The organism is Bacillus velezensis (genome assembly GCF_001461825.1).
GTDB lineage: Bacteria > Bacillota > Bacilli > Bacillales > Bacillaceae > Bacillus > Bacillus velezensis.
Map to the genome: position 1 here is coordinate 115,344 of NZ_LLZC01000019.1, position 57,671 is coordinate 173,014.

The 57,671-nt window shown below is 45.9% G+C and carries 64 protein-coding genes (1 of these 64 only partly in view); all 64 read right to left on the reverse strand.

The features are described from left to right. Positions 1-481, reverse strand: the beginning of a protein-coding gene (gene dxr / locus AR442_RS11240; RefSeq protein WP_003154208.1) for a 1-deoxy-D-xylulose-5-phosphate reductoisomerase. The gene continues 671 nt to the left of window position 1, outside the view; only the first 481 of its 1,152 coding nucleotides appear in the window; its start codon is at positions 479-481; its stop codon lies off the left edge, out of view. Positions 482-536: 55 nt separating this feature from the next. Beyond that, positions 537-1,334 (reverse strand): phosphatidate cytidylyltransferase, encoded by a 798-nt coding sequence (locus AR442_RS11245; RefSeq protein WP_007409796.1) that lies wholly within the window; start codon positions 1,332-1,334, stop codon positions 537-539. Between the two features lie 3 nt (positions 1,335-1,337). Then, positions 1,338-2,120 carry an undecaprenyl pyrophosphate synthase gene (locus AR442_RS11250; protein WP_014417783.1) on the reverse strand — a complete coding sequence of 261 codons (783 nt, stop codon included), beginning with the start codon at positions 2,118-2,120 and terminating at the stop codon, positions 1,338-1,340. Between the two features lie 125 nt (positions 2,121-2,245). Next, the gene (gene frr / locus AR442_RS11255) at positions 2,246-2,803 is read right to left on the reverse strand and encodes a ribosome recycling factor (RefSeq protein WP_003154212.1); all 558 of its coding nucleotides are present in this window, start codon (positions 2,801-2,803) and stop codon (positions 2,246-2,248) included. Between the two features lie 2 nt (positions 2,804-2,805). Further along, positions 2,806-3,528 carry a UMP kinase gene (pyrH, locus tag AR442_RS11260; RefSeq protein WP_003154213.1) on the reverse strand — a complete coding sequence of 241 codons (723 nt, stop codon included), beginning with the start codon at positions 3,526-3,528 and terminating at the stop codon, positions 2,806-2,808. A 145-nt stretch (positions 3,529-3,673) separates the two neighbouring features. Continuing rightward, positions 3,674-4,555, reverse strand: coding sequence for a translation elongation factor Ts (gene tsf / locus AR442_RS11265; RefSeq protein ID WP_007611455.1), 882 nt, complete (start codon positions 4,553-4,555; stop codon positions 3,674-3,676). 99 nt (positions 4,556-4,654) lie between these two features. After that, positions 4,655-5,395 carry a 30S ribosomal protein S2 gene (rpsB, locus tag AR442_RS11270; protein WP_003154215.1) on the reverse strand — a complete coding sequence of 247 codons (741 nt, stop codon included), beginning with the start codon at positions 5,393-5,395 and terminating at the stop codon, positions 4,655-4,657. A 143-nt stretch (positions 5,396-5,538) separates the two neighbouring features. Next, positions 5,539-6,006 (reverse strand): DUF6115 domain-containing protein, encoded by a 468-nt coding sequence (locus AR442_RS11275; protein ID WP_014417782.1) that lies wholly within the window; start codon positions 6,004-6,006, stop codon positions 5,539-5,541. Positions 6,007-6,033: 27 nt separating this feature from the next. Then, positions 6,034-6,798 carry an RNA polymerase sigma-28 factor SigD gene (gene sigD / locus AR442_RS11280; RefSeq protein WP_003154217.1) on the reverse strand — a complete coding sequence of 255 codons (765 nt, stop codon included), beginning with the start codon at positions 6,796-6,798 and terminating at the stop codon, positions 6,034-6,036. Positions 6,799-6,824: 26 nt separating this feature from the next. Next, a complete protein-coding gene (cheD, locus tag AR442_RS11285; RefSeq protein ID WP_003154219.1) occupies positions 6,825-7,325 on the reverse strand; it encodes a chemoreceptor glutamine deamidase CheD in 501 nt (166 codons plus the stop codon). Next, on the reverse strand, positions 7,322-7,951 hold the full coding sequence (gene cheC, locus AR442_RS11290) for a CheY-P phosphatase CheC (protein WP_014417781.1): 630 nt from the start codon (positions 7,949-7,951) through the stop codon (positions 7,322-7,324). Before cheC ends, cheD begins: the two co-directional genes overlap by 4 nt. Before the next feature lie 15 nt (positions 7,952-7,966). Continuing rightward, positions 7,967-8,440 carry a chemotaxis protein CheW gene (gene cheW / locus AR442_RS11295; protein ID WP_003154225.1) on the reverse strand — a complete coding sequence of 158 codons (474 nt, stop codon included), beginning with the start codon at positions 8,438-8,440 and terminating at the stop codon, positions 7,967-7,969. A 22-nt stretch (positions 8,441-8,462) separates the two neighbouring features. Then, positions 8,463-10,481 carry a chemotaxis protein CheA gene (cheA, locus tag AR442_RS11300; RefSeq protein ID WP_021493681.1) on the reverse strand — a complete coding sequence of 673 codons (2,019 nt, stop codon included), beginning with the start codon at positions 10,479-10,481 and terminating at the stop codon, positions 8,463-8,465. 5 nt (positions 10,482-10,486) lie between these two features. Next, complete coding sequence (locus AR442_RS11305; protein ID WP_007409791.1) at positions 10,487-11,554, reverse strand: protein-glutamate methylesterase/protein-glutamine glutaminase; 1,068 nt, start codon at positions 11,552-11,554, stop codon at positions 10,487-10,489. Next, entirely contained in the window at positions 11,551-12,444 is an 894-nt protein-coding gene (locus AR442_RS11310) for a MinD/ParA family protein (RefSeq protein ID WP_014417779.1), read from the reverse strand. The genes AR442_RS11305 and AR442_RS11310 overlap by 4 nt, the downstream gene beginning before the upstream one ends. Next, entirely contained in the window at positions 12,441-13,532 is a 1,092-nt protein-coding gene (gene flhF / locus AR442_RS11315) for a flagellar biosynthesis GTPase FlhF (RefSeq protein ID WP_014417778.1), read from the reverse strand. Before flhF ends, AR442_RS11310 begins: the two co-directional genes overlap by 4 nt. Next, positions 13,532-15,565, reverse strand: coding sequence for a flagellar biosynthesis protein FlhA (gene flhA / locus AR442_RS11320; RefSeq protein WP_014417777.1), 2,034 nt, complete (start codon positions 15,563-15,565; stop codon positions 13,532-13,534). Before flhA ends, flhF begins: the two co-directional genes overlap by 1 nt. 33 nt (positions 15,566-15,598) lie before the next feature. Beyond that, positions 15,599-16,678 (reverse strand): flagellar biosynthesis protein FlhB, encoded by a 1,080-nt coding sequence (gene flhB / locus AR442_RS11325; protein WP_014417776.1) that lies wholly within the window; start codon positions 16,676-16,678, stop codon positions 15,599-15,601. Continuing rightward, positions 16,678-17,457, reverse strand: coding sequence for a flagellar biosynthetic protein FliR (gene fliR, locus AR442_RS11330; protein WP_053284992.1), 780 nt, complete (start codon positions 17,455-17,457; stop codon positions 16,678-16,680). The genes flhB and fliR overlap by 1 nt, the downstream gene beginning before the upstream one ends. Positions 17,458-17,463: 6 nt before the next feature. Beyond that, positions 17,464-17,733: a flagellar biosynthesis protein FliQ gene (gene fliQ / locus AR442_RS11335; RefSeq protein ID WP_003154234.1), complete on the reverse strand. Its 270-nt coding sequence runs from the start codon at positions 17,731-17,733 to the stop codon at positions 17,464-17,466. A gap of 14 nt (positions 17,734-17,747) precedes the next feature. Further along, a complete protein-coding gene (gene fliP, locus AR442_RS11340) occupies positions 17,748-18,413 on the reverse strand; it encodes a flagellar type III secretion system pore protein FliP (RefSeq protein ID WP_007409786.1) in 666 nt (221 codons plus the stop codon). After that, positions 18,406-19,059, reverse strand: a complete 654-nt coding sequence (gene fliZ, locus AR442_RS11345; RefSeq protein WP_003154237.1) for a flagella biosynthesis regulatory protein FliZ — start codon at positions 19,057-19,059, stop codon at positions 18,406-18,408. Before fliZ ends, fliP begins: the two co-directional genes overlap by 8 nt. Positions 19,060-19,073: 14 nt before the next feature. Next, positions 19,074-19,436 carry a chemotaxis protein CheY gene (cheY, locus tag AR442_RS11350; protein ID WP_003154238.1) on the reverse strand — a complete coding sequence of 121 codons (363 nt, stop codon included), beginning with the start codon at positions 19,434-19,436 and terminating at the stop codon, positions 19,074-19,076. 26 nt (positions 19,437-19,462) lie between these two features. After that, complete coding sequence (gene fliY, locus AR442_RS11355) at positions 19,463-20,599, reverse strand: flagellar motor switch phosphatase FliY (RefSeq protein ID WP_014417774.1); 1,137 nt, start codon at positions 20,597-20,599, stop codon at positions 19,463-19,465. Next, the gene (fliM, locus tag AR442_RS11360; protein WP_003154240.1) at positions 20,589-21,587 is read right to left on the reverse strand and encodes a flagellar motor switch protein FliM; all 999 of its coding nucleotides are present in this window, start codon (positions 21,585-21,587) and stop codon (positions 20,589-20,591) included. Before fliM ends, fliY begins: the two co-directional genes overlap by 11 nt. A gap of 33 nt (positions 21,588-21,620) precedes the next feature. Continuing rightward, positions 21,621-22,040, reverse strand: coding sequence for a flagellar basal body-associated protein FliL (gene fliL / locus AR442_RS11365; protein ID WP_014417773.1), 420 nt, complete (start codon positions 22,038-22,040; stop codon positions 21,621-21,623). Beyond that, the gene (gene swrD / locus AR442_RS11370) at positions 22,037-22,252 is read right to left on the reverse strand and encodes a swarming motility protein SwrD (RefSeq protein ID WP_003154243.1); all 216 of its coding nucleotides are present in this window, start codon (positions 22,250-22,252) and stop codon (positions 22,037-22,039) included. The genes fliL and swrD overlap by 4 nt, the downstream gene beginning before the upstream one ends. A gap of 39 nt (positions 22,253-22,291) precedes the next feature. Beyond that, the gene (gene flgG, locus AR442_RS11375; protein ID WP_007409783.1) at positions 22,292-23,068 is read right to left on the reverse strand and encodes a flagellar basal body rod protein FlgG; all 777 of its coding nucleotides are present in this window, start codon (positions 23,066-23,068) and stop codon (positions 22,292-22,294) included. 24 nt (positions 23,069-23,092) lie between these two features. Further along, the gene (gene flgD, locus AR442_RS11380) at positions 23,093-23,533 is read right to left on the reverse strand and encodes a flagellar hook assembly protein FlgD (protein WP_007409782.1); all 441 of its coding nucleotides are present in this window, start codon (positions 23,531-23,533) and stop codon (positions 23,093-23,095) included. Next, complete coding sequence (locus tag AR442_RS11385; RefSeq protein WP_053284993.1) at positions 23,534-24,874, reverse strand: flagellar hook-length control protein FliK; 1,341 nt, start codon at positions 24,872-24,874, stop codon at positions 23,534-23,536. Between the two features lie 6 nt (positions 24,875-24,880). Next, a complete protein-coding gene (locus tag AR442_RS11390; RefSeq protein ID WP_015388236.1) occupies positions 24,881-25,495 on the reverse strand; it encodes a MotE family protein in 615 nt (204 codons plus the stop codon). 11 nt (positions 25,496-25,506) lie between these two features. Then, positions 25,507-25,950: a flagellar export protein FliJ gene (gene fliJ, locus AR442_RS11395; RefSeq protein ID WP_003154253.1), complete on the reverse strand. Its 444-nt coding sequence runs from the start codon at positions 25,948-25,950 to the stop codon at positions 25,507-25,509. 5 nt (positions 25,951-25,955) lie between these two features. Beyond that, on the reverse strand, positions 25,956-27,272 hold the full coding sequence (gene fliI, locus AR442_RS11400; protein ID WP_014417770.1) for a flagellar protein export ATPase FliI: 1,317 nt from the start codon (positions 27,270-27,272) through the stop codon (positions 25,956-25,958). After that, positions 27,269-28,024: a flagellar assembly protein FliH gene (gene fliH / locus AR442_RS11405; protein ID WP_014417769.1), complete on the reverse strand. Its 756-nt coding sequence runs from the start codon at positions 28,022-28,024 to the stop codon at positions 27,269-27,271. Before fliH ends, fliI begins: the two co-directional genes overlap by 4 nt. Beyond that, positions 28,017-29,033 (reverse strand): flagellar motor switch protein FliG, encoded by a 1,017-nt coding sequence (fliG, locus tag AR442_RS11410; protein WP_003154256.1) that lies wholly within the window; start codon positions 29,031-29,033, stop codon positions 28,017-28,019. The genes fliH and fliG overlap by 8 nt, the downstream gene beginning before the upstream one ends. Positions 29,034-29,045: 12 nt before the next feature. Then, positions 29,046-30,656, reverse strand: a complete 1,611-nt coding sequence (gene fliF, locus AR442_RS11415; protein ID WP_014417768.1) for a flagellar basal-body MS-ring/collar protein FliF — start codon at positions 30,654-30,656, stop codon at positions 29,046-29,048. A 42-nt stretch (positions 30,657-30,698) separates the two neighbouring features. Beyond that, the gene (fliE, locus tag AR442_RS11420) at positions 30,699-31,019 is read right to left on the reverse strand and encodes a flagellar hook-basal body complex protein FliE (protein ID WP_007409777.1); all 321 of its coding nucleotides are present in this window, start codon (positions 31,017-31,019) and stop codon (positions 30,699-30,701) included. Between the two features lie 10 nt (positions 31,020-31,029). After that, positions 31,030-31,482 carry a flagellar basal body rod protein FlgC gene (gene flgC, locus AR442_RS11425; protein WP_003154259.1) on the reverse strand — a complete coding sequence of 151 codons (453 nt, stop codon included), beginning with the start codon at positions 31,480-31,482 and terminating at the stop codon, positions 31,030-31,032. Next, entirely contained in the window at positions 31,482-31,871 is a 390-nt protein-coding gene (flgB, locus tag AR442_RS11430; protein ID WP_003154260.1) for a flagellar basal body rod protein FlgB, read from the reverse strand. The genes flgC and flgB overlap by 1 nt, the downstream gene beginning before the upstream one ends. A gap of 353 nt (positions 31,872-32,224) precedes the next feature. After that, entirely contained in the window at positions 32,225-33,004 is a 780-nt protein-coding gene (codY, locus tag AR442_RS11435; RefSeq protein WP_003154263.1) for a GTP-sensing pleiotropic transcriptional regulator CodY, read from the reverse strand. A gap of 37 nt (positions 33,005-33,041) precedes the next feature. Next, positions 33,042-34,445, reverse strand: a complete 1,404-nt coding sequence (gene hslU, locus AR442_RS11440; RefSeq protein WP_007611413.1) for an ATP-dependent protease ATPase subunit HslU — start codon at positions 34,443-34,445, stop codon at positions 33,042-33,044. 16 nt (positions 34,446-34,461) lie between these two features. After that, on the reverse strand, positions 34,462-35,007 hold the full coding sequence (gene hslV, locus AR442_RS11445; RefSeq protein WP_022553348.1) for an ATP-dependent protease subunit HslV: 546 nt from the start codon (positions 35,005-35,007) through the stop codon (positions 34,462-34,464). A gap of 15 nt (positions 35,008-35,022) precedes the next feature. Further along, positions 35,023-35,940, reverse strand: a complete 918-nt coding sequence (gene xerC / locus AR442_RS11450; protein ID WP_007409774.1) for a tyrosine recombinase XerC — start codon at positions 35,938-35,940, stop codon at positions 35,023-35,025. 69 nt (positions 35,941-36,009) lie between these two features. Continuing rightward, the gene (gene trmFO / locus AR442_RS11455; protein WP_012117550.1) at positions 36,010-37,317 is read right to left on the reverse strand and encodes an FADH(2)-oxidizing methylenetetrahydrofolate--tRNA-(uracil(54)-C(5))-methyltransferase TrmFO; all 1,308 of its coding nucleotides are present in this window, start codon (positions 37,315-37,317) and stop codon (positions 36,010-36,012) included. A 64-nt stretch (positions 37,318-37,381) separates the two neighbouring features. Further along, a complete protein-coding gene (gene topA / locus AR442_RS11460) occupies positions 37,382-39,457 on the reverse strand; it encodes a type I DNA topoisomerase (RefSeq protein ID WP_014417765.1) in 2,076 nt (691 codons plus the stop codon). 181 nt (positions 39,458-39,638) lie between these two features. Further along, positions 39,639-40,538 carry a DNA-processing protein DprA gene (dprA, locus tag AR442_RS11465; protein WP_014417764.1) on the reverse strand — a complete coding sequence of 300 codons (900 nt, stop codon included), beginning with the start codon at positions 40,536-40,538 and terminating at the stop codon, positions 39,639-39,641. Between the two features lie 64 nt (positions 40,539-40,602). Then, complete coding sequence (sucD, locus tag AR442_RS11470) at positions 40,603-41,505, reverse strand: succinate--CoA ligase subunit alpha (RefSeq protein WP_014417763.1); 903 nt, start codon at positions 41,503-41,505, stop codon at positions 40,603-40,605. Between the two features lie 28 nt (positions 41,506-41,533). Further along, positions 41,534-42,691 (reverse strand): ADP-forming succinate--CoA ligase subunit beta, encoded by a 1,158-nt coding sequence (gene sucC / locus AR442_RS11475; RefSeq protein ID WP_003154283.1) that lies wholly within the window; start codon positions 42,689-42,691, stop codon positions 41,534-41,536. Positions 42,692-42,865: 174 nt separating this feature from the next. Beyond that, positions 42,866-43,147, reverse strand: a complete 282-nt coding sequence (locus AR442_RS11480; protein ID WP_014417762.1) for a FlhB-like flagellar biosynthesis protein — start codon at positions 43,145-43,147, stop codon at positions 42,866-42,868. Then, the gene (locus tag AR442_RS11485) at positions 43,144-44,847 is read right to left on the reverse strand and encodes a hypothetical protein (RefSeq protein ID WP_022553351.1); all 1,704 of its coding nucleotides are present in this window, start codon (positions 44,845-44,847) and stop codon (positions 43,144-43,146) included. Before AR442_RS11485 ends, AR442_RS11480 begins: the two co-directional genes overlap by 4 nt. A gap of 16 nt (positions 44,848-44,863) precedes the next feature. Then, positions 44,864-45,631 (reverse strand): ribonuclease HII, encoded by a 768-nt coding sequence (locus AR442_RS11490; protein ID WP_007611398.1) that lies wholly within the window; start codon positions 45,629-45,631, stop codon positions 44,864-44,866. A 72-nt stretch (positions 45,632-45,703) separates the two neighbouring features. Next, complete coding sequence (ylqF, locus tag AR442_RS11495) at positions 45,704-46,552, reverse strand: ribosome biogenesis GTPase YlqF (RefSeq protein ID WP_007611396.1); 849 nt, start codon at positions 46,550-46,552, stop codon at positions 45,704-45,706. A 142-nt stretch (positions 46,553-46,694) separates the two neighbouring features. Continuing rightward, the gene (rplS, locus tag AR442_RS11500; protein WP_003154288.1) at positions 46,695-47,042 is read right to left on the reverse strand and encodes a 50S ribosomal protein L19; all 348 of its coding nucleotides are present in this window, start codon (positions 47,040-47,042) and stop codon (positions 46,695-46,697) included. Between the two features lie 140 nt (positions 47,043-47,182). Further along, complete coding sequence (gene trmD / locus AR442_RS11505) at positions 47,183-47,914, reverse strand: tRNA (guanosine(37)-N1)-methyltransferase TrmD (RefSeq protein WP_022553353.1); 732 nt, start codon at positions 47,912-47,914, stop codon at positions 47,183-47,185. Continuing rightward, positions 47,911-48,435, reverse strand: coding sequence for a ribosome maturation factor RimM (gene rimM, locus AR442_RS11510; protein ID WP_003154290.1), 525 nt, complete (start codon positions 48,433-48,435; stop codon positions 47,911-47,913). The genes trmD and rimM overlap by 4 nt, the downstream gene beginning before the upstream one ends. A gap of 4 nt (positions 48,436-48,439) precedes the next feature. Continuing rightward, positions 48,440-48,826: a YlqD family protein gene (locus AR442_RS11515; protein WP_003154291.1), complete on the reverse strand. Its 387-nt coding sequence runs from the start codon at positions 48,824-48,826 to the stop codon at positions 48,440-48,442. 90 nt (positions 48,827-48,916) lie between these two features. Continuing rightward, a complete protein-coding gene (locus AR442_RS11520) occupies positions 48,917-49,162 on the reverse strand; it encodes a KH domain-containing protein (protein WP_007611392.1) in 246 nt (81 codons plus the stop codon). Continuing rightward, positions 49,162-49,434 carry a 30S ribosomal protein S16 gene (gene rpsP, locus AR442_RS11525; protein WP_003154296.1) on the reverse strand — a complete coding sequence of 91 codons (273 nt, stop codon included), beginning with the start codon at positions 49,432-49,434 and terminating at the stop codon, positions 49,162-49,164. The genes AR442_RS11520 and rpsP overlap by 1 nt, the downstream gene beginning before the upstream one ends. A gap of 105 nt (positions 49,435-49,539) precedes the next feature. Further along, complete coding sequence (gene ffh, locus AR442_RS11530) at positions 49,540-50,880, reverse strand: signal recognition particle protein (protein WP_007409763.1); 1,341 nt, start codon at positions 50,878-50,880, stop codon at positions 49,540-49,542. 13 nt (positions 50,881-50,893) lie between these two features. Next, entirely contained in the window at positions 50,894-51,226 is a 333-nt protein-coding gene (locus AR442_RS11535) for a putative DNA-binding protein (RefSeq protein ID WP_003154299.1), read from the reverse strand. A 121-nt stretch (positions 51,227-51,347) separates the two neighbouring features. Next, positions 51,348-52,118: a phosphotransferase family protein gene (locus AR442_RS11540; RefSeq protein ID WP_053284994.1), complete on the reverse strand. Its 771-nt coding sequence runs from the start codon at positions 52,116-52,118 to the stop codon at positions 51,348-51,350. 83 nt (positions 52,119-52,201) lie between these two features. After that, positions 52,202-53,191: a signal recognition particle-docking protein FtsY gene (gene ftsY / locus AR442_RS11545; RefSeq protein WP_003154301.1), complete on the reverse strand. Its 990-nt coding sequence runs from the start codon at positions 53,189-53,191 to the stop codon at positions 52,202-52,204. Positions 53,192-53,210: 19 nt separating this feature from the next. Beyond that, positions 53,211-56,771, reverse strand: coding sequence for a chromosome segregation protein SMC (smc, locus tag AR442_RS11550; protein ID WP_053284995.1), 3,561 nt, complete (start codon positions 56,769-56,771; stop codon positions 53,211-53,213). Between the two features lie 101 nt (positions 56,772-56,872). Next, positions 56,873-57,622: a ribonuclease III gene (rncS, locus tag AR442_RS11555; RefSeq protein ID WP_014417754.1), complete on the reverse strand. Its 750-nt coding sequence runs from the start codon at positions 57,620-57,622 to the stop codon at positions 56,873-56,875. Positions 57,623-57,671 lie beyond the last annotated feature (49 nt).

Genomic DNA, 57,671 nt, shown 5'->3' on the forward strand with positions numbered 1-57,671 from the left:
CGCCTTGCAGCGCCTGAAAAATAGCGGAATGTTCGCTGTCGACCGGAAGAAGAGGAACACCGTATCGTTTTGCGTGTCCTTTCACTATATGCCCGGCAGTGACGAGAGTTTCCTTATTTGCAAGCGCAATTGTTTTTTTCTGTTCAATCGCTTTCAAAGTCGGGATTAAACCGACGCTTCCAAGCAGCGCATTGACCACGATATCCACTTCGTCCATGACTGCCGCTTCAATCAGGCCTTCTTCTCCGATGCCGATTTGACATTCATGAGAAAAAGACGCTTCTTTCACTTTTTGGTATGTATCCATGTCGCCGACTGCTACATATTTCGGCTGAAACGTTCTGATCAACGGGATCGCTTTCTCGGCGTTTTTACCGAAAGTCATCGAGACGAGACGGAACTGATCTTGATGCATGCGCAATACGTCTAACGTCTGCTCCCCTATTGATCCTGTTGCTCCTAAAAGACAAATATTCTTCAAAATGCCACTCCCATTCTATGCGTCCAGATCGGTCTTATTTTCATATTAGCCTTTCTCATGAAAAAAGCGCAAGCAGAAAGTATAAGAACGGCATGACAAACAAAAAGCTGTCAAATCGATCTAAAATGCCGCCGTGCCCGGGAAGGATTTTTCCCGAATCCTTCACATCATAGTGCCGCTTAAGCGCTGATTCAACCAAATCCCCGATCTGTCCGAACACAGACAGAACAAGCGTGATGACCAAAAGAACCGGGTATGAAATCGGAAGGTGCGCAAACAGCTGAAAAACAGCCGTAAAAATAAGGGCGATGACAATACCGCCGAGAAACCCTTCCACTGTTTTGTTGGGACTGATTTCGGGCCACAGCTTCCGCTTCCCGAGCGACTTTCCGACGAAATATGCGCCTGAGTCCGTTGACCATATGACAACGCAGGCATAAAAGATATACAAAAGCCCGTTTGTTTCAATGTTTCTGATTTCAATAAAATAATGAAAACACAGTCCGATATATACCGTCGCGAGAACGATAAACCCGACTTCGTCAAACGTAAAGGTGTTTTTCACGAGCACCGTATAGCTGAGCAGAATCAATACGGCGAAAATCGTTACTTCCATTTTCGCATCGAAAAAATGATACTTGTCCGGCATCATATACAGCCATAACAACAAGAGGCTGATCAGACCCGGAAAAGAAAAAAATCTGAGCTTTTTCATCCGCAAAAGCTCAAAAAGCGCTATACTTCCCATCACGTAAACAAATACGGTGAACGGCAATCCTCCGAAAATAACCAAAAATAAAAATAGTGCCGCTGCCAGAACACCTGTTAACAATCTTTGTTTCATTTCCACCATCCTCTAAATTCCGCCAAACCTCCGGCCCCGCTGCTGAAATTCTCCCACTGCCTGCAGAAAGTGATCTTCTTTAAAATCGGGCCACAGGACATCTGTAAAAACAAATTCACTGTAAGCCACCTGCCAAAGCATAAAGTTGCTCAATCTGATTTCTCCGCTCGTTCTGATGAGCAGCTCCGGGTCCTGGATTGATTCCGTCATTAAATGCCCGGAAAAGAGCGCTTCATCAATGTCTTCGATATTCAGCGTGCCGCTTTTCACCTGTTCGGCCAGTGCTTTTGCCGCATTGACGATTTCCGTGCGTCCGCCGTAGTTCAAAGCGAAATTGAGAATCATACCGTCATTTTGTTCTGTATCTTTTACGGCTTTCTCAATCGCCCTGTACGTATGAGAAGGGAGCGCGGATTCATCTCCGATAATTTTCACCTGTACATTTTCCTCTATCAATTCAGGAAGATACGTATTCAGGAACTCTTCCGGAAGCTTCATCAAAAAGTCGACTTCCATCTTCGGGCGCTTCCAGTTCTCCGTTGAAAACGCATAAAGAGTCAGAACTTTAACGCCGAGCTGACTTGCGAGCTTTGTCACCCTTTTTACCACTTTCATTCCTTCATGATGTCCGGCAATCCGAGGGAGTGAGCGCTTCTTCGCCCAGCGTCCGTTTCCGTCCATAATAATGGCAATGTGTGCGGGAATTTCACCCTTCAGTATGTCTTCTTTTGTATACCGTTCTAAGTTGGAAGCCGCATTCTGCTGATTCTTCCAATTTTTGAGTATGTTGAGCATGAGATTCCTCCGTCACCCAAAAAGGTTGCGTTGCTGATGATCAATGTAATCAACAGTATTAACAAAAAAACCCCCTGTAAACATGAGAGGGTCTTTTCACATTATCTATTGTACATAGTTTTTCATTAAACTTCCATGATTTCTTTTTCTTTGTCCTTTGTGACACTGTCAATTTTTGACACATATTCATCTGTCAGCTTTTGAACGTCTTCACTGGAAGCACGAAGCTCGTCTTCTGTAATGTCTCCGTTTTTCTCAAGTTTTTTGAGGTCATCGTTGCTGTCACGGCGGACATTACGGACTGCTACTTTCGCTTCTTCCGCGTATTTTTTCACGACTTTGACAAGTTCTTTACGTCTTTCTTCCGTCAAAGCCGGGATCGCGATACGGATAATTGTGCCGTCACTTGTCGGCGTTACGCCAAGATCAGCTTTCAGGATCGCTTTTTCAATATCGCCGATTGCCGTTTTGTCATACGGTGTGACAACAAGCATACGCGCTTCAGGCACATTGATGGAAGACAGCTGGTTTAAAGGTGTTTGGGCACCGTAGTATTCTACTGTCACTTTATCCAATAGAGATGGGTTGGCACGTCCTGCGCGGACTGACGCCAATTCGCGTGAATAAGCGGCAACCGCTTTTTCCATGCGTTCTTTTGTTTGTGTTAATACTTCGTTTGACAACGTTATTTCCCCCTTACGATCGTTCCGATTGATTCGCCGATTACGGCACGCTTAATATTTCCTTCTTCCATAATAGAAAAGACGATCAGCGGAATATCATTATCCATACATAGTGAAGAAGCCGTAGAATCCATGACTTCCAGCCCGTCTTTTAACACATCGAGATAAGATAATTTTTCGTATTTAACGGCTGACTCATCTTTTCTCGGATCAGCATTATACACACCGTCGACATTATTTTTCGCCATTAAAATCACATCCGCTTCGATTTCAGCGGCACGCAGCGCTGCGGTTGTGTCCGTAGAGAAATAAGGGTTTCCTGTTCCCGCGGCAAAAATAACAACGCGTTTTTTCTCCAGGTGGCGGATGGCTTTTCTTCTGATGTAAGGCTCAGCGACCTGACGCATTTCAATTGATGTCTGCACTCTGGACTGAATTCCGAGCGTTTCCAGGCTGTCCTGCAGGGCAAGTGAGTTCATGACAGTAGCAAGCATGCCCATATAATCGGCCGTCGCACGGTCCATTCCTAAGTCACTGCCTGTTTTTCCGCGCCATAAGTTGCCGCCGCCTACGACTACGGCCACTTCGACGTCAAGCTCAGCGATTTCTTTTACCTGTTTAGCGATGGATTGGATGACAGTCGGATTAATGCCATTTCCCTGCTCTCCTGCCAATGCTTCTCCGCTAAGCTTTAAAACGATACGATTGTATTTTGGTTTTTCCATAATAACCTCCAAGTGTAAACATTGCCGTTTCCTATTATGCAAGAGAAAAAAAGGTTTGTAAATATAGTTTTAAAAATAGGGAACACAAGTAGTGTCCCCTATACTGCCTGAAAAGCCGCGAAAGATTCGCCAAGGCTTTCCGCCATTATTTTTTCACTTGGTTCATAACTTCTTCAGCAAAGTTTTCTTGGCGTTTTTCAATACCTTCTCCAACTTCGTAGCGGACGTAAGTTTTAACAGATGCGTTTTTCGCAGCCACAACTTGTTTCACTTTTTCGTCTGGGTTTTTAACGAAAGCTTGGTCTAATAAGCAAATTTCTTCGAAGAATTTGTTCAGACGGCCTTCAACCATTTTAGCTACGATGTTTTCCGGTTTGCCTTCTTGAAGAGCTTGCTGAGTCAGGATCTGACGCTCATGGTTTGCTTCTTCTTCAGACACTTGGTCGCGGGAAATGTAACGAGGATTTACCGCTGCAACATGCATCGCGATGTCTTTTGCAAGATCTTCGTCAGTTGTTCCGCTAAGAACGGATAATACGCCGATGCGGCCTCCCATGTGAAGGTAAGCACCGAACGCTTCGCTGTCTTCTTTTGAAATAACAGCAAAACGGCGAAGAGTGATTTTCTCTCCGATTTTAGCAACGTTGCTTGTGATGTATTCTTCAACAGTAGAACCGTTTTCCATCTTTTGACCCATTGCTTCTTCAAGATCAGCAGGAGCGTTTGCAAGAAGGTGGTCAGCAAGCGTGTTCAGAAGCTCTTTGAAGCCTTCGTTTTTCGCAACGAAATCAGTTTCAGAGTTTACTTCTAAGATAACGCCTTTGTTGCCGTCAGTTTTAATAAGAGTAGAACCTTCAGCAGCGATACGGTCAGCTTTTTTAGCCGCTTTCGCAATTCCTTTTTCTCTCAGAAGGTCGATTGCTTTGTCCATATCTCCGTCAGTTTCAGTCAATGCTTTTTTACAGTCCATCATACCAGCGCCTGTTTTTTGACGCAGTTCTTTTACCTGCTGTGCAGTAATAGCCATTTGAATTCCTCCTTATATGTGTAAACAAGATATGTATAGATACATTTTTCTTGAAAAAAGGTGATAAAAGGCAGTCCCTTCTATCACCTTTTGATTAGGTTACGCAGTTGTCGTTTCTGTTTCAGGTGCAGTCTCTTCAGCAGCTTCCGCTTCTTCTTCGCCTTGCTTCGCTTCAAGAATAGCATCTGCCATTTTAGAAGTAAGAAGTTTAACAGCGCGGATTGCGTCATCGTTTGCAGGGATTACGACATCAATTTCATCAGGATCACAGTTTGTATCTACGATTCCGATGATAGGAATGTTCAATTTGCGAGCTTCCGCAACAGCGATGCGCTCTTTGCGAGGATCGATGATGAATAATGCATCAGGAAGATCCTTCATGTCTTTAATTCCGCCGAGGAATTTTTCAAGACGCTCTAATTCTTTTTTCAATTGAACAACTTCTTTTTTCGGAAGTACTTCAAATGTACCGTTTTCTTGCATTTTCTCGATGTCTTTCAGACGCTTAATGCGTTTTTGGATTGTTTCGAAGTTTGTCAGTGTACCGCCCAACCAGCGTTGGTTGACATAGTACATGCCAGAGCGTACAGCTTCTTCTTTAACAGAATCCTGAGCTTGTTTTTTTGTGCCGACGAAAAGGATTTTTCCGCCTTCAGCAGCAAGGTTTTTCGTGAAGTTGTAAGCTTCCTCTACTTTTTTCACTGTTTTTTGAAGGTCAATGATGTAGATTCCGTTACGCTCCGTGAAAATGTAACGCTTCATTTTTGGGTTCCAGCGGCGTGTTTGGTGGCCGAAGTGAACACCAGCTTCAAGCAATTGTTTCATAGAAATAACTGACATGTGATTTCCTCCTAATAAAATGGTTTTTTTCCTCCGCTTAGGTCATTTTTGTGCAGAACTGCCGTTTGCAGCACCCTCTGCATAAATCGTTAAGCGTGTGTATTTAACACCAAGAAATAATATAACACAGCTTTATGCGACAATCAAGAATCCTTTACAGCTTTGCCGCGAAATTTTAAAAACAGCTCGATTTCTGTCTTTCCGCTCTGCATCCGTTTGGCAATTTCCGCGGGGGTGAGCCCTTGTTCATATAATTCTGAAACACGTTCTTCAAACGAATGCGCGCCGCTGTTTTCGTCACTTTCAGCCCGTTCCGTTGCACTGATGAGCTTTTCCATGTGGTCCGGAATATCAGGCTCTTCTTTCGGTTCCGGCCGGGGTTCGGCGTCTTCTGCGTCCGGCGCTTGACGGCTTTTTGCGTCTTCGAGTCTTTCATTTTCTTCTTTCAGCTCAAGCAGAAACGCTGCAAGGGTGTTTTCCGTCTCTTCAAGAATCTTCTTCTGCTGGCGCTCCGTCTCCTTGAGGGCTGAAAACCTCGTGTACAGAATAATGACGGCATAAAGCAGTACGCCGTGAAGCACAAAGCTTAAAAGCCATAATAGTGTTGACATGTTTTTCACTCGCTAACCATGAGTTCATTATTGAATTACTTTTTCAAGCAGGTGCTTTAATTTGAACAGCGCCTTTGAATGAATCTGTGAAATCCGCGACGTCGAAAGGTTCAGGACTTGTCCGATTTCGGTCAAAGTCAGTTCTTCTTTATAGAATAAACTGACGACAAGCTGCTCTTTTTCAGAGAGCTCATGAATTTTGCCCGCAAGCTGAGCGATCAGCTCGTCCTTCATGATTTTTTCTTCCGGCGGCACATTTTTGTCATCTCTGATCATCACTTGAATATTCTCACCGTCATCCTGGTCGTGAAGCTTTTCATCAATTGATAAGAGATTGGCAAAAAACCCTTCATTCATCGTTGATACTACGTCCTGCTCCGTCATCCCCAGCTCTTCTGCGATCTCTGAAGGCGTCACATTCCGAAGGTAGCGCTGTTCAAGTTTTTCGATCGCCGCTTCGACTTTTTTTGTCTTCTCCCGTGAAGTTCTGGGCAGCCAATCTTCTTTACGCAGCCCGTCGATGATTGCACCGCGAATTCTAAACGAGGCATAGGTATCAAATTTTAAATCCCGGCCGGGGTCAAATTTTTCTAGGGCATCATATAAACCAAGCATACCAAGGCTCATTAGATCGTCTTTATGCACCGATTTCGGCAGTCCGACGGAAATTCTGCCGACATGATATGTGACCAGCGGCATGTAACGGCGCATTAAATCATCACCGGCTTTAGGATCTTTCCACTCTTTCCAGCGCGACCAAAGCACCTGATCTTCATAATTCAAGGATTGCATTGTTATCCCCCTACCTCATACCTTTATTAAATCGTTGTTTCACCTTGTTTAACAGTTCGAATGTGCAGCATGCAGGACTTTGGCTCAAATTCAATCGTCCGGCCGCTTGAGCCGCCCGTATCTTCACTGATGACCGGAATGTTATACAATGAAAGCTGCTCTTTGATGGCCGCTACATTCCTCGGACCGATTTTCATCAGGTCGTTTGTCATTTTAAACTTAAACATCTCCGCTCCCCCGGCGAGTTTTGCCTTCAGGGCAAACTTGCGGCAGCCGGCTTTCAAAAGCATATCAATCGTCATCTTAACGGCGGTGTCCGCGTATTTTGCACGGTTGAGCTCCGCCGTTTTTGATAAACCGGAGTCCGGCAGCATGACGTGAACGAGTCCTGCCGTTTGTTTGTCTTTATCGTATAAAACCAGCCCCACGCATGAACCGAGTCCCGAGGTCCGGATTTTATCCGGGTAACGCGCGACTTGAACATCCGCAATCCCCACTTTAACGACTGCGGCTTCAGCACGGCTCATAAAGCCGCACCCAATGAGACGAAGAGCTTTTCAAAAGAATCATAGTCCGGGAGCATAAACATGTGGGCTTTGAGCTCCTGCCGGCTGCCCTGGTCAAAAATAGAAGTATCCACGACAATGGCATGCTCTCCGACTTGGCTGAGCTCCATCAGCCCTTCACTGATAACCGCGCCGAACATATCAAGTGAGATTTCCGGCACGCTCGGGTAAATCTCAAGCTTTGTCAAATCAGCCAATGCCGTTAAATAGGAACCTGCTAAAATATTGCCGAACTCATGTAAAGCAGAAGAACTCAAATGATCTTCGCCCAGCTGGTCAATATCAAAATCCGGATTTCCGATCAGCTCTCTGATAAACTGTTCCGCCTGATCAAAAGGCATGATGAGAAAGATAGAGCCGGTCATGTCGCCTTCCATTCTTAAAAAGATACTGGCGACCGGCGTTTCAGCCCCGCCGAAAAAATCAGCGAGCTCATCAAATGTCAATAAAGTCGCAAACGGCACTTCCATGTCTATCTTTCTGTTCAGCAGCTGAGCCATTGCAGAAGCCGAGTGACCCGCCCCGATATTTCCGACTTCCCGCAAAATATCCATCTGCTCTTCTTTGATCGCTTCAAACTTACTCATGTTGTCTTTTCCCCTTTAAGCATTAGGCTCTCCGGACGCAGATGCCGAAGCACCTTTATCCAGCACCGCATGCGCATCGATAATATTGAGGAGCCTGTTATCTTGCTTAACGATCTGTTTAATCCACACATCCGTTTCCTTTGTCTGGCTTTCAGGCGCGGATTCGATTTCATTTTCATGCACGGTGATGACGTCATTGGCCTCATCCACGACCCATCCGACATCAGCGTCACGGTAAGAAATGATGATAATCCGAGTCTCTTCTGTGATGTCCTGTTCAGGCTGGTTCAGACGTTTTCTTAAATCAAGAACCGGGGTAATCACTCCGCGCAGATTGATAACGCCGCGGATATAAGATTCCACACCCGGGACCCTCGTCGGTTTTTGCCACTTTTCAATTGATTTCACCTGGGAAACTGAGATAGCGTATTCTTTCCCGTTTATCATAAACACAATCATTTTTTCACCTGTTTTGATTTCAGCAGTCATTCGGGCACCTCCTCGTGTCGTTTTAGTAGATCAGCGCATTACAATCAATAATCAGCGCCACTTCTCCGTTTCCGAGAATCGTAGCGCCGGAAATCGCAAAGACGTTCGTCAAATAGTCGCCGAGTGATTTCAGTACGACTTCCTGCTGTCCGATAAAAGAGTCCACGACAAAAGCAGTGGATTTATCGCCCTTTTTCACGACGATTACATGGAACTGATCGGCATCCTGTTTTGAATCCGTAATGCCGAATTCTTTTTTCAGATAGACGATCGGAACGATTTGGCCTCTGAAATCAATCACTTCTCTGTCATGCGTCTGCAGGATATCTTTCTTATCAATAACAGCCGTCTCTATAATAGAAGAAATCGGTATCGCAAACGTCTCTTCTTCCAGTTTAATGAGAAGAACAGATATAATTGAAAGTGTCAGCGGAAGCTGGATACTGAAAAGAGAACCTTGGCCTTCCGCGGATTTGACACTGACAGAGCCCCCGAGTGATTCGAGTTTATTTTTCACAACATCCAGACCGACGCCCCGCCCTGAAATGTCAGAAATTTGATCGGCAGTCGAGAAGCCCGGAGCAAAAATAAGCTCGTAAATCTCATTATCTTCAAGCGTTTCAGCATCACGTTCGGTGATTACACTCCGTTCGAGCGCTTTTTCAAGAATTTTCTTTCTGTTCAAGCCGGCCCCGTCATCTTCAACCTCAATAAAGACGTGATTGCCGCTGTGATATGCCTTAAGCACGACATGACCTGATTCCGATTTTCCTTTATTCACCCGCACTTCAGGCGATTCAATGCCGTGATCGATGCTGTTTCTGATTAAATGGACAAGCGGATCGCCGATTTCATCAATCACCGTACGGTCCAGCTCCGTTTCAGCTCCGATGATGGACAATTCGATTTTCTTGTTTAATTCCTTTTGAAGCTGGCGGATCATTCTCGGGAAACGGTTAAAGACGGTTTCTACCGGCACCATCCGCATATTAAGAATAATAGACTGAAGGTCGCCCGAGATTCTGGTCAGGCGTTCAACGGTTTCAGTCAGCTCATTGTGGTCAAGCTCCTTGGCGATCTGCTCAAGACGTCCGCGGTCAATGACAAGTTCTTCAAAAAGGTTCATTGAAGAATCCAGTCTTTCAATGTTGACGCGAATCGTTTTCGAGCCGCTGTGATGTTTCGGCTGTTCTTCCGTTTTCGCTTGCGGCTTTGGCTGTTTCTCAGCCTTTTTAACCGGAGCTTCCTTCACCGGTTCAGCCGCTTGCGGTTTTTCGGCCGTTTTTAACGGCGCACCGGCAGAAATTTTGACATTCTCCACTTCTGAAATGCCGCTGATGAGTTCTTTAATTTCTTCAGCAGGCTGCTTTGTCAAGAAACACACCTGAAAATCCGTTCCGAAATCTTCCGTCTCAAGCACTTCCGCGGCAGGTATCGTTTTTGCGACTTCTCCGGCTTCATTCAGCTTTTCAAAAATCATGTACACCCGCACGGCTTTGAGCATGCAGCTTTCATTCAGGGAAACCGTTATTTCATAGCGGCTGAATCCTTGCTCTTCCGCCTCTTCAATAACAGTCCGTTCGAACTCATCATAATTCCATTCAGTTGAAGCCTGTTGTTTTGAAGCCGGCGGTTCTGCTGTTTCGGCTGAAGCCGCAGTCTCATGCACCGCATTTACGTCGAGCTTCGCACTCACTTCAGAAATATCACGTTTGCCGTCTCCTCCGTCAATAATGGACTGCACCATCTCTTCAAGATGATCAAGCGCTTCAAACAGCACATCCAGCCAATCTGATGTAACGGGCATTTCTCCGTTGCGGATGGCGTCCAGCACATTTTCCATCAGGTGGGTTAAATGCGCCAGATCTGTATATCCCATCGTTGCGCTCATGCCTTTCAGCGTATGGGCAGCTCTGAAGATGTCATGCACAAGCTGAAGGTCTGCCGGATCTTTTTCCAACAGCAGCAGCTTTTCGTTACATGTCTGTAAGTGCTCTTTACTTTCATCAATAAAGACATCTAAATATTGATTCATATCCAATTGATTCACACCCTCTCTTTTTTCACACATCCGGTGATGGATGCCGCGATATCTTCCACATGTTTAATCTCATGAATGAGGCCCGCCTTTATCGCTGACTTCGGCATTCCGAACACAACACAGGATTCGTCCGATTCCGCAATCGTTTTAACGCCGCCTGTTCTGAGCATTTCTTTTACGCCTTCGGTTCCGTCGCTGCCCATGCCGGTCATAATGACGGCTACCTTTTCGTAATCGGATAAGCGGCTTGCCGACCGAAACAAATAATCGGCTGACGGTTTATGCCGGCTTTCCGTATCATGAACGTCAAGAATGATGCGGAGCCTTCCGCCTTCCTCTGCAACCGTCATATTTTTTCCGCCGGGCGCGATGTACACCCATCCGTCTTTCGCTTCTTCACCGTTTTCCGCTTCTTTGACCTGAATATCTGACAAATGGTTGAGTCTGTCTGCAAGTGAAGCGGTGAAGCCTTCAGGCATGTGCTGAACGACAAATACAGGCGCCTTTAAATCCTTCGGCAGTTTCGGAATCACCTTTTGCAGAGCCCGCGGTCCGCCTGTAGAGGTCGCGATGAATACGGCCTGCTTGGCGGATTTTGCTTTCGGTCTTTCAAATCCCGCTAAAGCCGGACGTTCCGGGATAGAAGACTCTTTCACTGCCGCCTCAGGTTTTTGTGCGCGGGACAGCCCGGCTGCAATCACCCTCTCAATCAGCTGCTCTTTAATTTTATAAAGATCAAGGGAAATCGCTCCGGAAGGCTTGGTGATAAAATCAAAAGCGCCCATTTCCAGGCAGTTGATCGTTCGGTCCTTCCCTTGTTGTGTCTGGCTCGATACCATGATTACGGGAAGTTTATATATGCTGATGATCTTCCGCAATGTATCCGTTCCGTTCATGACCGGCATTTCAATATCAAGCGTGACAACATCCGGTTTGAGAAGCTCTATTTTCTTCAGCGCCTCTTCCCCGTTTCTGGCTGTCCCGATGACTTCTATCTGCACTTCCGCAGCCAGAAAATCGGTAATCATCTTTCTCATAAAAGCTGAGTCATCAACGACAAGCACACGAATCACTGTAAAGTCCTCCTCAATAAAAAAGAAGATAATCTCTCAATAAATGCCGGTTTCTCTTCTCTTGGTTTGTTTTCTTCCGTTTGAAACAAGACATCCGTCAGAAGACGGACGGACCTGCTGGCTTTTGCTTGAGGACTTTTTATTAAAAAAGGCACCTGGTCAATGACGGCTTGACTTACTAGCGGGTCATCGGGTATGGAGCCGGCGAAACGCACTTCCGCGCCTAAAAACGTGTGAATCGCATGAGAAAGGCGGTTGTACGTGTCCAGCGCCTGTTTTTGGGAGCGGGCGCGATTGACGGCAATGTTTACGGTCAGCCGTTCATCCGCGAGCAAAAGATGTTTGATCGCGCTGTAGGCATCCATAATGGCCGTCGGCTCAGGCGTTGTCACGGCGAGAATGTCTTCCGCCGATAAAATAAACGGCAGCTGTTCGTTTGAAAGTCCCGCTCCCATATCAAACAGAACGTAATCAAAATCGCTTAATACAGCGGAAAGACCATTCATAAAAGCCGCCCACTTCTCTCCGTCAGCTTGATAGATCGCCTCAAGCCCCGTTCCTCCGGATATGTACCGAAGGCCTTTCGGACCGGAGGACAGTGATTGCGCCAATGCGTGCCGATTCTCCATCACATCAATAATGGTGCGGGAAGAAGCAGCGCCGATCAGCACATCAATGTTGCCCATTCCGATGTCAAGATCAATGATGAGTGCTTTTTTTCCTTTTTCCTGCAGGGCAACTGCCATGTTTAATGTTAAATTAGATTTTCCGACGCCGCCTTTACCGCTGATGACGGCTAATGTCTTCGCTTTTTTCTCATAAAGCTCCGGCTTGATCATTTGCCGCTCTCTCATTTTCCTTCTTAATGACTCTGCCTGATCGGGTTTCATGTCAAAAGCATCCTTACAAACTCTTTTGGTGAAGCCGATAGGATGTCCTCAGGCACATCCTGTCCATTTGTCAAATAGGCGGCGCCGATTCTTGATTCCGACAGCACTTGAAACACGGAGCCGAGTGAGGCGGTTTCATCCGTTTTCGTGAAAATGAATTGATTGACCGGCACACCGGAAAAACGTTTCAGCACCTGTTTCATATCTTCATATTTTGCAGATGCTGATAATACGAGAAAGGATTGTAAGCCTGATTCAAACGGAATCATCTCTTGTAATTCCGTAATATACTGCTCTTCTTTAAAGTTTCTACCGGCTGTATCAATGAAAACATGGTCATATTCAGCGAATTTTTCCAGTGCCTTCAGACATTCTTCCTTTGAATAGCATACTTCAAGAGGAGCCTGAAGCAGCTCCGCATATGTCTTCAGCTGCTCGACCGCGGCAATCCGGTAAGTATCCGTCGTCATAAATGCAATTTTTTTATGCTCTGTCAGCATTGATGAGGCCGCGAGTTTCGCAAGTGTAGTCGTTTTGCCGGCCCCGGTTGAACCGAAAAGCACGACGTATTTTGATTGAATCCCTTCCTGCCACCTGTCTGCCGAAGGGAGTTTTTTCACTAACAAATCCTGCAGTTTTGAGCTGACATTATCTTCAGTTAAATCTCCGGAAACAATTGAAGAACGGAGCAATTCACTGAGAACGGCGTTTTGCGTATGATCAGGAAGCCCGGCTTGCTTCAATAGTCTCTCGGCTTTTTTTAATGGTTCAGGGAGCACTTCTTTATAATGCGCCAGTTCGCCGGAAATGCTTTGATCCGGAAGACGCGGCGGCTGAACAGGCTCAGCTTTCTCCGCCGTTTCCGTCTTTTTCATTTCTTCAGCGGCAGCCGGCGGCGTTTTTCTCGCTTCCCTGACGTCACGATCTAAAACCGCTATCACTTCAACGGCCTGCTGCGGCCGCAGCCCCAGCCATTTTCGTTTCTTTACTTGTTTGGAATGTAAAATAACGGCATCATTGCCGAGTTCCTTTTTGATTTGCTTCGCGGCATCCTGCATTGAAGCGGCTGTAATTTTTTTTATTTTCATTAAATATCCACCACTCCAATGCTCTGTACTTCAACATTTGCTTCCAGCTCATTATAAGAAAGAACCGGAAGATCAGGGAAATACCGTTCTAACAGCTGTTTAACATACATTCTGACAGCAGGCGAGCAAAGAAGAATCGCTGACTCCTGACGGATGGAAAGCTGCTCGGCCTCTTTAGCGACAGAACGGATGATGCTGTCTGAAACCTCAGGGTCGAGTGACAGGTAATTGCCCTGTTCAGTCTGCTGTACCCCGTCTGCAATCGCTTTTTCCACCCGGCCTGAGCATGTGATGACCTTCAGCGTTTCATGCTCTCTCGCATATTGTGCCGTGATTTGTTTGGCAAGCGACTGTCTCGCGTATTCTGTCAAAAGGTCTGAATCTGTCGTTAATCTTCCGTAATCGGCAAGAGTTTCAAAAATGGTCACCAAGTTTCTGATTGACACTTTTTCTCTCAGCAATTTGGCAAGCACCTTTTGAATATCGCCGACAGAAAGAGGGTTTGGCGTGACTTCCTCAACAAGCACAGGATAATTTTCCTTCAGATGATCGATCAGCTGCTTTGTTTCCTGTCTGCCGACCAGTTCATGGGCATGCTGCTTAATTTTTTCTGTAATATGCGTAGATACGACTGACGCCGGATCAACAACTGTATACCCCAGCATGTCCGCTTCATCTTTCGCAGCTTCGCTGATCCATTTTGCGGGAAGTCCGAACGACGGTTCAATCGTTTCAATTCCTTCAATGACGTCATCTTCAGGCGTCGGTGACATCGCTAAGTAATGATCCAGCAGGAGCTCTCCTTTAGCGACTTCATTGCCTTTAATTTTCAATCTGTATTCATTCGGCTGGAGCGCGATGTTATCCCTGATGCGCACAACCGGAATGACAAGTCCCAATTCAAGCGCAAGCTGACGTCTGATCATGACGATGCGGTCAAGAAGATCACCGCCCTGCCCCGCGTCTGCAAGCGGCACGAGTCCGTATCCGAACTCAAATTCAATCGGATCAATATGTAAAAGCTGCACGACGCTTTCCGGGCTTTTCAGTTCATCCGCCTGAGCCTCTTCTTCAAGAATTTCTTCCTCTTCTTCGCTCGGCTTATCCGTTTTGGACAGCATGTAAGCGCCGAATGCAAGCAGACCGGCGATCGGTCCCGTCAGCAGAATGCCGATCGGTGTAAGAAGACCGAGCAAAAGTACAGTTCCCGCGGCTACATACAAGAGCTTCGGATAAGCAAACAGCTGGCCTGTAATATCATGACCGAGGTTTCCTTCAGATGCCGCTCTCGTCACGACAATCCCCGTAGCCGTTGAAATGAGCAAGGCCGGCATTTGAGAAACGATACCGTCACCGACCGTCAGCATTGTAAAGTGAGACGCAGCTTCTTGTATGCTCATCCCCTGCTGCAGCATGCCGATTACGATTCCGAAAATAATATTGATCATCACGATGATGATACCCGCGATGGCATCCCCTTTGACGAATTTGCTCGCACCGTCCATGGCGCCGTAAAAATCGGCTTCCCGGGCGACTTTTTCACGTCTGTGCTTTGCATCCTGCTCCGTAATCATGCCGGCATTTAAATCCGCGTCAATACTCATTTGCTTTCCGGGCATCGCATCGAGCGTAAATCTCGCCGCCACTTCCGATACCCGCTCGGCGCCTTTTGTAATGACGATAAACTGAATAATAATCAAGATAATGAAGACAACAAGCCCTACCAGCACATTTCCGCCGACAACGAAATTCCCGAATGTCTCAACAACCTTTCCCCCTTCTCCGTGAGAAAGAATCGAACGTGTCGTCGACACATTGAGCGAAAGCCGAAACAGCGTCAATAACAGCAGCAATGACGGGAATATCGAGAATTGCAGCGGTTCTTGCATATTCATTGTGGTGAGAAGCACGATCAACGCAAGAGAGATATTAATGATGATCAAAATACTTAACAACCATGGAGGGAATGGAATCACCAGCATTGCCACAATGAGGACAACACTTATTAAAACCGATAAATCTCTTGTTGACATGCTGTTTTTCTCTCCTTTTGAATCTGAAATTCACTATACTTTTTGTTTCGTTTTATATACATAAGCCAAAATTTCCGCAATGACTTTGAAAAACTCTTCCGGCACAGCCTGGTCAATGTCAACCTGATCATATAACGCACGCGCGAGCGGCCTGTTTTCAATCGTCATGACATCGTGTTCTTTGGCGATCTGCCTGATTTTTAATGCGAGATGGTCGACCCCTTTGGCAACAATGTAAGGGGCGTCCATTTTCTTTTCATCATATTTTAAAGCTATCGCATAATGGGTCGGGTTGGTAATGATGACATCCGCTTTCGGCACTTCCTGCATCATCCGCCTCATCGCCATTTCCCGCTGCTTCTGCTTAATTTTGGACTTGATTATCGGATCACCCTCCGATTTTTTGTATTCATCTTTTATATCCTGCTTTGACATTCTGATATTTTTCTCATAGTCAAAACGCTGATATAAATAATCAAGCCCGGCCAGCAGCATTAAAGCCCCTGATCCCGCAAGCCCCATCCAAAGCGTGAGCTTAGAAACGAAAGTGAGCACTTCCGCAGGCGTTAAAAGCGGAAGGCGAAGAATATCGCCATAATGAAGCCAGAGCACCATAAAGGCGGCAAAACCGACCACAGTAATCTTCAAAATGGATTTGACCAGTTCAACAATCGCCCTCATGCTGTAAATCCGCTTAAATCCTTTCAGCGGGCTGAGCTTATTCAAGTCAGGCTTGAGGACTTCCGCAGAAAACAGAAAACCCACCTGCATGTAATTGCTCACGACACCTGCCACAAGCGCGACCAGCATAATCGGCGCGAGGATGAGGCTGATATCTTTCACCGTATCCACGAACAGTTCATGCACGGCAGATGCTGACAGGTGTAATGTTATCGATTTCGTATAAAACGTTTTAATAAAGGACAGCAGCCTGTCCCGCATATAAGGACCGAGCGCGATCAGCGAAAGAAAGATAATCAGTAAAGAAACGGCTGTATTCACATCCGTACTTTTCGCGACCTGTCCTTTCTTTCTTGTATCCTTCCGTTTTTTCGGAGTGGCTTTCTCCGTTTTTTCACCGGCAAAGAATTGCAGATTCAGTCTGAGTCTCATCATGTCACACCGACCAATGCCAATAGATTCCGCATGGTTTCAACGGTAAGGCTGAAGATGTTGCGGACGACGACAAACATCACCGACATACAAACGATCAGCATAATAAAGCTCACGGCTATTTTCAGAGGAAGCCCGACAACGAAAACATTCAGCTGCGGCACCGTTCTCGCTACAATACCGAGCGCCAAATCAACTAAAAACAGACTGGCCACAACCGGCGCAGACATTTGAAAAGCGATAATAAACATGGCATTGAAGCTTTTTGCGATAAAAAGTCCAAACTGATCATTTCCAAACGACGGAAATGCCTGGTCAAGCGGGATATACTGAAAGCTGTAATAAATCCCGTCCAATAAAAGATAATGGGCGTTTACGCTGAGCATAAATAACAGCGCAAGCGTATAAACGAATTGTCCGATCAGCGGGCTTTGCGTTCCTGATTGCGGATCAATGACATTGGCGATGGAAAAGCCCATCTGAAAATCAATAAAGGAACCTGCTATCTGAATGGCTGTCATCATCATGAAAGCGATCAGCCCGAGGCTCAAGCCCACAACGGCCTCTTTTATGACAAGCAGCATATACTGTTCCCCTATTTCTATTTCCGGCGCATGTTTCAGCGTGCTGAAGCAGATCACCGAAAGAAAAAAAGCAAAGCCGATTCGGTGAACCGTCGGCAGATTCCGATGTCCGAACACCGGCACCGTTACAAAAAAAGCAGAGATTCTGATAAAGACCAATAAAAAAGCGGGAAATAAATCAATGATGGAATTCATTTGATTCTACCCTGCAAATCGGTTCAGATGAGAAAACAGATCAGTTGTGAACGAAAGAATCGTCGACAGCATCCAAGGACCGAAAAAGATCAGTCCAAGCATCACCGCCACGATTTTCGGAATGAACGCAAGCGTCTGTTCCTGGATTTGAGTTGTCGCTTGAAAGATACTGACGAGCAAACCGACGATCAGCGCGATCGCAAGCAGCGGCCCGCTGATCATTAGTGTTACATATACGGCTTTTTCCGCCATGGAAATTACAAATTCTGAACTCACAATTAGCACCTACCCTAAAAGCTGTCAAGCAAAGATTTCACGATTAAATACCATCCATCGACCAAAACGAAAAGCAATATTTTAAAGGGCAGAGAGATCATAACCGGCGGAAGCATCATCATTCCCATTGACATTAAGACGCTCGCCACGACCATATCGATAATTAAAAACGGAATAAAAATCATAAAGCCCATTTGAAAAGCGGTTTTGAGTTCTGATATCGCATAAGCGGGCACCATCGTCGTCAAAGGAATATCCTGAATCGATTCAGGTTTTTTCATCTTGGCATAGTTCATAAACAGCGCCAGATCCTTCTGCCTTGTATGCTTGCTCATATACTCTTTAATCGGCTTCTCGGCTTTTGTATATGCTTCATCGAGACTGATTTTGTTGTCCATCAGCGGCGTTAAGGCTTCCTTATTAATCTCTGAAAAAGTCGGCGCCATAATAAAAAACGTCAAGAACAGCGCAAGGCCGATTAAAACCTGGTTGGGAGGCATGTTCTGCGTCGCCAGTGAGGTTCTCACAAAAGACAGGACGATGACGATTCTCGTAAAGCAGGTCATCAAAATCAGAATCCCCGGCGCCACTGAAAAGACAGTCAAAAGCAGCAGTAATTTAACAGTGGAGCTGACTTCGGTCGGACTGCTTGAATTAAAAAGGTTAATAAATTCATTCATGATGATAAGGGCCTTTCTTCTTTCCTTCAGAACGGCTTTGTTTCAGCTCGTTCAGCTGTTCTTTCAGCGCTTTTGAAAACGACGGAAGCATCGTTTGCGGCTTTTTTTCTCCATCCTTACGCGGATTTACGAGCTTGGTCCATTCCACTTTTGAAGACATCGACTCTTCGTATTGGCTCAAAATCGCCTCGCGCTCTTTTTCATCTTCAATTTCTTTTAAAAGCTGTATCGTTTCGCCCACACCGACTACGAGAACGCTGTTTCCCACTTTAATCAGCTGCACGGAACGGTTTTGGCCGACTGACGTTCCGCCGATATTTTCTACATATTGAAACGGCTTCAGCAGACGGTTTCTTCTATTCATCAGTTTGACAAATCCATAGATCAGCAGAATGACGAATAATAACGCCCCAATCATCTTTACAAAATCAAAAGCGGAGACAGAAGATGCAGAAGCATCCCCTATCTCTTGATCAGCCGTTTGTTTCGATGTATCGCTTTTTTTCTCTGTTTTGTTTGTTGATTGTTTGTCAAACCATTCGTTGACGGTGGAATTGTCAGACTCCGCCGCAAAAGCAGGGAACGGATGTACATTGAGTAAAACGAAACAACAAATCAAAGCTAGTAAACCATGACTCTTTTTCAACAGTCGTACACCCTTTAGCTTAATGTTTTATTAATGGCTTCAAGCACGCGGTCCGCTTGGAACGGTTTCACGATAAAGTCTTTTGCGCCGGCTTGAATCGCGTCAATAACCATTGACTGCTGGCCCATAGCCGAACACATGATGATTTTCGCCTGCGGATCGATTTGTTTAATTTCCTTTAAAGCTGTAATCCCGTCCATTTCAGGCATTGTAATATCCATTGTCACAAGGTCGGGGGAATGCTCTTTGAATTTTTCGACTGCCTGCGCTCCGTCTGAAGCTTCAGCTACAACGTCAAAACCGTTCTTCACTAAAATATCTTTGATCATCATTCTCATAAATGCTGCATCGTCTACAATTAAAATTCTGTGTGCCATAATCTGTTTCTCTCCTCTATGTTCGCTTATTTTAAATTGTTAAGGCGGTCTGCCTGACTTAAAATATCAGTGACTCTCACGCCGAAGTTTTCTTCTATGACGACGACCTCGCCTTTTGCCACGATCCGCTGGTTGACCAGGATGTCAACAGGTTCACCAGCCAGCTTGTCAAGCTCAATAATGCTTCCCGCAGAAAGTTCAAGGATTTCTTTGACGCTTCTCTTCGTTCTGCCGAGCTCAACCGTAACGGAAAGCGGAATATCCATCAGCATATCAAGGTTATTCCTTGATCCTTGCGCCGCTTCGTTATGATCAAACGCCTGGAATTCCACCGGAGCGACTTGAACAGGAGCAGCTTTTTTGGCGGTTCCCTGTCTCTTCGGAAGCTCGGGTTTTGCCTGCGGCTCCGGCTGCATGGCAGGTTCCGGCTGCGGCGTTTCGTATGTTTCCTGTGGTTCTGATACGGTTTCTGCGGCCTCTGACTCATGCTGGTCTGCAGTCATCAGTTCTGCGATCAGATCTTTCGCAAACGTAATCGGATAAAGCTGCATGATGCTCGAATCGATTAATTCGCCGACTTTCAGACGGAATGACACTTTTACGAGCAGGTCATCCTCAGGTATTCTGTCGGTCCCTTTTTCTTCCGTCACATCCAGAAGTTCAACCCTTGGCGGAGAAATGTCAATCTTTTTACTGAACACGGTCGACATTGACGTAGCAGCCGAGCCCATCATTTGATTCATTGCTTCCTGCACGGCGCTCAGGTGGATTTCACCGAGTGACGGATCGGCGCCCAGGCCGTCTCCGCCGATCATCAAATCCGCGATGATGGCCGCGTCGCTTTGTTCGACGACGAGCAAATTGCTGCCGTCAAAGCCTTCTGTGTAGTTCACTTCAATGGCAACATACGGATGAGGAAATTCATCACTGATTTTGCTTTTTGAAATGACGGTCACACTCGGTGTTGTAATGTCCACTTTTTGATTTAAAAGAGTGGACAGCGCCGTAGCCGAGCTGCCGAACGAAATATTCCCGATTTCTCCGATCGCATCGCGCTCAAGTTCAGACAAGTTCGCCTCTTGAGGCTGTTCTGTATCCTCTGATTGACTGCTTGTGCCGTTAAGAAGAGCATCGATTTCATCTTGAGATAATCTATTGTTCATCTTGTTCACCTCTTATGTCGTGATCTAAAATTTGCACTGCCTGTCTTCGATTCACCCGGCCGGCCTGCCCTAAAAACTTCGGTTTGTTTCCGACCAATACAGTAAGAGGATCAGTCACTGATTTGTCCAGAGTTATACAGTCCCCGACTTCCAAACTTAAAAATTCTTCTATTGTCAGTTCAGAAGCGCCCAAGAGAGCCACAACGGGAATTTGAGCCGTCATGATGCGCTTTTCAAGCAACTTCGTTTCTTCGGGCTTCGCTTCATTCCGGTCTGATTGCATCCAATAATGTACGGAAAGCTTAGGGATAATCGGCTCAAGTACGACATGGGGAATACAAAGATTAATGACACCGCTGATTTCACCTATCTGCGTATTGAGAGAAATGACAACGACTGTTTCATTTGGGGAAACCATCTGTACAAACTGAGGATTCACTTCAAATTCAGTCATTTCAGGGTCAATATCAGCAATCGATTGCCACGCTTCTTTGTAGTTGCCCAGTGCATTTTCAAATAAGTTAGAAATAATATTCGTTTCAATTTCCGTAAGGCTGTCAGCTTTGTTATGAGTGATGCCGATGCCTCCCATGACGCGGTCAAGCATTGCGTATGCGATGGTGGGATTAACCTCCATCATGATTCTGCCTTCCATCGGATGGACATCGAATAAATTTAAAATCGTCATGTTCGGTATGGAACGGATAAATTCTTCATACGGCACCTGATCAACTGAGCTGACGGATATATGAATATACGTTCTGAGCTTGGCGGAAAAGTGTGTTGTGAGAAGCCTCGCAAAGTTATCATGTATCCGGGTTAAACTGCGTATCTGATCTTTCGAGAATCTGAGAGCCCGTTTAAAATCATATACCTTTACTTTTTTCTCTTTTACTTCCTTTTTCAGCTCTTCCGCATCCGCCTCACCCGTGGAAATGGCGGAAAGCAGTGCGTCTATTTCATTTTGGGAGAGAACTTCTCCTGACATTTTCTTCACCTCCGTATTCTGTCAAATTTGTTTTTATTGCAGATTAAAGGAGGTAATGTACACTTTCTGAACTTTTCCTTCTTGGAGATAGCTGTTTACTTTCTCTTTTAATGATTGTTTAAACGCTTCTCTTCCTTTATCTCCCTCAATCTCTCCGGCGCTTGTGTCGGCTAAAATGGAAATGATGTTGTCTTTCACCTGAAAATCGCGTTTTTCAAGTTCTTCCTTCGCTTTAGCCGAGTCGGTTTCAAGCTTGATGCCGATACGGATGATGCTGTCAGACTTTAAGTTTGTCGTGATATCGTCGACAGACACAGTGGCTGCAACGACTTCGTCAATTGTCGGCTTTTTATCTTTGCCGGAATTTCCGCTGACGACAAAATATGCTGCCGTTCCGAGGCCGGCGATGACAATTAAAATAATCAGCAAAATGATGACTAATTTTTTCTTCATTCTTCTTCCTCTATTCCCTGATCCAGTGAAAATATTTGTATGCTATGGTAAAACGATATGACTTTTTTGAGAACTGCTTCTTCCGGTTCTTTCACTACGAACTTTTTGCCGTTGGACAGTGTAATCGTCGTGTCGGGGAAGCACTCAATCTGTTCGATAAACAGCGCGTTCAGCGTAAAAGGCTGGCCGTTTAAACGGGTGACTTGAATCATGCAATCCGGAGAAGCGGCCTAACCGCCTCTCCTCCCTCCTTACCGTTTCAGATTAACCAGCTCCTGAAGGATTTCATCTGAAGTCGTAATGATTTTTGAGTTTGATTGGAAACCCCGCTGAGCAACGATCATTTCGGTAAATTCATCTGTCAGATCTACGTTTGACATTTCAAGATAGCCTGCCAAAAGCTTACCCGTTCCGTTTTCGCCCGGAGTGGTGACTGCGCTCGCAGCTCCTGAACTTAATGATTCTCTGTAAAGGTTGCCTCCGATTTTTTCCAGACCGGCGCTGTTAGGGAACGTGACCAGACCGATTTGTCCGGCATCATGAACCTCATCCCCTGCATCAGTGTATGTAACGGTTCCGTCTGCACCGATGCTGTAATCTTTCGCATCAGTCGGAATATTGATTTTGCCGCCGCCGATTTTTTCAAGGTAGTACCCATCAGTCGTAACAAGGTTCCCTTGATTGTCCTTTCCGAAATTCCCCGCACGTGTGTAAACAATTCCCGCACCTGTATTAATCTGAAAGTAGCCGTCTCCGTCAATGGCTAGGTCGGTTTTATTCTGTGTAGCCTGCGGGGCGCCGGTTGAATGAACGACATCAATGGAAGAAGTCGCGGCACCCAAGCCGATTTGTTTTGAATTGGTCACGTTTGAACCGCCGGCGACTGTCTGGCTGATCATATCTTTAAATGTAACGCGGCTTTTCTTAAATCCCACTGTGTTGACGTTGGCGATGTTATTGCCGATTACATCTAGTTTTGTCTGAAAGTTTTTCATGCCGCTGATACCGGAATATAATGAACGTAACATGTTAAATTCCCCCTGGGTTTCTTTTTATTTAGATGTTTCGCTGACGGCCGTGACATTCCACGGACTGACCTCTTTGCCATTTTCAAGCACGAGCACGTAATTGCCGTTTGAATGCTTGACTGAATTGACCGGGCTTGTCTGATCCTTCCCGTCGCTGTCGCTGAATGTAACATTTTTGCCGATCCAGTTCACATACATCGTAAACGGATCTTGATTTTCTACAAATTTAGTCATCGTCGTATTCATATTCATCATTTGCTCCAATGAAGAAAATGTCGCCATCTGGCTGATGAATTCTTTGTCATCAACCGGATTGAGCGGGTCCTGGTTTTGAACCTGTGTCATTAAGATCTTCAGAAATTCGTCTTTCCCTAAATTCGTGCTGCTGTTTACTGCGGAGGTGCTCTTCGCGCTTGAAGTGGTTGAAGCGCCCGCCGCGGCATAATCCGAGTTTACTGATGTCAACTATTCTTCCTCCATTTCATTGAGAGAAAGCTCCTCCAGCATATCTCCGAAATCGCCTGACTGCTGCTGGTTTTTCTGCTCTCTCTGTCCCTGATGCTGCTGTTTATTGTGATCGGCCGTCTGTCCGTAAACAGGCTGCTGATCCCCGCTTTGAAGCGGGACTGTAAAACGGTCGACCTGGACCGACATATTCGGAAGCGACTGTTTCAGCTGAGGAAGATGCTGTTCCAGCAGCTCTTTCGCGGACTGGCTGGATGCGATTATTTTGCTTTGAAACATCCCGTTTTCGTTTGTCACCTTAATTGTGACAAATCCGAGGTTCTCGGGATTAAGACGAATCGTAAAGCTTCCGGTTGTTTTCCCGAAAGGCGTGTATTTCATCTGTTTCCAGCCGCTGATGACCTGATCCGTTAACGGTTTATTTTCTGCCGGCTGCTGTTCAGCTCCTGCGGACGTTTGCTGAATGCCGGCAAGGCTTCTCGTTCCCGAAAACAGTATATGTGCAGACAATTTGCTGTCAGGTGCCTTTGCGTGAGAAACCGTGCCGTTTTGCTGTTCTGTTTTCCCGGCTGACTCTTGGGATGATTCAGATGATTGAGATAACACAAAAGCTTTCAGCTCAGTTTCAGCCATATCCCAATCCTTTGTCCCCTTTTGAGAAAGGCCCGCAAGCTGCTCCGTGACGCTTTGAAAGCTCTTCAGCTCAGCGGCTGTCATGGAGTAAAGTTTAGATGCAGATTCGTTTTTCGGAAAAAATGTCTGCCGCAGGTCTTGAATCACGCGGTCCGGGACACCTTGTTTTTTCAATGCCTCTAATAAACGGGCGCCTTCCTGGTAAACCGCCTTTGCCTGCGCGCTGTCAGGCAGTTCCTGCTGAGATGTGAAGAGCTGGGATACGGCTTCTTGAATGAACAGCAGCCCCTTCTCAAGCGCATCCTTGACGGAATCCCCGTCTTTTGCGGAAGAATCCGGCTCATCCGTTTCAGGCTTCCCCCCATGCTGTTTTCCCGCTAACATGTCTTCAACAGATTCGGCAAGCTGTTTCAATAAAGGAAGAGCTGTTTCAGCCGTCTGCTTTCCTTCAAGAGCTTTTACCGCCTCAAGCAGCTGTTTCAGCTGCAATTCTTTATCTTCCGGGCCGGCTTTCAGCCAATCACCGATTTTCGATAGGGCATCATTCAGCTCTGCGTCACTTGTTTTTGTTTCATCTCCGGGCTGCCGGGGAGAAGTGACTTCCGACAGGAGCCAGTTCTGAAATAGACCTAAGCTGTTTACATTCATCTTCACATTGCTGTTTTGCGCAGTCTGCGTACGATTACCCGTTAATTCAAGCAGCTTCAACTTACATCACTCCTTATTTCCGTCAGCGGATAGTTTTTCTGTATATTTAGCCGCTTGTTCAGGAGTCATTTTCGTCAAGATTTCAGCAAGCTGCTTTTTACTTAATCCGTTTAAAATATCGAGGGCTTCTTTTTCTTTCAGCTTTACGATAATGCTTGCCGCTTTACCGCTGTCCATACTTTTATAGATGTTGATCATTTTATCTTTTCCGGCTGAATCCGAAGCGTCTTTTTTCGTTTCATCCGTCTTCGTTTTCTGCTGCTGTTCAGCTTCCTGTTTCAGTGAACGGATTTTCTGATTCAGATTATCGATTTCGGACTTGCTTGTGTCTAAATCTTTATTCAAAATGTTAATTTCACTTTTTTGTTCCTTTATGGTCTTTTCAAGAGAAGCCGTTCTGTCTTCCTTCTGCTTTTCCGCCGCGCTTTTCATTTCTTTCGTTTCGGGAACCAATTCTTTTAAAACAGGCGTTTTAGCGGCTGTTTCCTGAATCGGCTTCATCACATCAACGCCGGCAGCCCAAAGGATGATGCTTGCGACGATGATCAGAAAAATCAGCGGGATCATGATAAAAAGCAGGATTGAACCGAACTTTCCAGATCTCTTTTCTTTATCGGCCATTTCATTCGCTCCTAATGCCCCTGAATCATAAACTGCTTGATTGAAATGTCGTCCATTTCCCTCATCTCTGCAGCTTTGTCTTCAAGTGCGAACATATTAAATTGTTTTTCCCGCATTTTTTCAAATTTCTTTACTTCAATGTTTTTTTCGGTGAGCTGTTCCTGCTTCTCATTCATTTCATTTCGTTTCATGATGACAAGCTTTTGATAATGATAGATGGTGTTCTCAAGATTGGAAACGAATTGCTGATAATGTCTCATTTCCTGAACGCTCATCCCGCATTTCAGCTTTGATTCTTTGTCTTTTTCGAGCAATTCTTTTTTGCTCATATTTTCATATAGTTTTTCAGCCACTGTCTCAAATTCAGAAACCGATTGTCTGTATTCAGTCAATGTTTGGTCTTTTTCATTTTCTTTTAATTCCAGCAGCTTTTGAAATCTGAATTGGTATGCCACGATGTTTATTCCTCTTTTCCTGTCAGACTCGTCAATGCCGCAATGCTGTCTTCCAATTGAGCAGGTTCTTCCGTTCCTTGTTTTAAAAATTGAATAAGCTGCGGATAAAACTGAATCGCTTCATCAATTTCTCTTGATGACCCTCTTTTGTAAGCTCCGATATTAATGAGATCTTCAGAGTTTTGATAAGTTGACAGAAGATCGCGGAATTTGTTGGCCGCCTCTATATGCGATGTGTCTGAAATATTAGACATGACCCTGCTGATGCTTTTCAGGATATTCACGGCCGGGAACTGCCCTTTGTTGGCAAGCGCCCGATCGAGAACGATATGCCCGTCTAATATTCCGCGCACCGTATCGGCAATCGGTTCGTTCATATCATCTCCGTCAACGAGAACCGTATAAAAAGCGGTTATCGTTCCTTGTTCATTCGCGCCCGTTCTTTCCAACAAACGGGGCAAAATAGCGAACACAGAAGGTGTATATCCTTTTGTTGTCGGCGGTTCCCCCGCTGCCAGGCCGATTTCCCGCTGAGCCATCGCGACCCTCGTGACGGAGTCCATCATGAACATCACATTCCGGCCTTTATCGCGGAAGTACTCTGCAATGGCGGTGGCCGTATATGCCGCTTTCAAACGCATTAAGGCAGGCTGATCAGAGGTCGCGACTACGACGATCGAGCGTTTCAGGCCTTCTTCACCTAAATCCTTCTCGATGAATTCACGCACCTCGCGCCCCCGTTCACCGACGAGTGCGATAATGTTTAAATCAGCTTCAGTCTGCTTCGCGATCATTCCCATCAGGGTGCTTTTTCCGACTCCGCTTCCGGCAAAAATCCCGATTCTCTGCCCTTTTCCTACCGTCAGCAGACTGTCAATCGATCTGACGCCGACACCCATCTTTTCCCGTATCGGCGGGCGTTTCATCGGGTTTGGCGGCGGCTGTTCCGTCGAAACGGGGGACAAACCTTTCGGAAGCGCCCGGCCGTCAAGAGGTTCGCCGAACGCGTCGACAACTTGTCCGATTAAACCCGCGCCTACTTTGATGCGGAGCGACTCCCCAGTGGCCTCCACAATGCTGCCCGGCGCGATGCTGGCCGCTTCCAGATAAGGCATTAACAGAATGTTTTCATCCTGGAAGCCTACAACCTCAGCTTTAATCGCTTTTTTCGCATGGCCTTTCGGATAAATGAGACAAACATCTCCGATTGAGCTTTCGGGCCCTTTTGATTCAATCATCAGCCCGATGACCCGTTTAACCTTGCCGTAGCGTTTGTACGGATCCGCTGTTTCAATTGAGTCTATTAAATGCTGTGTCTTCATTGCTCCGCTCCCGCCTCAAGCGCCGTTAAAAGTTTTTGCTTTAATTGCATCAGCTGGGTGTCTATGCCTGCATCAACACGTCCGAACGGAGTTTCTATCGAGCACGTTCCCTTCTCGGCTTTTTCATCTGCATATAAGCTTAATCTGCATTCTTTGTATAACAGCTGCTGAATTTCGTCCATATGCTGATGAACCGTCTCATAATATTCAGGGTCCACATAGATGGAGATGTCATCATAATCTTTTACTTCGGCTACTACCTGTTTGACCAGCAGAAGGAAAGCCTCTTTATCATCACTTTTTTGCCGCCATACTTTTTTAGCGAGCGCAACGGAAAGCTCAATGATTTCTTCCTCAGCGCTTTCCAGTTTTTCCTCGACTGACTGTCTCGCCATTTCCATAACGGCATTGGCCCGGCTGATGAGATTGGCGTATTCAGCTTGAGCCTCGGCTTTTCCCAATGCCATACCTTCTTCATATCCTTCTGCCTTTGCTTCTTCTATCAATCTTTGTTTTTCTTCCGCCCAGCGGTGTTTCTCTTCTTCAATCTGCCGAAGAGTGTGCTCAAATTGATTTTTCGCTTCTTCAGACACCCTGTCGGCTTCTGCTTTGGCAAAAGCCATGAGAGCCTCTGGATTTTCGGGTTCCTCCCGGTCTGGCTGGGAATGTGTTTTCCTGACTTCCTGCAAGGAAAGCTTGCGCCGTTTTTGTTCAGGAGAAAATGATGATTGCTGTTTAATGATATTAGACAATAATATCGTCTCCTCCGCCTCGCGCGATTACAATTTCTCCGGCTTCTTCCAGCTTGCGGACGACGCCCACGATTCTTGATTGCGCCTCTTCCACATCACGCAAACGCACAGGCCCCATAATTTCCATTTCCTCTTTAAACGTTTCAACCATGCGCTGTGACATATTGCTGAAGACGATTTCTTTGACTTCCTCGCTCGCAACCTTCAATGAAAGCAGGAGGTCGTCGTTTTCAACGTCTCTGATCACGCGCTGAATCGCACGGTTATCAAGGGTGACAATATCTTCAAAGACAAACATCCGTTTTTTGATTTCATCCGCCAACTCAGGATCTTGGATTTCTAATGAATCAAGAATCGTTTTTTCCGTTCCTCTGTCTACGCCGTTTAACACTTCAACAACGGCTTCTATGCCGCCGGTCTGCGTATAGTCCTGCGTAAAGGAGGAGGACAGCTTTTGTTCAAGGACCCGCTCCACTTCATTTATGATTTCAGGAGACGTTCTGTCCATAACCGCAATCCTTCTTGCCACCTCAGCCTGAACATCCGGGTTCAGCTCAGACAAAATCTGTCCGGCCTGCACCGGGTCAAGGTAGGATAAAATCAGCGCCATCGTTTGCGGATGTTCCTGCTGAATGAAATTTAAAATCTGTTCGGGCTCCGCTTTTCTCGCGAAATCAAACGGCTTTACCTGCAAAGAAGAGGTGAGCCTGTTTAAAATGCTTACCGCTTTGTCTTCTCCGAGCGCTTTTTCAAGCACTTGGCGGGCGTAATTTAAACCGCCTTGTGAAATATAGTCCTGAGCGATTGCGATATTATGAAATTCTTCAATGATTTCATCTTTTCTTTGATGATCGACGCTTCTGACTCCCGAAATCTCGAGTGTCAATCTTTCAATTTCTTCTTCAGACAAATGCTTGTACACAGAAGCTGATACATCAAGGCCTAAGGAAATCATGAGGATGGCTGCTTTTTGTTTTCCTGTAAGCTTGTTCTGATCACGTTTCGCCATTTTCCATTCCCCCTAATCCTCGTCCAGCCAGCTTCGAAGCAATTTAGCAAAGTCTTCCGGTTTTTCTTTAGCCATTTTTTCAAGCTGTTTTCGTCTGACTGTTTCTTCCGTTTCAATTTTCTCTTCGTTGATATCAGGCAATCGAACCGGCTCCGGCGGCGTTTCATATTCATATTCTTCGTATTCATCCTCTTGTGAGCGTTTCTTTCTGATAAGGAGAATAATAAGCAGAATAATGGCCGCAAGCAGTACGCCGCCTGTAATGTATACCCAGATCGGAAGACCTGAAGATTGTGCCGAATCTGTGTTCAGGCTTGTTTTTCCGTCAAACGGCTGAACGGATACAACGATTTTATTGTTGATATCATTGTCTGTCAGGTTTTGATTTTGCGTTTCGTTTTTATCAAGAGACGTTCTGACGACCGTTCCTAAAATCTTCTGTATATCAGCCTGTCTCTGTGCTGATAAGGAAGCGGCATTTTTCGGATTAGGCGGCTCCACCATGACCTGAATGCCTAAATCACGCACTTTATACGGGCTTTCAGCGATTTCTTTATGAATGCGGTTGACTTCATAGTTGATTTTATTGCTGCTTTTTTCGTAGTCCCCGCTATTTGAACCGCCGTTTGTCTCGGCATAATTCGCGGTGTCATTGCTTCCCGTTCCGGCCGTGCCGCCGTTGGCCGCGCCGTCGCCTTTATACGTTTCCGCAACTTTTTCGGCGCTTACCGCTATGCCTTCCATGTTATCTTTATCGACAGGTTCGACAGTGTCTTCAGTGCGTTTTTCCTTCGTGAAGTCAATATCCGCCGTCACGGAAACAACGACCTTATCCTGCCCCATCATTGTGCCGAGCAGTGACTGAACATGTTTTTGAATGTCCTTTTCGACCTGCGACTTAATACCTTGCTGAGAAGCATAACTGTCAGAAACGGACCCTGCACCGCTGTCACTTTTGTCATAATATGTAGAATTTTGATCCATTATGACGATATTATCTTCTTTTAAGTTCGGAACACTTTTAGAAACAAGATGGTACAGCCCGTTGATCTGGTTTTGATCAAGCGAGTAGCCCGGTTTCATCTGCAAAACGATTGAAGCGGATGCTGCCGGCTGATCTTCACCGACGAACACGGCTTCTTTCGGCATATTGATCATGACCTTCGAGCTTTTAATACCGTCCATTTCATTTATCAGGTTTGACAATTCGGTCTGAGTCGCCTCAACCTTTAAAACGTCAAACTCATTATCCGTCAGGCCGAAGCCCGCATTTTGTCCGAAAAACGAATAATCAATTGATCCCGTTTTCGGCAGGCCTTCTGCGGCAAGCTGGACTTTAAGCGAATCCACTTGGCTCTCAGGAACCTTAATGACCGTGCCGCCGTCAGCAAGTTCAGAAGACACCTTTTTCGTATCGAGCTCTTCTTTAATCTTCCCCGCTTCTTCCGCGGACAAATCTTTATAAAGAGGCACCATCTTTTCAGACGAAGTAAAAATAATAACGACGATGAGTAAAATAATGAATGCGGCCAAGCCGCTTACCATGAGTATCTTCTGTGTTTTTGATCTGTTGTTCCAAAACGCTGCCGTTTTGGTTTTTATTTGCATTAGAGTACGATTCATGTTAACCCCCGGTCATTCCAGTCATTCTCTTCAATCTGACCACTACATCTGCATTCTCATGATCTCCTGATAGGCTTCCACGGCTTTATTGCGGAATTCGGTAGCGGCCGTCAGAGAAATATTTGCTTTTTGGGCAGCGATCATGACCTCGTCAAGGTTTACATCCTTTCCTGCAGCCAGTTCGTTCGTTATTTGGTCAGATTTCACTTGTGACTCATTTAACGAATCAATAGAGTTTTTTAAAAGCTCCGAAAAGCTTGTTTGGTTTGAAGAATCAGTTTTTTGAGTTTGGTTTAATTGATTCGTTACGTTTTGAGTGTTTTGGGTTTGTTGAAGCTGAAAAGGAGTAATAGCGTTAACCACTTACATCACCTTACTTTCCGATTTCTAAGGCCTTCAAAAGCATGCCTTTGGAGGCGTTTAATGCAGTTACGTTTGCTTCATATGATCTCGTGCTGCTGACAAGATCCACCATTTCCTTTAATGGGTCTACATTTGGTTTTTGTACATATCCGTCTTTATTCGCATCAGGATTCTCCGGATCATAAACGAGATTAAAAGCGGACGGGTCTTCCGTAACACCAGATACCTTTACGCCATTTCCCGCGCTTCCTGTTCCGTTCATCTTGGAATGTAAAAGGGACGAAAATGATTCGCCTCCGGATTGGAGAGATACCAGCTTTCTTCTGTAAGGCACCCATTCGCCATTTACCTGCTTCGCTCTCGTTGTATCCATATTGGCCAGGTTGGACGACACGACGTCCATCCGGACACGCTGTGCAGTTAAAGCGGAACCCGAAATATTTAAGCTTTGAAAGCCACTCATTATTTCCCTCCTGTCAAGACGGTTTTCAGAGAATTGAATTTGCCGCTCATTCTTTCAACCAAAGCCTGATAATTAATTTGGTTTTCGGCTAAATCTGTCATTTCTTTGTCGATATCGACATTGTTTCCGTTTTGCTGGTACGATGTATCACTGCTGGACACGATAGAATAATCGTCCCCCGAACCCGTAAAGTCAACGTGCCGATAGTCGGTTTTTACAGCCTCAAGATTGGATGTTTCCTGATCTAACAAATTTCGGAAAGAGACTTTTTTTGCCTTATAGTTCGGTGTATCTATATTGGCGATATTATTAGTTAAGACTTTTTGCTTAATGTCCGCTCTCCCCAAGGCATTCTCAAGATTTTGTATAGTTCCAGAAAATAAGTCCAAATCCACTTACCTCCATTTCAGATATTTTTCTCCTAAAAATCCTTGTCGAGAATTGTAAAACCATATGCTTATTGTAAGAAATAACAGGCTTAAAGTCTATGAAGTTAGGCTAAAAAAAAGTACTCAATTATATCTATTTTGCATGTGGGTATTAAGTCCTAGAATATTTGTACTACAAGGATTTGTTTAATATAAGACTGAAAATAGCAGAATTTCTGTATCTTCCTCCTTTTTTCACACAGCAAGATGGATTATCTCAGATCAGATTCCAATAAGCAACTTTAAACTGCAACTTTTCACCTATTGTCCATAAAAAAAGCAGGACCCCCATTTTTAGGGATCCTGCTTTTGTCTTAATGAGATTTAAGGTTTTCCAATTCAATAAGGAATTTGTTGTTCAGAACTTTAATGTACGTCCCCTTCATTCCCAGTGATCTGGATTCAATGACGCCTGCGCTTTCCAGCTTTCTCAGCGCGTTAACGATGACTGAACGCGTGATGCCGACACGGTCCGCAATCTTACTTGCCACAAGCAAGCCTTCGTTTCCGTCAAGCTCTTCAAAGATATGCTCAATCGCTTCAAGTTCACTGTAAGACAGAGAACTGATCGCCATTTGAACAACCGCTTTGCTTCGCGCCTCTTCTTCGATTTCTTCCGCTTTTTCTCTTAAAATCTCCATTCCTACAACGGTTGCTCCGTATTCAGCAAGAATGAGATCATCATCTTCAAATTGATCCTGCAGACGGGACAGAATGAGCGTGCCCAGTCTCTCTCCTCCGCCGATGATCGGCACGATCGTTGTTAAGCCCGCTTGGAACAGGTCTCTGTTTTCCACAGGAAACGCCGTGTATTCGCTGTTGATATCAAGGTTTGAAGACGTCTCCGGAACATTGAACAGATTTCTCGTGTACTCTTCCGGGAACTGGCGGTCTTCAAGCATTTTTTTCATGCGGTCATTTTCAATCTGCTGATTAATAGAGTAGCCCAAAAGCTTTCCTCTGCGGCTGACGACGAAAATATTAGAATCAATGACGTCACGAAGCGTTTCAGCCATTTCTTTAAAGTTTACGGGTTTGCCTGCCGCAGCCTGCAGCATGCTGTTAATAATTCGTGTTTTTTGTAGTAAAGCCATGATAAATAATCCTCCTAGAATTCCTCTTATTAAATTTTCACAATATAAATTGACTTAGATCTTTGTTGTTTGCAATCGTTCCGAGCTTTTCTTCAACGTATTGCGGCGTGATGGCTACTTTTTCCATCGTTACGTCCGGCGCTTCAAACGACAGGTCTTCCAAGAGACGTTCCAATATCGTGTGAAGCCTTCTCGCTCCGATGTTGTCCGTATCCTGATTCACATGATAAGCCACTTCGGCGATCTTACGAATAGCTTCGTCAGAAAATTCAAGAGATATACCTTCTGTCTGCAATAAAGCCTGATATTGTTTTAACAGCGCATTATCGGGTTCGACGAGAATCTTCACAAAATCATCTACCGTCAGTTTGCTCAATTCTACACGAATCGGAAAGCGGCCCTGCAGCTCCGGAATCAGATCAGACGGTTTGGCCATATGGAATGCCCCGGCTGCGATAAACAGCACGTGATCTGTTTTGACGGAGCCGTATTTCGTGACGACGGTAGAGCCTTCGACAATCGGAAGGATATCTCTTTGAACGCCTTCTCTCGATACATCTGCTGAGGAAGAAGCCCCTCCGTTTTTTGCGATTTTATCTATTTCGTCAATAAAGATAATGCCGCCCTCTTCAGCTCTTAACACGGCCTCTTGGCCGACTTCATCCATATCGATTAATTTGCCTGCCTCTTCATTGGTCAGAACCTTCCTTGCTTCTCTGACCGTCATTTTGCGGCGTTTTTTCTTTTTTGGCACCAGATTGCTCAGCGCATCCTGCATATTCATGCCCATCTGCTCCATCCCGGAGCCTTGCAGCATGTCAAACATCGACGGCTGCTGCTCTTCCACCTCTACGGAGACGTAATGGTCTTCGAGCTCTCCCAATGCGAGCTGATGCGCCATGCGTTTTCTTTTTTCTTCAAGGCTTGCTTCTTCCTGCTGGTCGGCTTCATCATCATTTGCCGCCTGGCTTCCTCCGAAAAGCATTTCAAACGGATTTTTCACACCCGCTTGTTTTTTCTTTCCCGGAACGAGAAGCCGCACTATACGTTTGTTTGCATTTTCTTCAGCCTGTTCTTTCACTTCGCTGATTTTTTCTTCTTTAATGAGCCGCACGGATGTCTCAACGAGGTCTCTGACCATTGATTCGACATCTCTGCCTACATAGCCGACTTCTGTAAATTTTGTCGCTTCAATTTTTATAAATGGCGCACCGGTAAGCTTGGCGATCCGTCTGGCGATCTCTGTTTTCCCCACCCCGGTCGGGCCCATCATCAGGATGTTTTTGGGAACGATCTCGTCTCTCAGTTTTTCATCAAGAAGACTTCTGCGATAGCGGTTTCTTAATGCCACGGCGACAGCTTTTTTCGCATCCTGCTGTCCTACAATGTATTGATCCAACCGATCTACGATTTGTCTCGGTGTTAACGGTTTGTTTTCCATGCGCCTCAAGTCCTTTCTATTCAAGTTCTTCCAAAATGATCTGATCGTTTGTGTACACACAAATCTCGCCCGCGATTTTCAAAGCGGCTTTTGCAATATCTTTGGCGGACAGATTCTCTCCGGCATAGGTTTTCAGCGCTCTTCCTGCTGACAGGGCGTAGTTTCCGCCGGAGCCGATTGCCAAAATGCCGTCATCCGGCTCAATCACTTCACCTGTTCCCGATACGAGAAGCAAGGTATCCTGGTTCATGACAATCAGCATGGCTTCCAGCTTGCGCAGCACTTTATCGCTGCGCCATTCTTTCGCAAGCTCAACCGACGCACGTTTTAAATTGCCGTTGTATTCTTCAAGCTTCGCCTCAAACAATTCAAAAAGTGTGAAAGCGTCTGCAACAGATCCCGCAAATCCGGCCAGAACCTTTCCGTTAAACAGCTTTCTCACTTTTCTCGCGGTATGTTTCATGACTACAGCCTGACCGAATGTGACCTGGCCGTCTCCTGACATAGCGCTTTTCCCGTTATGCCGGACGGCAAAAATCGTTGTCGCATGAAAAGATGACATGAGAAGGGCCTCCTTTTAATTTTCTTTAAAAGCTCTCGGGTGGTGGGACATATATGTGTTTCTCAGCATTTCCTTCGATACATGCGTGTATATCTGCGTAGAAGACAGATTGGAATGGCCCAAAAGCTCCTGGACGCTTCTTAAATCAGCCCCTTCATTCAGCAGATGAGTCGCAAACGTGTGCCGAAGCATATGCGGGTGTATATGTAAAGTGCCGGATGCTTTTTTTACAAGCCCGCTTAAAATATACCGGATTCCTCTGGCGGTCAGCGGGCCGCCTCTTTGATTGACAAACAGCACATCATGAGGCTCTTTTGCTTTTTCAAGCAGGCACTGCCTTCCGCTGTTGATATACAGCTCCAGCGCATCACGGGCATATGAGCCGAACGGGATATAGCGCTGCTTCTTGCCTTTCCCGTGAACGAGCACCGTATCCATGAACAGGTCAAGATCGCCGACAGTAAGCGTACAGCACTCACTGACCCTCATTCCGGTCGCATAAAGAAGCTCAAGCAGGGCCTGATCGCGCATCCCTGACGGCTGACTTCTGTCTGAAACAGCGAATAGTTCCTCAAGTTCTTTTTCATAAAGAAACTTCGGAATCCGTTTCTCTTGTTTCGGCAGATGAACAAGCTGAAACGGATTCTCTTCAACAAGCTTTTCCCTCATTAAAAATTTATAGAAGCTTCTCAAAGCTGAAATTTTCTTGCTGATTGTTTTTCTTGACAGGCCTTTTTCATAAGCCTCTGTCAAAAATATTCTCACATCATGATATGCAGCTTCTTTCATTCCATTTATATTTTGAGCATGCAGAAACATCCCAAATTCTTCAATCGAATTAACATAATTCACAATAGTATATTGTGAATAATTTTTTTCAATTTGTAAATATTCAACGAATAACTTTAAAAAAAAGTTAACATTCTCAGTCATTATGAAGACCTCCCTCTCCGAAGGGCTTTTAAATGGTATCATATAATGCATCGAAGTTGCAATGAAAAGCTATATCGTTTTCGAAATAGTTTGAATAGTCTCAATTGCGCGTTTAGCGTATTCTTCATTTCGTTCTTTTTTGTTTTTAATTTTTACAGGCAATTCTTTTAAGAGGCCGAAGTTTGCATTCATCGGCTGGAAGTTCTTCTGATTTGTCGTCGTAATGTAGTGAGCCATGCTTCCGATCGCCGTCTCCTGCGGGAATGTCACAAGATCCTGACCGAGCACAAGTTTGGCGGCATTGATTCCCGCTACAAGACCTGAAGCGGCAGATTCAACATAACCCTCTACGCCGGTCATTTGGCCCGCGAAAAACAGATCGTTACGCTGTTTAAATTGATATGTCGGGTTCAAAAGGCTCGGCGAGTTGATAAATGTGTTTCTGTGCATGACGCCGTATCTGACGATATCAACATTTTCAAGGCCGGGGATCAGTTTAAGCACTTCTTTTTGGTCTCCCCATTTTAAATGTGTCTGAAAACCTACAATATTATAAAGCGTTCCCGCCGCATCATCCTGTCTGAGCTGAACGACTGCATAAGGGCGCTTGCCAGTTTTCGGATCTTCCAGTCCGACCGGTTTCATCGGTCCGAACAGCATCGTTTTCTTGCCTCTTTTCGCCATGACTTCAATCGGCATGCAGCCTTCAAAGAAGATTTCTTTCTCGAATTCTTTTAAAGGTACCGTCTCAGCCGTCGTCAATGCTTCATAGAAACGGTCGAACTCTTCCTCTGTCATCGGGCAGTTTAAGTACGCCGCTTCTCCCTTGTCATAACGGGATTTTAAGTACACTTTCTCCATATCAAGGCTGTCTTTTTCGACAATCGGCGCCGCCGCGTCATAAAAATACAGATACTCTTCTCCCGTGAGCTCTTTCAGCTGCTGTGAAAGCGATTCTGACGTAAGCGGTCCGGTCGCGATAACCGTCGGGCCTTCCGGAATCTCTGTTACTTCCTCAGTAAGAACCGTTACGTTCGGATGGTTTTTCACGAGATCCGTCACGCTTTGCGCAAATTCATGACGGTCAACGGCAAGCGCTCCCCCTGCCGGAACCGAGCATTTATCAGCAGATTGAATGATTGCCGAGTCAAGCGCCCGCATTTCTTCTTTTAATACGCCTACCGCATTGGCGAGTGTATTTGAACGGAGGGAGTTGCTGCATACCAGTTCGGCGAATTTATCAGTATGATGGGCTGCCGTCTGCCTGACGGGCCGCATTTCATATAGTTTCACTTGAATTCCTCGTTTTGCAAGCTGCCATGCCGCTTCACTTCCGGCAAGGCCTGCTCCGATTACATTAACTGTTTGCTGGTTCATTTCTTTTCATCTCCTGTTGTTTGTCCCTTCCACACAAAGAAGGTGAGCAAGGCTCTGCTCACCGCTACTTCTGTGGTTCTTCCTTATAATCGCATTCGACGCATTGGACTTGTATGCCTTTTTTAAGCTTTTTCTCTACGAGCATATTTTCACATTTCGGGCATTTTCGTTCAATCGGTTTGTCCCAAGATACGAAGTCGCATTCAGGATAACGGTCACAGCCGTAAAAGACGCGTTTCTTTTTTGATTTTCGTTCGACAATGTTTCCTTCATGGCACTTAGGACATTTTACGCCGATTTGTTTGACAATCGGTTTTGTATTCCGGCAGTCAGGGAAGTTGGAGCACGCCATAAATTTGCCGTATCGGCCCATTTTATAAACCATCCGGGAGCCGCATAATTCACAATCTTCATCGGCGTATTCAGGTTCGATTTCCACTTCTTTCATTTCGGCTTCCGCTTTTTTCACGCGTTTTTCGAAGTCGGTGTAGAAGCTGTCAATGATTTGAACCCATTCTGTCTGGCCATCTTCAACATGGTCAAGGTCTCTTTCCATTTTAGCCGTGAATTCAACGTTGATGATTTCCGGGAAAAACTCCATGATAAGATCCAGCACGATCTGCCCAAGCTCAGTCGGCACAAACCGTTTATTGTCTAATCCCACGTAACCGCGGCGCTGGATGGTGTCAAGAGTCGGCGCATATGTCGAAGGACGGCCGATCCCCAGTTCTTCAAGTGTTTTAACCAGGCGCGCCTCTGTATAACGCGGAGGCGGCTGAGTAAAGTGCTGCTCAGGCTCAATATCTTTCGATAAAACCGTGTCTCCCTCTTTAAGGTCCGGAAGCATGCGGTCTTTTTCTTCCAGCTGATCGTCTTTACCCTCTACATAGACTTTCATGAAGCCGGCGAATTTGACTTTACTTCCGTTTGCCCGGAATGTCAATCCGTTATTGCTGAGATCGACGCTCATCGTATCTAGGACTGCAGGCGCCATCTGGCTTGCAACAAAGCGCTCCCAAATCAGCTTGTATAATCTGAGCTGGTCTCTTCCAAGCACCGCTTTTAAGTCGGCAGGTTTTCTGAGCACCGAAGTCGGGCGGATCGCTTCGTGGGCATCTTGAGCATTTTCATTTTTCTTTGCCGGTTTCCGTTTTCCCGCTAAGTACTCTTTTCCGTACGCCTGATCAATAAAAGCTGACGCTTCTTCAACGGCTGTATTGGAAATCCGCGTTGAGTCCGTTCTCATATACGTGATGAGCCCGACTGTCCCTTCTTTGCCGAGATCAATTCCTTCATATAATTGCTGAGCGATCATCATCGTTTTCTTCGCTCTGAAATTCAGCTTCCTGGCAGCCTCCTGCTGCAGAGTGGACGTTGTAAACGGCAGAGCGGGATTTCGTTTGCGCTCTTTTTTCGTAACCTTGTCAACTGTATACTTATTCCCTTTCAGCTGAGCAAGGACGGCTTTTACGTCTTCTTCGCTTTTTAAAGGAAGCTTTTTGCCGCTTTTCCCGAAAAATCCGGCTTCAAACGTCTCTTTTCCCTTTAAAAATGAGCCGGTAATCGTCCAGTACTCTTCAGGTTTAAAGTCGTTGATTTCCTTTTCCCGGTCGATGATCAGCCGGAGTGCAACGGATTGCACACGGCCCGCACTGAGGCCTTTTTTTACTTTTTTCCAAAGAATCGGGCTGATTTTGTATCCGACGAGTCTGTCTAGTATGCGGCGCGCCTGCTGCGCATCGACAAGATCCATATTAATCATGCGCGGATGTTTAAATGATTCTTTAATGGCGTCTTTCGTTATTTCATTAAAGACGACCCGGCAGTCCGAGCTGAGATCCAGATCAAGGCTGTGTGCGAGATGCCATGCAATCGCTTCCCCTTCTCTGTCGGGGTCGGCCGCGAGATAGACTTTTTTTGCTTTCTTTGCCGCTGTTTTTAATTCTTTTAAAACAGGGCCTTTTCCGCGGATCGTAATATATTTCGGTTCAAAGTTCTGTTCGATGTCAACTCCCATTTGACTTTTCGGAAGATCCCGGACATGTCCCATTGAAGCTTTGACTTTATATTTCTTCCCTAAATAACGTTCAATCGTTTTCGCCTTTGCCGGCGATTCCACGATGACTAGATAATCAGACATTTTCATCCCCCTCAAGAGGTGTTCTCTCTCTTTTCAAGTATCAATTCATTTTAGAGCTGCCTTTTTATGGCTTTCAACATTTCATTCTTTATGATGAACGTCATTTTATACATGAAAATAATGTGCAACTTTAAATCCTCACTATTATTAAATATTACAATACCGTTTGTCAAACGATATTTCAAAAGGGTTCCGTATACTGAACGCATCGGGCGGTCAGCTCTCCGTCAATATCCTCTGCGCATAATACAGCTTTCGCCCCTTCTTGAATGAGTTTTATAGGTCCTCCGGAATATGGATTAAATATGGAACCCGGAACGGCAAATACCTCTCTGCCTTGATCGAGAGCCTGGTAAGCTGTGATTAATGAACCGCTTTTTTCTTTTCCCTGCACGACCACAATTCCTTCACTTAGTCCGCTGATTATGCGGTTTCTCATCGGAAAGTGCCATTTTTTCGGCTTTGTTTCAGGAGGATGTTCTGAGAGTAGGAGATGGTGTTCAGCCATGTATTCTGCTAACAGGAGATTTTCCCGGGGATAGATATGATGGAATCCGCCGGCTATCACGCCGATCGTAAGCCCTTTTGCCCTGATGCTCGCCTTATGAGACAATCCGTCTATACCGGATGCAAGCCCGCTTACAATGACCCAGCCTTTTTTTGAGAGTTCGGCGGAAAGATGCCCAGCCGCTTTTATTCCGTCTTCCGTCGGTTTCCGCGTTCCTACAATCCCGATTTTTCTGCCTTTTTCAAGAAGCAGCGTGTTCCCTTTTGCATACAAGACAGCCGGCGGATCATAAATCGCTTTAAGCCATGTTGGATAGCGGCTTGATGAAATCGGAATGACAGTAATGCCTTTGCGGCGGTAATCGGACAGAACTTCATCAAGTTCCGGTTCCTTGCGCTCTATTTCCCGAAAAATTGCTTCCGGGGCTGTTTTCCCTTCTGATAAAACAGTTAATGGATGCGGATCCGGTAAAAAAGACAGAGAGTGGTCAGCTTTCCACCATTTTAATAGAAGAGACGGGGAAATGATTTGATTAATACTGCAGACCATTAAACAGCGCGATGCTTGATCCAAATCTGGCAACCTCCTCTTTTTTCAGCAAAAACAGGAACAGCCGTTACGGCTGCCCCTGCTTCGATCAGTGCGTTTTGCACGTTTCAAATAAGCCTTTTTCTTTTAACACCTTAATCAACGTTTCACCCATTACAGAAGGGGTTTCCGCGACTTCAATTCCGCAGGCGTTCATCGTTTTGACTTTTTCTTCTGCCGTGCCTTTTCCTCCGGAGATGATGGCGCCCGCGTGGCCCATGCGTTTTCCCGGAGGCGCGGTTTTACCGCCGATAAAGCCGACAACAGGCTTCGTCATGTTCGCTTTCACCCACTCAGCCGCTTCTTCTTCAGCTGTGCCGCCGATTTCTCCGATCATGATGACGGCATGTGTTTCAGGATCTTCATTGAACGCTTTTAACACGTCAATAAAGTTCGTGCCGTTGACCGGATCGCCGCCGATCCCTACAGCGGTAGATTGGCCTACGCCGGCTTCTGAAAGCTGATGGACGGCCTCGTATGTCAATGTTCCTGAACGGGATACAACGCCTACATGGCCCCTTTTATGAATGTATCCCGGCATAATGCCGATCTTGCATTCTTCAGGTGTAATAACACCCGGGCAGTTCGGCCCTATTAATCTCGTTTTCTTGCCTTCCATAAAGCGCTTCACCTTCACCATGTCCAAAACCGGAATGTGCTCAGTGATACAAATGACAAGATCAATTTCCGCGTCAACCGCTTCCATAATTGCGTCCGCCGCAAACGGAGCCGGCACGTAAATAACTGACGCATCAGCGCCCGTTGTATGAACCGCTTCTGCGACCGTATTGAATACCGGTACGCCTTCCGCTTCCGTTCCGCCTTTTCCAGGTGTTACACCGCCAACGATATTCGTGCCGTATTCCAGCATCTGCTTTGTATGAAATAAAGCGGTAGAACCTGTAATCCCCTGTACAATAACTCTTGTATCTTTATTGATAAAAACACTCATTATCTGGTCCCCTGCCTTTCATTCTTTCCTAAACTAAGGATACGATTTTCTGTGCGCCGTCTGCCATTGATTCCGCAGATGTGATGTTTAAGCCTGATTCATTCAGGATTTTCTTTCCTAAATCTACGTTTGTCCCTTCAAGGCGCACGACCAGCGGCAATGTCAATCCGACTTGTCTCGTCGCTTCAACAACGCCCTCGGCGATGACATCACACTTCATGATGCCTCCGAAAATATTAACGAAAATTCCTTTTACGTTTTGATCGGAAAGAATGATTTTAAAAGCTTCCGTAACTTTTTCTGCGGTTGCGCCGCCCCCGACATCAAGGAAGTTTGCAGGTTCTCCGCCGTAGTGTTTAATGATATCCATTGTAGACATTGCAAGACCCGCGCCGTTTACCATACAGCCGATATTTCCATCAAGGGAAATGTAGCTTAAATCGTATTTTGACGCTTCGATTTCTTTCGGATCTTCTTCATCTAAATCTCTGTATTCCATAATGTCTTTTTGTCTGTATAACGCATTGCTGTCGAAGTTCAGCTTAGCATCCAGCGCCATGACGTTTCCGTCCCCCGTAACGACGAGAGGGTTGATCTCGGCGATGGAGCAGTCCTTCTCAACAAATGCTTTGTATAAACCGAGCATAAATTTAGCGGCTTTGCCGACAAGCTCTTTCGGGATGTTAATTGCGAATGCAATTTCCCTTGCCTGATAGCCCTGAAGGCCGACAGCCGGATCAATTACCGCTTTTTTAATTTTTTCAGGTGTTTTTTCCGCTACTTCTTCAATCTCCGTTCCGCCTTCTTCAGACGCCATTAAAACGATTCTTGAAGTAGCGCGGTCAAGTACAAGCCCGACATAGTATTCCTTTTTAATATCGCAGCCTTCTTCAATAAGTAAGCGTTTTATTACTTGTCCGTCCGGACCCGTTTGATGTGTGACGAGCGTCTTGCCTAACAGTTCTTCGGCATACTCTTTCACTTCATCTTTTGTTTTTGCAATCTTTACCCCACCAGCTTTGCCGCGGCCGCCAGCATGGATTTGCGCCTTTACGACATAAACCGAGCTTGACAGGCTCTCTGCTTTTTCAACTGCTTCCTCTGCTGTAAAAGCCACTTTACCTTCAGGAACAGACACCCCGTATTTTCTGAGGACTTCTTTTCCCTGGTACTCATGGATATTCATTTCCCATCCTCCTAACTTATGTAGCAAAACTAAAAATAGACTGCGCTTTCATTCTATATAATACTGGAAGAATTGTCTAGGGTTCAAAACAAAATCTTTATATCCTTCCAAACATTCTAACTTTTATTTTATTGAAAATATAAATTTAAACGGAGTCCGGGAAATGAATGGTCCTTATTTTTCGTTTTTCAGGGTTTCGTCCAGTCTGTAAACAAATGAAAAAATTTCGGCAACGGTTTCATAAAGCGCCTCCGGTATCTGATCGTCAACCGTCAAATGGCGCATTAATTCGACAAGGGTTCTGTCTTCCTGAATGGGGACCCCAGCCTTCTCAGCTTCTTTTATAATATTTTCCGCCACGTGCCCCCTGCCTGTTGCGACAACCTTCGGGACTTGGTCTTTCTGCCGGTCGTAATGCAGGGCGACAGCTCTTCTTAACGGCGTTTGCTCTTTCATATTTTCACATCCACTTTTCTTCCGCCGTCTTTTTCTATAAACTCTTCCACAAGAGCGCTCTGGTCTTTCGGGCGCCGTTTTTTAGCCGTGACGCCTGACAGACTGAAGCCCGTTTCTTTTACGGCTTCTTTTAAAGCCGGTACGAGAGGGTCGATGGCCGCCTGAAGCTCAAAATCAGTCTCAACCGTAATAGTCATTACATTTTGCTGAATGATGCAGTCCACAACGGTTTCTTGCAGTGTTTCAAGATGCAGCAAAAACAGGAGCCTGCAATGTGACGGATCGAGTTTTCCGTCCGGCTTCTTCCGTCCTTTAAAGAGAACTGTGATGTCATTCTCATACGCGGACGCTCCCAGCGGAAATGACAGCACCATCTGCGTAAAAGAAGGGTTATGCTGCTCAATAAACAGCTGGCCGTTTAATTTATGAATAAGCGGTTCCGCCTCTTGTTTAACGGATTGGGGCGCTTCTTGAAGCGTCCGGACGGCTTGGAGGGCTGTTTTCAGCGCTTGTTTCTCCGGCTGCGGAGACACGCCTTTTTCAAGCGCTCTAATGAATGATAATTCATCACGCGTGCCCAGTCCTTTTTTGATTTTCTGCAAAAGGCTTAATACATCATGTTTTTCCGCATATTTCAATTCGGTGAGCTGAACGGCTTTTTCGAAAACAGCCGCCTCCTGTTCTGTCAAATGTGCTTTTTGAAGAACAGGTGCTGTTTTAAATGTTTTTTCTTGAGAAATGAAAGCCTTAATGATCTCCGCCGTTACTTTTACGGGACGGTTTTCAGTTTTTTCTGCCGAGGTCATTAATTTCTCTATAATCTGTTTTGCCGTTTTTTCAGGCAGTTCCGGATCTGTCCGTGCACTCGGAGGAGAAGGTTGGCTTGAGACTGCCTTTCTGTTTTCACGAGTCTCTCGGACAAATGGTGACTGTTTTGATTCCGTCCGTTCTCCTTCATCCATCAGCCCGGTTTCTGGGGTCGGCATGCGTGCAGCCTCGGCAAGCTTCTTCAAGAGACGTTCTGCATGAAGATCCGTTTCCGCGTTTAACACGTCAGAAACCGCCTCTTTGAGCACAGACAGCTCTTTTGCCGATTGCGGAGCCTGATTGATTGCCTGAAGCAGTCCTGAGAGGAGGCGCCGGGTCGGAACCGGATATTTAACGGCATGAATGGCTGACAAGACTTCCGGATGTGCGGGCAGTTCCCGTTTCAGCGCAAATACGATTGTTTCCGCCGCTTTTTTCAATTCGGCGGCCGGAAGCGATTCAGCCCAACGGATGCAGGCTTTGAGGCTGTTTTCCGTCATCGGCAGCTTCTGCTGCATAAACGTTTCGGCAATCTGCAGAGACACAGGGCCCGGTTTGACAGAAAGAGCGTTTAACAGTCTTCCCGCCGCTTCCTGAACGGTTTTCGGGCTTCCTTCGAATTGGTCAATGACATGAAGCCGGCCCGTTTTTTCCGCCGGCTGTTTGTCATAAGAAAACCAGTAATACGCCTGCGGACGAAGGGCGGTTTCAAGTTTTCCCTGCATCGTCCGGCCGCCGATTTGGATAAGGGCGCTTTGATCGTCCAGCAAACGGAGAACCTTCCCTAACAGCAGCCTTTGAGCGCCGCTGTCTTTACCGCCGTCTTGCCGGTCCGGAGGGATTTCCGCCGTCAGCTGTCTGAAAGCCGCTTGGATTTCGCCGCTTATGTTCATGTCTTAAGCCTCTTTTCTAACAATAAGATTGAACGGGAGCGAACGTTTTTCGGTGAATAGTTGTCGGTCCGTATGCCTGAAGAGCTTCAAGATGTTCTTTCGTTCCGTAGCCTTTATTTTTTTCAAAGCCGTACATGGGGTAGGTTTTGGCGTACTCAGCCATGAGCCGGTCCCGCGTTACTTTTGCGATGCAGGCTCCGGCGGCAATTGACACGCTTTTGGCATCCCCTTTTATAACTGATGACTGCGGAATGTCAAGCGGAAGGGTCATGGCATCAACAAGCAGATAATCAGGTGTTTCCGTTAAAGCATTGACGGCTTTTACCATCGCCAGTCTCGCGGCCTCATAAATGTTGATCCGGTCAATGACGTCCGCATGGACAATGCCGACTCCTACAGCCGCCGCTTCTTCCGTGATCCGGCTGTAATACTCCTCGAGCTTCTTTTCCGACAATTTCTTCGAGTCCGTGAGACCGAGAATCTCGCATTCTGCCGGCAAAATGACGGCGCCGGCGACAACCGGTCCGGCAAGCGGCCCTCTTCCGGCTTCGTCAACACCCGCAATCAGGCGGAAGCCCTTTTTGGATGACAGTCTTTCGTATGCCGTCATGTTCAGCCATTGCTCTTTAAGAGCTTTTTCCTTCGCGTGCTTTTTCAGCCATTGCTCTAAAAGCGTCTGTACGCTTTTTCTCGGGTCTTTCTCACATTGGGCAAGGAAGGGGTCGCTTTCGTCCCTGACCTCTTGCAGGCGTTCTTTTACGCTTTTTACGGTTAATGTATTCACGTTCTCTTCTCCCTTACATTATGTATATCGGTATTCTGCGGAAAAAATAAAGACCCGCATCGCTGCGCGTCTTTATTCTGATGGTGTTTCAAATGAAAGCCTGCCGAATTTTTCCGTCCGGATGTCCCGAATGATGACTTCCGTTGTTTTATCATAGTCAACCATTCCGCCGCCCATCAAACAGCCGCGTTTTTCACCGATCGCGTCGAAAAGAGCGGCGATATCCTCAGGGATTTCCTGAAGTCCGTAGCGCTCCTTCAAGCGGTCGGGATAATGCTCTTCCAGAAAGCGCAGCCCGAAGACGGCCACATCCTGCAGGTTGATAATCGTATCTTTAATCGCCCCGGTGATCGCCAGGCGCAAGCCGACAAGCTCATCTTCAAATTTAGGCCATAAAATTCCCGGTGTATCGAGCAGCTCTAATTCCTTGCCTACCTTTACCCACTGCTGTGAAGTGGTAATGCCGGGCCTGTCTCCCGTCTTGGCAATGTTTTTCTTGGCCAGCCGGTTAATGAGCGTAGATTTGCCGACATTCGGAATGCCGATGATTAATGCGCGGATTGCTCTTGGCCTAATGCCTTTTGCTTTCATTTTATCGAACTTATCTTTCAGCAGCTCTTTCGAGGACGGCACGATTTGATGCAGTCCCTGCCCGTTAACGGAGTTTATTGAAAGAGAGGGAATGCCCTGTTCCTGAAAGTGGTCCTTCCACTGGGCAGTCACAGCCGCATCCGCCTTATCGGCTTTATTTAAAAGCATAATGCGCGGCTTATTTTTCAAAATCTCCTCAATCATCGGATTTCTCGATGACATCGGGATTCTCGCATCCACCAATTCGTATACGATATCAATTAATTTCAGTTTTTCTGTTACTTCCCGTCTCGCTTTAGCCATATGGCCCGGGAACCATTGAATGGTCATGTGACTTCGACACCTGCCTTATTTACCGGAACCGGATGTTCCGATGATCTCTTATGTATTTTACGTTGCTTGTTCCGCTTTTACAAATTTCATATAAAAAAAGAGCCTGTTACGGGTAACAAGCTCTTTTCGTTCGTTATCATTATCGTCTGATTTCTTTAATACGAGCCGCTTTTCCGCGAAGTTCACGCAGGTAGTAAAGCTTAGCGCGACGTACTTTACCGTAACGTACAACTTCGATTTTCGCGATTTTTGGTGTGTGTACAGGGAATGTACGTTCAACGCCAACACCGTAAGAAATCTTACGAACTGTGAACGTTTCGCTGATTCCACCACCACGACGCTTGATCACAACACCTTCGAAGATCTGGATACGCTCACGGTTACCCTCAACAACTTTTACGTGTACACGTAAAGTGTCACCAGGACGGAACGCAGGAAGATCAGTGCGAAGCTGTTCTTTTGTGATATCTTGAATTAGTTTTTGCATCGTTTTCAACTCCTTCCAACAGATGCTCTTGGCCACAACTGCAAGGCACAGCGGAACATCGTTTTCAAGCTTCTGAAGGATAAGCCTCCTTAAGCCACAAGTAGTATCTTATCATACCTTCATCGCCTGCGCAATAGAATCTATTCGTTTTCCCACTCGGAAATCCATTTTCTTTGCTCATCAGTGAGAGGATAGTTTTCAAGAAGATCCGGACGTCTTAAAAAGGTTCTTCTGATTGATTCTTTATTGCGCCATTCTTGTATTTTGGCATGGTTGCCCGACAGAAGGGTCTCAGGCACTTTTAAGCCTCTATAATCTGCAGGCCTCGTATAGTGCGGATGCTCTAAAAGCCCCGTGCTGAAGGAATCCTCCACGTGGGATGCTTCTTTTCCGAGAACGCCCGGCAAAAGCCTGACAACGCTGTCGGCGATCATCATGGCAGGGAGCTCTCCCCCGGTCAGCACAAAATCCCCGATGGAGATTTCATCAGTGACAAGATGTTCCCGGATCCGTTCATCATACCCTTCATAATGTCCGCAAATAAACATGAGATGTTCCTCTTCCGCCAGCTCCTCGGCTTTCTTCTGCGTATAACGCTCACCTTGCGGGCAGACGAGAATAATGCGCGGCTTGGCGTCCGTACCGGCTGTCAGCTTTTCAACCGCATCAAATACGGGCTGCGGCTTTAACACCATCCCGGCTCCCCCGCCGTACGGGTAATCATCAACCGTTTGGTGTTTATTATCCGAAAAAGCCCGGAAATTGATGACGTCAAAACGGACAGCCTCTTTTTCCTGTGCTTTTTGCAGAATGGATGAGCCGAGCACCCCTTGAAACATTTCGGGAAACAGTGTTAAAAAGTCGATTTTCATTCGTCTATTAACCCTTCCATTACATGAATCTTAATTTTCTTCTCATTTATATTAATATCCTTTACCACAGAAGCAATATACGGAATGAGCGCATCTTTTTTGCCTTTTCTTGCAACCACCCATACGTCATTAGCCCCGGGCGTCAGGATTTCCTTCACTGTGCCGATCAGTTCCCCGTCTTCTGACACAACCTCGCAGCCGATGATTTCATGAAAATAAAATTCATCTTCTTCAAGCTCTCCCAAGTCTTCTTCAGGGACTTTGATCACCATGTTTCTTAGGTGCTCGACTTCATTGAGACTCGGCATTTCTTTGAATTGCAGCAGGTGAAACTGCTTGTGAAGCCTGTGGGCGCTGACCGTTACTTTGATTGGTTCCGCAGCCCCTTCCGCAAACAAATAAAGCGTATTGCCGGGCTTGTACCGTTCTTCGGCAAAGTCCGTTTTAGAAATGACCCGCACTTCGCCTTTAATGCCGTGGGTATTTACAATTTTGCCTACATTAAACCATCTGTTTGTCATATTATCACCTCGGGCGGATTTCAATTACTACCCCGTCTTTTATGACGATGGTATTTGCCGCTGTTTTTTCATGCCAGTTATCACCGACGTTGATTGAAAGCAGCGCATCGATCTCCTTTTCCTTCACTTCGCTTCCAAGCGGGAGCGACTCTGTCTGGCTTATTTGGAAATCGATCATTTTGATTTTGTCTTGTCTTTTTTCAATGGCTTTTTTAAAAGATTCCGCTACATCGGGATTCTGCTGATCTTTTTCATGTTTTCTAAGCTGAAAATAGAGCTGGCTGCATTCTCGTTCAAGCGTTTGCTTTTTTTCTGCAAAAGAGGCCAAAAGCTTTTCCTTGCTTTGCTCGGTCAGAACCTGCATAACGGTTACCCTGTGAATAATCTGCATAGGACCAGACTCCCCACTCTTCCAACATATTTCTGTTCATTTGCCTTTTTTACGTGTAAAAAAAGGGGAGGTGCCGGCCCTCTCCCTTTTTCAGTCAAATATTTCAAATTGAACTTTCTTAGAAGACTGTGCGCCAGCTGCAAAAACGACGGTTCGAATCGCTCTTGCAGTCCGGCCTTGCTTTCCGATAATTTTACCGGTATCTGACTTATTGACAGATAAGCGCAGCGCAATCTTTTGATCAGTCTCTTCCTTTGTGACCGTTATGTCTTCCGGATGGTCGACAAGCGGAGCCACAATGCTGACAATCAAATCTTCCAAGTTCTGATCAGTCATTACTTGCCTTGTTTAGCGTTGTGGAATTTTTCCATAATTCCTTGGCTTGAGAACAAGTTGCGGACTGTATCAGAAGGTTTAGCTCCTGTTTGAAGCCATTTAAGAGCAAGCTCTTCGTTGATTTTCACTTCAGCCGGCTTTGCAACCGGGTTGTATGTGCCGACTGTTTCGATGAAACGGCCGTCACGCGGTGAACGAGAATCTGCTACAACAATACGATAGAAAGGAGATTTTTTTGCTCCCATACGTTTTAAACGAATTTTTACTGCCATTTTACTAGCACCTCCGAAAATATTTCAACAAGATAGTATATTAACAATGATAAAAGTGTTTGTAAAGTGTTTTTTCTTAACAACGGTTTTATCATGTATAACCGATTACATAAAAGGTAATTTAAAGCCTTTTTTCTTCCCTTTTGTCATGTTGGTCATCTGCTTCATCATTTTTTTCATTTCCTCAAACTGCTTTAAAAGACGGTTGACTTCCTGAACGGATGTTCCGCTTCCTTTGGCAATCCGCTTCCGCCGGCTGGCGTTAATGATATCCGGCTGTTCTTTTTCAAGAACAGTCATTGATTTAATGATCGCTTCCACATGATTCAGCTGTTTTTCATCGACTTGGATGTTTTTTAAGCCTTTCATTTTGCCTGCGCCGGGCATCATTTGCAGCAGTTCGTCAAGAGGCCCCATGTTTCGGACCTGGCCGAGCTGCTCCAGAAAATCATCCAATGTGAAGCTCATCGTTCTCATTTTCTGCTCAAGCTCTTTGGCTTTGTCTTCATCAACGGTCGCCTGAGCTTTTTCAATCAGCGTCAGCACGTCACCCATTCCGAGAATCCGGGATGCCATCCGTTCAGGATGGAACGCTTCAAGAGCATCGAGCTTTTCTCCCATTCCGGCGAATTTAATCGGCGTTTCGGTGACCGCGCGGATAGAAAGCGCCGCACCTCCGCGGGTATCCCCGTCAAGCTTTGTTAAAATGACACCCGTTAAACCGAGCTGGTCATTAAAGCTTTTGGCGACGTTTACCGCATCCTGACCGGTCATTGAGTCGACGACAAGGAAAATTTCCTCAGGATTTGCGACTTCCTTTACGCCGGAGAGCTCATCCATCAGTTCATGATCGATGTGCAGCCGTCCGGCGGTATCTAAAATCACATAATCATGATGCTCTTCCTTCGCTTTTTCAATCGCCTGTCTGGCAATTTCCACCGGGCTGACCTGATCGCCAAGCGAAAAGACCGGCATATCAAGCTGTTTCCCCAGGGTTTCCAGCTGTTTAATCGCGGCGGGGCGGTAAATATCCGCAGCCACGAGCAGCGGTTTGCGATTATGTTTTTTGCGCAGCAGGTTGGCAAGCTTCCCCGTGGTTGTCGTTTTACCGGCACCTTGGAGCCCGACCATCATAATAACGGTCGGCGGGCGTTTGGCGACGGCAATTTTGCTTTCTTCGCCGCCCATCAGCTCGGTAAGCTCTTCTTTTACGACTTTAATAACCTGCTGACCGGGTGTCAGACTCTGCATAACGTCCTGTCCGACAGCCCGTTCACTTACTTTTTTCACAAAATCCTTTACGACTTTAAAGTTAACGTCAGCCTCAAGAAGCGCAAGACGAACTTCACGCATCATCTCTTTTACGTCTTGTTCGCTGACTTTTCCTTTTCCGCGGATTTTTGAAATCGTCTTTTGCAGTCGGTCGGCTAATCCTTCAAATGCCATTGTTTGCCGCCTCCTAATCTAATTTCTCAAGCGCTTCAATCAGAGCCGTCATTTTTTCCTCTTCCTGCAACCCGGAAGCAAGCTCTTTCAGCTTTGTAAACATTTCTTTACGCTCCTGAAACTTTTTAAAAAGGAGCAGTTTTTCTTCATATTGTTCAAGCATCGCTTCAGTCCGTTTGATGTTATCGTAAACGGCTTGCCTTGAAACGTCATACTCTTCGGCTATTTCACCAAGGGAGAAATCGTCCAGATAATAAAGCGACATATAGCTCTTTTGTTTTGACGTCAGCAACGACTGATAGAAGTCAAATAAATAGTTCATTCTCGTCGTTTTTTCGAGCGACATTTGAGCTCTCCCCTTTGTTAAGTCAAATCCCTTTACAAAAACTTAGTTTACATGGTTTCAGAGCGTGTGTCAAGTTTTTATCTTGTCAAAGCATGATGCTCTTTTTACATCATAAGTTTTTTCAAAAAAATTCATATAGACCGTCGTTAAAATACTCGAATTCTTGTTTTGATACACGGTAGCGGCAATAGCCTTCGTAAAAAGCATTGAGGCATGCTTCATTTGTGACAAAATGACTGATCGCTAATGATTCATCATATCGCGGATCTCCCGCCGATATTCCCGCAGCATCGATAAACAGATAGACCTCTCCGTCTTTCACCAGCACATTATCAGTCGTGCAGTCACCGTGAATCATTGTCTGCTGAACAGGAACAGGCCTGTACCTGTCCAATTCCTTCAAAAGCTCTGCACTTCCTTCAGCCTGTCCTTTTTTGACATATTCCCCGGCTCGTTTGATTTGCAGATCGAGCCAGTCTGTTTCCGGCTGTAAACCAGAGACCATGTCGGTTTCATGCAGCCGTTGCAGAAACCGGCCGAAACTTTTGATCAGCTTTTTCTTTTCAGTATCCCCTTTTGCTTTTCTTAAAGCCGAAGTCAGGGTGATTCCATCCTCAAATGACATGATGATATGGCTGGCATGCTGTTCCTGTATCATCCCATAATAAACAGGAACAGGCAGACGACGAGTTTCCGTCAGTTTTTGTAAAACGAAGGCTTCTCTCATTAACCATTCCCGATACTTCTGTTGAAAAGAACTTTTCAGCAGAAGTGCGTCTTGACCGGTCACTATTTTTCGAACGGTTGAAGTGCCTCCCTGTTCATCCAACAGCGACATATGGTTTATCGCGCCGATCTTACTTTCCAATTCAGCTTTCAGCCATTTGTCCAACAATTGCCCCCTCCATTCCGATCTATCAATGCGTATAAAAAAACGAGTATAAAACCGTCCATTTTATACTCGTTTATTATTCATTAATCCTCGGCTTTTTCAACTAAATCAGAAAAGAGACCGTATACGTAAGATTCTGCATCAAACCGCTGGAGGTCGTCAACCTTTTCTCCAAGGCCGACCAGTTTCACGGGGATGTGAAGCTCATTGCGGATTGCCAGGACGATACCGCCTTTTGCGGTGCCGTCAAGCTTCGTTAACGCGATACCCGTCACATTCGTCGCTTTGGAGAATTCTTTCGCCTGCGCCATCGCATTCTGGCCTGTCGTCGCGTCAAGCGCAAGGAGAACCTCATGCGGAGCCTCAGGCACTTCGCGTTCGATGACGCGTTTGACTTTTTCAAGCTCTTTCATTAAGTTTACTTTATTCTGAAGGCGGCCTGCCGTATCACAAATCAGCACATCCGCTCCTCTTGCTTTAGCCGCGTGTACGGCATCATAAATAACCGCCGCAGGGTCGCTTCCGGCAGCCTGCTTAATGACAGGCACGCCTGTACGCTCCCCCCACACTTCAAGCTGTTCAATCGCCCCGGCTCTGAAGGTGTCTCCGGCAGCGAGCACAACGGATTTGCCTTCATTCTTCAGCTTATGGGCAAGTTTTCCGATCGTTGTCGTTTTTCCGACGCCGTTTACCCCGACAAGCAGAATAACGTTCAGGCGCCCGTCCTGAATATTTAATTCAGAAATCTGTTCGTCGCCGCTGTTATAAATGTCGACAAGCTTTTCAGAAATGACGGACTGCACTTCCTGAGGATCCTGGATGTTTTTCAGCTTCACTTCTTTTTTGAGCTCATCAATCAGCTCCATGACGGTTGTAAAACCGACGTCAGCGCCAATCAGCACTTCCTCAAGCTCCTCGAAGAAATCCTCGTCGACTTTCCGGTAGCGGGAGACGAGTTCGTTCACTTTATTCGAGAAGGAATTTCTTGTTTTTTCAAGACCATCTTTAAATTTTTCAGAGACGGAGTCTGTCTGTTTCGTGATTTTCTCTTTTAATTTTTTAAAAAAGCTCATCTTTCAACCTCTTTCCTCGTTACTGAACGAATTCTTTTGTTTCTTCCAGTTTGACCGAAACCATTCGGGAAACGCCGGATTCCTGCATCGTAACACCGTAGAGGACATCCGCTTCTTCCATGGTGCCTTTTCTGTGGGTGATGACGATAAACTGGCTGTCGCCGCTGTATTTTTTTAAATATTGCGCAAACCTGAATACATTGGCTTCATCAAGCGCAGCTTCCACTTCATCAAGGACGCAGAACGGCACGGGCCTTACTTTCAGAATGGAGAATAAAAGGGCAATGGCAGTCAGCGCCCGTTCTCCCCCTGACAAAAGATTTAAGTTTTGCAGTTTTTTGCCCGGAGGCTGCGCGATAATGTCCACCCCGGAGTTAAGAAGATCATTCGGATCAGTCAGCTTCAGTTCAGCCCGTCCTCCTCCGAATAAAGAACGGAACACGTCGTTGAATTGAGAACGGATCTGGATAAACGTTTCATGGAATCGCTTCGTCATTTCAGAATCCATTTCTTCAATGACTTGAAACAGTGTATTTTTCGCTTCCGTCAGGTCATTTTTCTGCTCTGTTAAAAACTGATACCGTTCGTTTACTCTTTCAAATTCATCGATGCTGCCGAGATTGACCGTTCCGAGCTCTTCAATTGAGAGCTTGATCAGTTTGACCCGTTTTCTCGCCTCTTCAGGCTCGATTTCAAGCTGATATTGTTCTTTAGCCCCTTCAAAGGATAAGCTGTATTCCTCGCGTAAATATTGCAAGAGATTATCAAGCTCGACTTCCATCCGGCCGAGTTTTACCTCTTCATCTTTCAGAATTTCTGTTTTTTGCTTGTAGAGACGCTTCATCTCTTTCAGCTCAAGTTCGTTCGTATCAAGCGCCCGCTGGAGCTTCACACGCTGGTCGCGCCTGCTGGCGATCAATTCAATCGTTCTCGTTTTATCGTGAAGCTTGTGATGGGCTGCTTCTTCAAGCTGCTCCTCACCGCTTGTGCTGGACGTCATCTCTGAGGTCAGGAGGCTTAAATCTTCCCGTGTTTCTTTCAGAGCGAGCTGCGTTTCCTCAAGCTCTTTTTTCAGCCTTTTGAGGTTGTCTTCTTCACTCGAGCACGCCTGTTCTTTTTTCGCAGCGGCCACTTTACATTCCGTCAGTTCATGAGAGAGCGTTTCTTTTGTTGAGGATAGGGTCTGCTTTTGTTTTGTCAGCCTTTCCATCTCTTCCTCAAGCTCTTTCAGCTGGCCGGATGCCTCACTCAGCTGTTCTTCCAGAGCTGATTTGCGCGTCTCTTTTTCCCGGCTGCTTTCCGTCAGTGATGCTTTCTCCTGATCGTAAAGCTCCAGATGGGTATTGATGTTCTTTTCAGCGACTTCGAGTTCATACAGCCTGCCTTTTACATCCTGCTGCTTTGTTCTGAAAGCTTCACCGTCTTCACGGAGACCGCTCAGCGTATGTTCAAGCTCTTGAATGGCCTGCTTCAGCGTTTTGACCTCTTTTTCGAGCAGAGCTGTTTTTTCTTCCATTTCGGCAAGCCGCGCAGTCACCGTCTCAAGCTCACGGCTTCTGCCGAGCAGAGAATTGTTTTTCTTTTTGACCGCGCCGCCTGTCATTGATCCGCCTGGATTGACGACATCGCCCTCAAGCGTCACGATGCGGTAGCGGTGCCCGAGAAGCTTGGCCAGTTCATTCGCGCCTTTTAAATCTTCAGTGATCAGCACGGTGCCGAGAAGGTTTTGAATAACATTCCGATATGCCGCATCATATGTGACAAGCCCGCTCGCTGTGCCGAGGAAAGACGGATGCTTCTGAGCCGTCTGTTCATCACGGGTTTGGAGCTGGCGCGGTTTCATAACCGTAAGCGGCAGGAACGTCGCGCGGCCGAAGGAATTCTGTTTTAAATATTGAATCGCTTTCCGCGCCGCCTGCTCATCGTCTGTGACAACGTGCTGCGCCGCTGCGCCGAGTGCAATCTCGATCGCCGTTTCATATTTTTGTTCGGTGGCAATCAGTTCGAGAACGGCGCCGCGGATGCCGCCAAGCTGCTCTTTCTGTTTCAGCACTTCTTTTACGCCTTGGTAAAATCCTGAAAAATCGCCTTGCATCGTTTCAAGCATATCTTTTTTGGATCTGGCCTGCTGGACGAATTGATATGCCTGATACAGCGCAGATTCTTTCTTTTCATATTGGCGTTTTTTCTGTTCATATGCTGTCTGGACTTCACGAAAGCGGACGACCTGATTGTGAATATCCTCTTCAACGGCGGCCAATTCTTCTTCGCACGCCGCTTTGCGGACTGCAATATCGTTACGTTCTTCAAGGTATTTTTCATTGTTTGCTGTCAGTCTCGCCTGCTGGACCGCAGATTGGGACATCTGGTCATCTAAAAGCTGCAGCTCGTTGCGAATCGACGCCTGACTGTTTAACAATTCAAAGTAATCGCTTTTTAATTGTTCGATTTTGTCTTCTACATTTTCATTATGCAGACTGAGAGCCTGCTGCTTTTCTTTCACCTGGGCGTTTAACCGCTTCACTTCCGCACGAAGTTTATCATAGACGGCAGACTGTTTTTCAATGTCCGCTTTCAGTTCGGCTTCTTTGTTCGTGTAATGTGTAACGGATTCCTCAAGCTGTTCCCGGTTTTGCGCGGCGTTTTTTTTGCGCTCTTTCAGCACTTCTTTCCGGCCTTCCAGCTTTTCCAGCTCTTCACTTGTCACGAGCAGAACCTGCTGCAGTTCGTTGACGGATTCATCAAGCGCGTGGATTTTATCTCTCGTCTCTTCTATCATCGCTTCTTTTGCGGACAGAGCCGATGATTCCGCCAATTCTTCTTCTTTTGCCGCCTGCACCTTTTCTTTTAAACCCGACCATCTGCCATGCAGTTCTTCGATGTCAAAGGCGGTAAGGGCGATTTCGACATGTTCAAGCTCTTTCTTTTTTTCTAAGTAGTCTTTGGCGATTGATGCCTGGATTTTCAGCGGTTCGACCTGATCTTCAAGCTCGTGGAGAATATCTTCCACCCTGTTTAAGTTATCCTGCGTCTCAAACAGTTTGTTTTCCGCTTTTTTCTTTCTTGTTTTATATTTCAGCACGCCGGCCGCTTCTTCAAAAATACTGCGGCGGTCTTCCGCTTTGCTGCTGAGAATCTCTTCGACTTTCCCCTGGCTGATAATAGAGAATGCTTCTTTCCCGAGCCCGGAGTCCATAAATAAGTCAATGATGTCTTTCAGGCGGCACTGCTGATTGTTGATGAGAAATTCACTTTCTCCAGAGCGGTACACCCGTCTCGTCACGCTGACTTCGTGATAATCGATCGGGAGAAAATGATCTTCATTATCAAGCGTTAACGTAACTTCGGCAAGGTTCAGCCGCTTGCGCGAATCACTTCCAGCAAAAATGATATCTTCCATTTTTCCGCCCCGAAGCGAGCGGGCTGATTGTTCGCCGAGCACCCAGCGGATGGCTTCGGTAATGTTGCTCTTTCCGCTGCCGTTCGGACCGACAACGGCCGTGACGCCTTTTACAAAGTCAACGGATATCCGTTCTGCAAATGATTTAAATCCTATAACGTCTAAACGTTTGAGGAACATCCCAGATCCTCCTTATCGTATAAGTATCTCAATATTATCATAATCACCCGCTTATATCAGGCGCAGACATACTGAAATCCCCCTAGGGAAACAGGGGGATTTTATTGTTTCGTATGATGTTTTTGCATTTTTGCAAGAGCTTCCTGTGCCGCATGCTGCTCGGCTTCTTTTTTGGAACGTCCGTTCCCGATACCGAGCGCCTCACCTTTAAGAGAGACAAGCGCCTCGAATTCCCGGTTGTGGGCAGGCCCTTTTTCATTGAGAATTTTGTACTCAAGCGATCCTTTTCCGTCCCGCTGTACAAATTCTTGAAGCTGGCTTTTGAAATCCATCACATGAGAAAAAGCACCATCGTTTATTTTAGGGAACACGTACACTTTCAGGAATTGCTGAACCGGCTCAAGGCCCTGATCCAGATACAGTGCGCCGATAAACGCTTCAAACACATCCGCTAAAAGCGCAGGACGCTTTCTGCCGCCCGTCATTTCTTCTCCTTTTCCCAAGAGAACAAGATCGCCGAATGACAATTCATGGGCAAGTGAGACGAGTGACGGCTCGCATACGATAGCGGCTCTCAGCTTCGTCAAATCTCCTTCACTCATGGCCGGATATTTGGCAAATAAGAATTGGGAGATCGTCAGTTCCAAAACAGCGTCACCTAAAAATTCAAGCCTTTCATTGTCTTCATACGGCTTTTTCCGATGCTCATTCACATAAGATGAATGTGTAAATGCTTGATACAAAAGTTTCTCGTTTTGAAAATGAACCGAAATCCGTTCTTGGAACTCTTTAAATTGCTCTATTTTTTTATAGAACTTTTTTTTATCTTTAAAATGTGAGTGTTTTGACATAGTAACCTCCATAGGCACATCAGGTTCACCGCGCTCCCCGCCGTAAACG

Coding starts and splice junctions, on each gene's coding strand:
- AR442_RS11245 (WP_007409796.1), bottom strand. CDS start 1,334: ATGGTGGAAATGAAACAAAGATTGTTAACAGGTGTTCTGGCAGCGGCA.
- fliR (WP_053284992.1), bottom strand. CDS start 17,457: ATGAATTCCATCATTGATTTATTTCCCGCTTTTTTATTGGTCTTTATC.
- AR442_RS11390 (WP_015388236.1), bottom strand. CDS start 25,495: ATGGCCGATAAAGAAAAGAGATCTGGAAAGTTCGGTTCAATCCTGCTT.
- fliF (WP_014417768.1), bottom strand. CDS start 30,656: ATGAATCGTACTCTAATGCAAATAAAAACCAAAACGGCAGCGTTTTGG.
- ffh (WP_007409763.1), bottom strand. CDS start 50,880: ATGGCATTTGAAGGATTAGCCGACCGACTGCAAAAGACGATTTCAAAA.
- hslV (WP_022553348.1), bottom strand. CDS start 35,007: ATGTCATCTTTTCATGCGACAACGATTTTTGCCGTCCGGCATAACGGG.
- fliP (WP_007409786.1), bottom strand. CDS start 18,413: ATGAATGAATTTATTAACCTTTTTAATTCAAGCAGTCCGACCGAAGTC.
- hslU (WP_007611413.1), bottom strand. CDS start 34,445: ATGGAAAACAAACCGTTAACACCGAGACAAATCGTAGATCGGTTGGAT.
- sucC (WP_003154283.1), bottom strand. CDS start 42,691: ATGAATATCCATGAGTACCAGGGAAAAGAAGTCCTCAGAAAATACGGG.
- AR442_RS11485 (WP_022553351.1), bottom strand. CDS start 44,847: ATGAACATAAGCGGCGAAATCCAAGCGGCTTTCAGACAGCTGACGGCG.
- flhA (WP_014417777.1), bottom strand. CDS start 15,565: ATGTCAACAAGAGATTTATCGGTTTTAATAAGTGTTGTCCTCATTGTG.
- cheY (WP_003154238.1), bottom strand. CDS start 19,436: ATGGCACACAGAATTTTAATTGTAGACGATGCAGCATTTATGAGAATG.
- AR442_RS11520 (WP_007611392.1), bottom strand. CDS start 49,162: ATGACTGATCAGAACTTGGAAGATTTGATTGTCAGCATTGTGGCTCCG.
- cheW (WP_003154225.1), bottom strand. CDS start 8,440: ATGACTGCTGAAATCAAAACAGGTGAAAAAATGATTGTGTTTATGATA.
- fliI (WP_014417770.1), bottom strand. CDS start 27,272: ATGAAGACACAGCATTTAATAGACTCAATTGAAACAGCGGATCCGTAC.
- fliL (WP_014417773.1), bottom strand. CDS start 22,040: ATGAAGAAAAAATTAGTCATCATTTTGCTGATTATTTTAATTGTCATC.
- pyrH (WP_003154213.1), bottom strand. CDS start 3,528: ATGGAAAAACCAAAATACAATCGTATCGTTTTAAAGCTTAGCGGAGAA.
- smc (WP_053284995.1), bottom strand. CDS start 56,771: ATGTTCCTCAAACGTTTAGACGTTATAGGATTTAAATCATTTGCAGAA.
- topA (WP_014417765.1), bottom strand. CDS start 39,457: ATGTCTGATTATCTAGTCATCGTGGAATCGCCGGCAAAGGCGAAAACG.
- codY (WP_003154263.1), bottom strand. CDS start 33,004: ATGGCTTTACTACAAAAAACACGAATTATTAACAGCATGCTGCAGGCT.
- sigD (WP_003154217.1), bottom strand. CDS start 6,798: ATGCAATCCTTGAATTATGAAGATCAGGTGCTTTGGTCGCGCTGGAAA.
- xerC (WP_007409774.1), bottom strand. CDS start 35,940: ATGACTGAGAATGTTAACTTTTTTTTAAAGTTATTCGTTGAATATTTA.
- rplS (WP_003154288.1), bottom strand. CDS start 47,042: ATGCAAAAACTAATTCAAGATATCACAAAAGAACAGCTTCGCACTGAT.
- AR442_RS11515 (WP_003154291.1), bottom strand. CDS start 48,826: ATGCAGATTATTCACAGGGTAACCGTTATGCAGGTTCTGACCGAGCAA.
- trmD (WP_022553353.1), bottom strand. CDS start 47,914: ATGAAAATCGACTTTTTAACACTGTTTCCCGAAATGTTTCAAGGGGTG.
- rpsB (WP_003154215.1), bottom strand. CDS start 5,395: ATGTCAGTTATTTCTATGAAACAATTGCTTGAAGCTGGTGTTCACTTC.
- cheD (WP_003154219.1), bottom strand. CDS start 7,325: ATGAGCCGTGCTGAAGCCGCAGTCGTTAAAGTGGGGATTGCGGATGTT.
- ylqF (WP_007611396.1), bottom strand. CDS start 46,552: ATGACCATTCAATGGTTCCCGGGCCATATGGCTAAAGCGAGACGGGAA.
- AR442_RS11310 (WP_014417779.1), bottom strand. CDS start 12,444: ATGAAACCCGATCAGGCAGAGTCATTAAGAAGGAAAATGAGAGAGCGG.
- AR442_RS11535 (WP_003154299.1), bottom strand. CDS start 51,226: ATGTCGCTCGAAAAAACGACGAGAATGAACTATTTATTTGACTTCTAT.
- AR442_RS11480 (WP_014417762.1), bottom strand. CDS start 43,147: ATGAAAGAGCAAACGCCGTTAAGAAGAGCTGTCGCCCTGCATTACGAC.
- fliY (WP_014417774.1), bottom strand. CDS start 20,599: ATGAACAATAGATTATCTCAAGATGAAATCGATGCTCTTCTTAACGGC.
- cheC (WP_014417781.1), bottom strand. CDS start 7,951: ATGAGTAAGTTTGAAGCGATCAAAGAAGAGCAGATGGATATTTTGCGG.
- trmFO (WP_012117550.1), bottom strand. CDS start 37,317: ATGAACCAGCAAACAGTTAATGTAATCGGAGCAGGCCTTGCCGGAAGT.
- AR442_RS11250 (WP_014417783.1), bottom strand. CDS start 2,120: ATGCTCAACATACTCAAAAATTGGAAGAATCAGCAGAATGCGGCTTCC.
- fliM (WP_003154240.1), bottom strand. CDS start 21,587: ATGTCAGGAGAAGTTCTCTCCCAAAATGAAATAGACGCACTGCTTTCC.
- flhB (WP_014417776.1), bottom strand. CDS start 16,678: ATGAGACTCAGACTGAATCTGCAATTCTTTGCCGGTGAAAAAACGGAG.
- rncS (WP_014417754.1), bottom strand. CDS start 57,622: ATGTCAAAACACTCACATTTTAAAGATAAAAAAAAGTTCTATAAAAAA.
- ftsY (WP_003154301.1), bottom strand. CDS start 53,191: ATGAGCTTTTTTAAAAAATTAAAAGAGAAAATCACGAAACAGACAGAC.
- AR442_RS11275 (WP_014417782.1), bottom strand. CDS start 6,006: ATGTCAACACTATTATGGCTTTTAAGCTTTGTGCTTCACGGCGTACTG.
- flhF (WP_014417778.1), bottom strand. CDS start 13,532: ATGAAAATAAAAAAAATTACAGCCGCTTCAATGCAGGATGCCGCGAAG.
- sucD (WP_014417763.1), bottom strand. CDS start 41,505: ATGAGTGTTTTTATCAATAAAGATACAAGAGTTATTGTACAGGGGATT.
- swrD (WP_003154243.1), bottom strand. CDS start 22,252: ATGATTCAAGTCACCCGTTTAAACGGCCAGCCTTTTACGCTGAACGCG.
- rimM (WP_003154290.1), bottom strand. CDS start 48,435: ATGACAAACAGATGGTTTAATGTAGGCAAAATTGTAAATACCCACGGC.
- flgG (WP_007409783.1), bottom strand. CDS start 23,068: ATGTTACGTTCATTATATTCCGGTATCAGCGGCATGAAAAACTTTCAG.
- tsf (WP_007611455.1), bottom strand. CDS start 4,555: ATGGCTATTACTGCACAGCAGGTAAAAGAACTGCGTCAAAAAACAGGC.
- rpsP (WP_003154296.1), bottom strand. CDS start 49,434: ATGGCAGTAAAAATTCGTTTAAAACGTATGGGAGCAAAAAAATCTCCT.
- fliG (WP_003154256.1), bottom strand. CDS start 29,033: ATGGCGAAACGTGATCAGAACAAGCTTACAGGAAAACAAAAAGCAGCC.
- flgC (WP_003154259.1), bottom strand. CDS start 31,482: ATGAGTGGCTTTCAAAGCTTAAATATTTCGGGTTCCGCTTTAACTGCA.